This window comes from Gordonia sp. 852002-51296_SCH5728562-b (assembly GCF_001665475.1).
GTDB lineage: Bacteria > Actinomycetota > Actinomycetes > Mycobacteriales > Mycobacteriaceae > Gordonia > Gordonia sputi.
In genome coordinates, this window is sequence record NZ_LZMI01000035.1 from 1 (window position 1) to 56301 (window position 56301).

At 65.4% G+C, this 56301-nt stretch carries 60 protein-coding genes and 1 pseudogene (1 of these 61 only partly in view); 26 read left to right on the forward strand and 35 right to left on the reverse strand.

Annotated elements, in window-relative coordinates; all coding sequences use genetic code 11:
- From A5766_RS06520 to A5766_RS06550, 7 genes and pseudogenes are all read right to left on the reverse strand, one after another.
- Positions 1-523, reverse strand: a pseudogene (locus A5766_RS06520) (hypothetical protein); the annotation flags it as partial.
- Positions 471-1442 (reverse strand): APC family permease, encoded by a 972-nt coding sequence (locus tag A5766_RS06525; RefSeq protein WP_005205111.1) that lies wholly within the window; start codon positions 1440-1442, stop codon positions 471-473. The pseudogene A5766_RS06520 and the gene A5766_RS06525, both read right to left, overlap by 53 nt.
- A gap of 110 nt (positions 1443-1552) precedes the next feature.
- Positions 1553-2479, reverse strand: a complete 927-nt coding sequence (locus A5766_RS06530; protein WP_064903903.1) for a cation diffusion facilitator family transporter — start codon at positions 2477-2479, stop codon at positions 1553-1555.
- Between the two features lie 59 nt (positions 2480-2538).
- Positions 2539-3141 carry a TetR/AcrR family transcriptional regulator gene (locus A5766_RS06535; protein ID WP_082965465.1) on the reverse strand — a complete coding sequence of 201 codons (603 nt, stop codon included), beginning with the start codon at positions 3139-3141 and terminating at the stop codon, positions 2539-2541.
- Positions 3142-3255: 114 nt separating this feature from the next.
- Positions 3256-5295: a M3 family metallopeptidase gene (locus A5766_RS06540; protein ID WP_064903905.1), complete on the reverse strand. Its 2040-nt coding sequence runs from the start codon at positions 5293-5295 to the stop codon at positions 3256-3258.
- A gap of 4 nt (positions 5296-5299) precedes the next feature.
- On the reverse strand, positions 5300-7183 hold the full coding sequence (gene lepA, locus A5766_RS06545) for a translation elongation factor 4 (protein WP_039855239.1): 1884 nt from the start codon (positions 7181-7183) through the stop codon (positions 5300-5302).
- Positions 7184-7283: 100 nt separating this feature from the next.
- Positions 7284-7775, reverse strand: coding sequence for a hypothetical protein (locus tag A5766_RS06550; protein WP_005205117.1), 492 nt, complete (start codon positions 7773-7775; stop codon positions 7284-7286).
- Here A5766_RS06550 and A5766_RS06555 point away from each other — a divergent pair.
- Both A5766_RS06555 and A5766_RS06560 read left to right on the forward strand, forming a co-directional pair.
- Complete coding sequence (locus A5766_RS06555; RefSeq protein WP_005205119.1) at positions 7765-8457, forward strand: alpha/beta hydrolase family protein; 693 nt, start codon at positions 7765-7767, stop codon at positions 8455-8457. The two genes, A5766_RS06550 and A5766_RS06555, sit on opposite strands and share 11 nt — an antisense overlap.
- The gene (locus A5766_RS06560; protein ID WP_064903907.1) at positions 8454-8870 is read left to right on the forward strand and encodes a type II toxin-antitoxin system PemK/MazF family toxin; all 417 of its coding nucleotides are present in this window, start codon (positions 8454-8456) and stop codon (positions 8868-8870) included. The genes A5766_RS06555 and A5766_RS06560 overlap by 4 nt, the downstream gene beginning before the upstream one ends.
- Before the next feature lie 111 nt (positions 8871-8981).
- Here the strand turns inward: A5766_RS06560 and A5766_RS06565 are convergent, their stop codons facing one another.
- From A5766_RS06565 to A5766_RS06580, 4 genes are all read right to left on the reverse strand, one after another.
- Entirely contained in the window at positions 8982-9830 is an 849-nt protein-coding gene (locus tag A5766_RS06565; protein ID WP_064903909.1) for a transglutaminase family protein, read from the reverse strand.
- The gene (locus A5766_RS06570; protein WP_197501367.1) at positions 9827-10807 is read right to left on the reverse strand and encodes an alpha-E domain-containing protein; all 981 of its coding nucleotides are present in this window, start codon (positions 10805-10807) and stop codon (positions 9827-9829) included. The genes A5766_RS06565 and A5766_RS06570 overlap by 4 nt, the downstream gene beginning before the upstream one ends.
- Positions 10807-12558: a circularly permuted type 2 ATP-grasp protein gene (locus A5766_RS06575; RefSeq protein WP_064903913.1), complete on the reverse strand. Its 1752-nt coding sequence runs from the start codon at positions 12556-12558 to the stop codon at positions 10807-10809. The genes A5766_RS06570 and A5766_RS06575 overlap by 1 nt, the downstream gene beginning before the upstream one ends.
- Before the next feature lie 118 nt (positions 12559-12676).
- Positions 12677-13810, reverse strand: coding sequence for a hypothetical protein (locus tag A5766_RS06580; protein WP_005205134.1), 1134 nt, complete (start codon positions 13808-13810; stop codon positions 12677-12679).
- A 250-nt stretch (positions 13811-14060) separates the two neighbouring features.
- On the opposite strand from A5766_RS06580, the gene rpsT reads away from it, so the two are divergent.
- Complete coding sequence (gene rpsT, locus A5766_RS06585) at positions 14061-14321, forward strand: 30S ribosomal protein S20 (RefSeq protein ID WP_005205136.1); 261 nt, start codon at positions 14061-14063, stop codon at positions 14319-14321.
- Between the two features lie 218 nt (positions 14322-14539).
- On the opposite strand, the gene holA is transcribed toward rpsT, so the two are convergent.
- The 3 genes from holA to A5766_RS06600 all read right to left on the reverse strand — a co-directional run bounded on the left by holA (position 14540) and on the right by A5766_RS06600 (position 18778).
- Positions 14540-15514, reverse strand: a complete 975-nt coding sequence (holA, locus tag A5766_RS06590; protein ID WP_005205138.1) for a DNA polymerase III subunit delta — start codon at positions 15512-15514, stop codon at positions 14540-14542.
- Between the two features lie 50 nt (positions 15515-15564).
- Positions 15565-16329 (reverse strand): ComEC/Rec2 family competence protein, encoded by a 765-nt coding sequence (locus A5766_RS06595; protein WP_442902950.1) that lies wholly within the window; start codon positions 16327-16329, stop codon positions 15565-15567.
- Between the two features lie 292 nt (positions 16330-16621).
- Positions 16622-18778 (reverse strand): pentapeptide repeat-containing protein, encoded by a 2157-nt coding sequence (locus A5766_RS06600; RefSeq protein WP_197501370.1) that lies wholly within the window; start codon positions 18776-18778, stop codon positions 16622-16624.
- A 284-nt stretch (positions 18779-19062) separates the two neighbouring features.
- Between A5766_RS06600 and A5766_RS06605 the strand changes: the two genes are divergently transcribed.
- The 14 genes from A5766_RS06605 (at position 19063) to A5766_RS06675 (ending at position 33292) form a co-directional block, all read left to right on the forward strand.
- The gene (locus A5766_RS06605; protein ID WP_064903918.1) at positions 19063-19677 is read left to right on the forward strand and encodes an HNH endonuclease family protein; all 615 of its coding nucleotides are present in this window, start codon (positions 19063-19065) and stop codon (positions 19675-19677) included.
- Positions 19678-20045: 368 nt separating this feature from the next.
- Positions 20046-21326, forward strand: a complete 1281-nt coding sequence (locus tag A5766_RS06615; protein ID WP_156527388.1) for a hypothetical protein — start codon at positions 20046-20048, stop codon at positions 21324-21326.
- Positions 21327-21434: 108 nt separating this feature from the next.
- A complete protein-coding gene (locus A5766_RS06620) occupies positions 21435-21848 on the forward strand; it encodes a hypothetical protein (protein ID WP_064903924.1) in 414 nt (137 codons plus the stop codon).
- 253 nt (positions 21849-22101) lie between these two features.
- The gene (locus A5766_RS06625) at positions 22102-22392 is read left to right on the forward strand and encodes a helix-turn-helix domain-containing protein (protein ID WP_064903926.1); all 291 of its coding nucleotides are present in this window, start codon (positions 22102-22104) and stop codon (positions 22390-22392) included.
- 110 nt (positions 22393-22502) lie between these two features.
- The gene (locus tag A5766_RS06630; protein ID WP_064903928.1) at positions 22503-25343 is read left to right on the forward strand and encodes a DNA primase family protein; all 2841 of its coding nucleotides are present in this window, start codon (positions 22503-22505) and stop codon (positions 25341-25343) included.
- Positions 25343-27211, forward strand: a complete 1869-nt coding sequence (locus tag A5766_RS06635; RefSeq protein WP_064903930.1) for a DNA polymerase — start codon at positions 25343-25345, stop codon at positions 27209-27211. Before A5766_RS06630 ends, A5766_RS06635 begins: the two co-directional genes overlap by 1 nt.
- Positions 27212-27282: 71 nt before the next feature.
- A complete protein-coding gene (locus A5766_RS06640) occupies positions 27283-27885 on the forward strand; it encodes a hypothetical protein (RefSeq protein ID WP_156527389.1) in 603 nt (200 codons plus the stop codon).
- Positions 27882-28232: a hypothetical protein gene (locus A5766_RS06645; protein WP_064903934.1), complete on the forward strand. Its 351-nt coding sequence runs from the start codon at positions 27882-27884 to the stop codon at positions 28230-28232. Before A5766_RS06640 ends, A5766_RS06645 begins: the two co-directional genes overlap by 4 nt.
- Entirely contained in the window at positions 28225-29244 is a 1020-nt protein-coding gene (locus A5766_RS06650) for a helix-turn-helix domain-containing protein (RefSeq protein ID WP_064903936.1), read from the forward strand. Before A5766_RS06645 ends, A5766_RS06650 begins: the two co-directional genes overlap by 8 nt.
- Before the next feature lie 737 nt (positions 29245-29981).
- Positions 29982-30386 (forward strand): plasmid mobilization relaxosome protein MobC, encoded by a 405-nt coding sequence (locus A5766_RS06655; protein WP_064903938.1) that lies wholly within the window; start codon positions 29982-29984, stop codon positions 30384-30386.
- Position 30387: 1 nt separating this feature from the next.
- Positions 30388-32133 (forward strand): hypothetical protein, encoded by a 1746-nt coding sequence (locus tag A5766_RS06660; RefSeq protein ID WP_064903940.1) that lies wholly within the window; start codon positions 30388-30390, stop codon positions 32131-32133.
- The gene (locus tag A5766_RS06665; RefSeq protein ID WP_156527391.1) at positions 32123-32572 is read left to right on the forward strand and encodes a hypothetical protein; all 450 of its coding nucleotides are present in this window, start codon (positions 32123-32125) and stop codon (positions 32570-32572) included. Before A5766_RS06660 ends, A5766_RS06665 begins: the two co-directional genes overlap by 11 nt.
- Entirely contained in the window at positions 32569-32805 is a 237-nt protein-coding gene (locus A5766_RS06670; protein ID WP_064903944.1) for a hypothetical protein, read from the forward strand. The genes A5766_RS06665 and A5766_RS06670 overlap by 4 nt, the downstream gene beginning before the upstream one ends.
- 34 nt (positions 32806-32839) lie before the next feature.
- A complete protein-coding gene (locus A5766_RS06675; RefSeq protein ID WP_064903946.1) occupies positions 32840-33292 on the forward strand; it encodes a hypothetical protein in 453 nt (150 codons plus the stop codon).
- Between the two features lie 57 nt (positions 33293-33349).
- Here the strand turns inward: A5766_RS06675 and A5766_RS06680 are convergent, their stop codons facing one another.
- Entirely contained in the window at positions 33350-34717 is a 1368-nt protein-coding gene (locus A5766_RS06680) for a type IV secretory system conjugative DNA transfer family protein (RefSeq protein ID WP_064903948.1), read from the reverse strand.
- 5 nt (positions 34718-34722) lie between these two features.
- Complete coding sequence (locus A5766_RS06685) at positions 34723-34998, reverse strand: hypothetical protein (protein ID WP_156527392.1); 276 nt, start codon at positions 34996-34998, stop codon at positions 34723-34725.
- A 115-nt stretch (positions 34999-35113) separates the two neighbouring features.
- Here A5766_RS06685 and A5766_RS24325 point away from each other — a divergent pair, with 115 nt between their 5' ends.
- From A5766_RS24325 to A5766_RS06715, 7 genes are all read left to right on the forward strand, one after another.
- Positions 35114-35278, forward strand: coding sequence for a hypothetical protein (locus A5766_RS24325; protein ID WP_156527393.1), 165 nt, complete (start codon positions 35114-35116; stop codon positions 35276-35278).
- Positions 35271-35921, forward strand: a complete 651-nt coding sequence (locus tag A5766_RS06690; protein ID WP_064903952.1) for a hypothetical protein — start codon at positions 35271-35273, stop codon at positions 35919-35921. The genes A5766_RS24325 and A5766_RS06690 overlap by 8 nt, the downstream gene beginning before the upstream one ends.
- Before the next feature lies 1 nt (position 35922).
- Entirely contained in the window at positions 35923-36297 is a 375-nt protein-coding gene (locus A5766_RS06695; protein WP_064903955.1) for a hypothetical protein, read from the forward strand.
- The gene (locus A5766_RS06700; RefSeq protein WP_064903957.1) at positions 36294-36923 is read left to right on the forward strand and encodes a hypothetical protein; all 630 of its coding nucleotides are present in this window, start codon (positions 36294-36296) and stop codon (positions 36921-36923) included. The genes A5766_RS06695 and A5766_RS06700 overlap by 4 nt, the downstream gene beginning before the upstream one ends.
- On the forward strand, positions 36916-37827 hold the full coding sequence (locus tag A5766_RS06705) for a hypothetical protein (RefSeq protein WP_064903960.1): 912 nt from the start codon (positions 36916-36918) through the stop codon (positions 37825-37827). Before A5766_RS06700 ends, A5766_RS06705 begins: the two co-directional genes overlap by 8 nt.
- 78 nt (positions 37828-37905) lie before the next feature.
- Positions 37906-38268, forward strand: a complete 363-nt coding sequence (locus tag A5766_RS06710; RefSeq protein ID WP_064903962.1) for a hypothetical protein — start codon at positions 37906-37908, stop codon at positions 38266-38268.
- A 32-nt stretch (positions 38269-38300) separates the two neighbouring features.
- Complete coding sequence (locus A5766_RS06715) at positions 38301-38777, forward strand: hypothetical protein (RefSeq protein WP_064903964.1); 477 nt, start codon at positions 38301-38303, stop codon at positions 38775-38777.
- A 58-nt stretch (positions 38778-38835) separates the two neighbouring features.
- Here A5766_RS06715 and A5766_RS06720 read toward each other — a convergent pair whose 3' ends face one another.
- The 5 genes from A5766_RS06720 to A5766_RS06740 form a co-directional block, all read right to left on the reverse strand.
- Positions 38836-39249: a hypothetical protein gene (locus A5766_RS06720; RefSeq protein ID WP_156527394.1), complete on the reverse strand. Its 414-nt coding sequence runs from the start codon at positions 39247-39249 to the stop codon at positions 38836-38838.
- 124 nt (positions 39250-39373) lie between these two features.
- On the reverse strand, positions 39374-40606 hold the full coding sequence (locus A5766_RS06725; protein WP_156527395.1) for a hypothetical protein: 1233 nt from the start codon (positions 40604-40606) through the stop codon (positions 39374-39376).
- 60 nt (positions 40607-40666) lie between these two features.
- A complete protein-coding gene (locus tag A5766_RS06730) occupies positions 40667-40912 on the reverse strand; it encodes a helix-turn-helix domain-containing protein (RefSeq protein WP_197501373.1) in 246 nt (81 codons plus the stop codon).
- Positions 40913-41256: 344 nt separating this feature from the next.
- Complete coding sequence (locus tag A5766_RS06735) at positions 41257-42231, reverse strand: hypothetical protein (protein ID WP_064903970.1); 975 nt, start codon at positions 42229-42231, stop codon at positions 41257-41259.
- A complete protein-coding gene (locus A5766_RS06740) occupies positions 42228-42803 on the reverse strand; it encodes a recombinase family protein (RefSeq protein WP_064903972.1) in 576 nt (191 codons plus the stop codon). Before A5766_RS06740 ends, A5766_RS06735 begins: the two co-directional genes overlap by 4 nt.
- 178 nt (positions 42804-42981) lie before the next feature.
- Between A5766_RS06740 and A5766_RS06745 the strand changes: the two genes are divergently transcribed.
- Positions 42982-44178, forward strand: coding sequence for a hypothetical protein (locus A5766_RS06745; protein WP_064903974.1), 1197 nt, complete (start codon positions 42982-42984; stop codon positions 44176-44178).
- Between the two features lie 34 nt (positions 44179-44212).
- Positions 44213-44863, forward strand: a complete 651-nt coding sequence (locus A5766_RS06750) for a hypothetical protein (RefSeq protein WP_156527396.1) — start codon at positions 44213-44215, stop codon at positions 44861-44863.
- Positions 44864-44953: 90 nt separating this feature from the next.
- Here A5766_RS06750 and A5766_RS06755 read toward each other — a convergent pair whose 3' ends face one another.
- The 14 genes from A5766_RS06755 to A5766_RS06820 form a co-directional block, all read right to left on the reverse strand.
- Positions 44954-45916: a BsuBI/PstI family type II restriction endonuclease gene (locus A5766_RS06755; RefSeq protein WP_231894573.1), complete on the reverse strand. Its 963-nt coding sequence runs from the start codon at positions 45914-45916 to the stop codon at positions 44954-44956.
- Between the two features lie 11 nt (positions 45917-45927).
- Positions 45928-47373: an Eco57I restriction-modification methylase domain-containing protein gene (locus tag A5766_RS06760; protein WP_064903981.1), complete on the reverse strand. Its 1446-nt coding sequence runs from the start codon at positions 47371-47373 to the stop codon at positions 45928-45930.
- Between the two features lie 229 nt (positions 47374-47602).
- On the reverse strand, positions 47603-48187 hold the full coding sequence (locus A5766_RS06765) for an antirestriction protein ArdA (protein ID WP_064903984.1): 585 nt from the start codon (positions 48185-48187) through the stop codon (positions 47603-47605).
- On the reverse strand, positions 48184-48369 hold the full coding sequence (locus A5766_RS06770; protein WP_064904026.1) for a hypothetical protein: 186 nt from the start codon (positions 48367-48369) through the stop codon (positions 48184-48186). The genes A5766_RS06765 and A5766_RS06770 overlap by 4 nt, the downstream gene beginning before the upstream one ends.
- Complete coding sequence (locus A5766_RS06775) at positions 48366-48740, reverse strand: hypothetical protein (RefSeq protein ID WP_064903986.1); 375 nt, start codon at positions 48738-48740, stop codon at positions 48366-48368. The genes A5766_RS06770 and A5766_RS06775 overlap by 4 nt, the downstream gene beginning before the upstream one ends.
- 62 nt (positions 48741-48802) lie before the next feature.
- A complete protein-coding gene (locus A5766_RS06780; protein ID WP_064903988.1) occupies positions 48803-49375 on the reverse strand; it encodes a hypothetical protein in 573 nt (190 codons plus the stop codon).
- A gap of 37 nt (positions 49376-49412) precedes the next feature.
- Positions 49413-49799 (reverse strand): VRR-NUC domain-containing protein, encoded by a 387-nt coding sequence (locus tag A5766_RS06785; RefSeq protein ID WP_064903990.1) that lies wholly within the window; start codon positions 49797-49799, stop codon positions 49413-49415.
- A 1-nt stretch (position 49800) separates the two neighbouring features.
- A complete protein-coding gene (locus tag A5766_RS06790; protein ID WP_064903991.1) occupies positions 49801-50049 on the reverse strand; it encodes a glutaredoxin family protein in 249 nt (82 codons plus the stop codon).
- A gap of 825 nt (positions 50050-50874) precedes the next feature.
- Positions 50875-52428: a recombinase family protein gene (locus tag A5766_RS06795; RefSeq protein WP_064903994.1), complete on the reverse strand. Its 1554-nt coding sequence runs from the start codon at positions 52426-52428 to the stop codon at positions 50875-50877.
- Entirely contained in the window at positions 52364-53173 is an 810-nt protein-coding gene (locus A5766_RS06800; RefSeq protein ID WP_082965469.1) for a ComEC/Rec2 family competence protein, read from the reverse strand. The genes A5766_RS06795 and A5766_RS06800 overlap by 65 nt, the downstream gene beginning before the upstream one ends.
- A gap of 7 nt (positions 53174-53180) precedes the next feature.
- A complete protein-coding gene (locus A5766_RS06805) occupies positions 53181-54278 on the reverse strand; it encodes a ComEA family DNA-binding protein (RefSeq protein ID WP_082946525.1) in 1098 nt (365 codons plus the stop codon).
- Between the two features lie 76 nt (positions 54279-54354).
- Positions 54355-55236: a DegV family protein gene (locus tag A5766_RS06810; protein WP_005205144.1), complete on the reverse strand. Its 882-nt coding sequence runs from the start codon at positions 55234-55236 to the stop codon at positions 54355-54357.
- 9 nt (positions 55237-55245) lie between these two features.
- Entirely contained in the window at positions 55246-56070 is an 825-nt protein-coding gene (gene octT, locus A5766_RS06815) for a diglucosylglycerate octanoyltransferase (RefSeq protein WP_005205146.1), read from the reverse strand.
- A protein-coding gene (locus A5766_RS06820) for a histidine phosphatase family protein (protein WP_005205147.1) crosses the window boundary here: on the reverse strand, positions 56067-56301 show its 3' end. 479 nt of this gene lie beyond the right edge of the window; the window shows 235 of its 714 coding nt (coding positions 480-714); the start codon falls outside the window, past its right edge; the stop codon is at positions 56067-56069. The genes octT and A5766_RS06820 overlap by 4 nt, the downstream gene beginning before the upstream one ends.

A 56301-nucleotide genomic window follows, 5' to 3' on the forward strand; every position in this document is an offset into this window, starting at 1 on the left:
TCCCGCCACCCCGCCGCCCGCGCCGCGGCGCCCCCCCCCGCCCCCGGGGGGCCCGGCGGGGGGGCGGCGGCCGGGCCCCCCCGCCCGCGGCCCCCGCCTCCAGCCGCAGGCTCCTGTGCGTCACCCTTCGATAGACGATCTCCGCGACGAAGCTCGCAATCAGTACGACGATCAGAGTGATCCACGTACTCGCGGGTCCGGTGTGGATCGCGTATCCGAGGAGGAGGCAGAACAGCGCGAGGTTGAGCGTGACCGCCGCGATCAACAGCCAGGCCTTTGCGCCCGTTTGGTGACGGACCCGCAGGTGGCCGACGCTGACCGCCCCGTAGACGATCAAGAAGGCGAGACTCGCCATCTGTCCCACCGACGACAGCGGAAAGAAGACGACGAACGCACAGGTGAGTGCACCGGCCAGCAGGAGTCCCCACGTCCCGCTCCGCCACACCCCACGCGCGAAGTCGGCAGGCATCTCACCGGACTTGGCGACGGTGAAGGCCAGGTTGGCGTCCGAACAACGTGGCATTGACGCCGGATGCGGTGGCGAGCAGCGCTGCGGCACCGATCACGATGAATCCGACCTGTCCGAGCACCACGCGCCCGGCGTCGGAAAGCACGTGACCCTGGTTTGCCTCGATATCGGGGAGCGTCATCACCATGACGATCAGCGAGCTGATCACCACGTAGACGACGATCACGATGAACAGCGCCTGGTACATGGCGCGCGGGAGTTCTTTGGCGGGGTTCTTCATGTCGCCTGCGGAGTTCGTCACGACGCCGAACCCCTCGTAGGTGACGTAGAGCAGGCCTGCTGCGAAGAAGATGCCGATCACACCTTCTCCACCGCTCTGTTGGAAGTTCGATGGGTCCGACTTGAACGACGCCGCGATCACAAACGCGACGAGGATGGCCACCTCGATCGCCACGACGAACATCTCGGATCTGCCGACGAGTTTCGACCCGACCGCATTCACCCCGATCAAGACGATGACCAGCGCGACGCCGATGACCTTCCCCGACCAGTCCGGGGTATCGAAGGGCAGCAGATGTCGTGCGTAGCCTGCGAATCCGGAGGCATACAGCGCCATCGCGATGATCCAGCCGAGGAACTGAAAGATGTTGAGCCCGCCCGCGATGACACCGTCGCCGAAACAGCGGATCAGGAACTGCGCCGCGCCTCCGCGACTCGGAAACCGAGTGCCGAGCTTGGCGTACGAGTACACGCTGAACAGCGAGACCAGACCACCGACGAGGAATGCCACCGGAATCCACACGCCCGCTGTGGTCGCAGCTAGTCCGACCAGCGTGTAGAGACCCGCACCCATCATCCCGCCCACGCCGATCGCCGTCGCCGACGCGACGGTGATGGACGCCTTCTGGATGGAATCGTTCTGGCCGGAATCCTTGTGGGTGGAATCGCTTTGGGCGCGATCCTTGTGGGTCATCGACGAAGGTCCCGCCGCAGAGCAGCAGTGACGCGGTGAACACTGCGAGTCATGTGGTGCAGCATCGCACAGCAAATTCACACAGGCAGCGTCTTGCGGAAAAGGTTGCGCTAGTGCGGGTTTGAGTCCAACCGCCACGATTCGTATGCGCGCGGATCCTCGATCGGCTCGATATGAATGCTCACTCGAAGATGATCGAGAGCCGCGTGCAGTTCGTCTTCGACACGTTCAGCCACGTCGTGGGCACGGTCGACACTCCACACCCCCGGTACCAGCATGTGCATCTGCACGTACCGCTCGTGCCCCGATTCTCTTGTGCGCACATCGTGAAATGCCACCTCGTCGGTACGGAACCGGTCGAGCACGTCGTTGACCGTCGTGAGGTCGACGGCGAGCAGCGCGGCGTCGAGAAGTCCATCGCCCGAGCGCCAGATGAGTCGCGCACCGACGACGATGATGTTCACCGCGACGAGAATGGCAACGATCGAGTCGAGCGGCAGCCACCCGGTGACGGCAACAAGGAACACGCCGACGATGACGCCGACGGTGGTCCAGACATCGGTGAGTAGATGCTTGCCGTCGGCTTCGAGAGTCATCGAGCGATAGCGCCTGCCCGCCCGGAGCAGGATCACCGCGACGGCACCGTTCAGCACGGTTGCGGCGACCGAGATGGCGAGTCCGAGTCCCACCGCCTCCAGTTCGGCGGGATGCAGGAGCCGATCCACCGCGGCCACGATGATCGCGATGGCCGCCACGACGATCAGGATGCCTTCGAACACCGCCGAGAAGTACTCGGCCTTCGCGTGCCCGAAATTGTGTTCTGCGTCAGCGGGTTTCGCGACCACCCGCAGCGCAAAGAATGCGGCGATCGCGGCAGCGAGATTGACCACCGATTCGAGTGCGTCGGAGAGCAGACCAACCGACCCGCTGACGCGCCATGCGATCAGCTTCATCACGATCACGACCAAGGCCGTGACAATGCTCAGGAGCGCGTACCGCGTCAGATCAGGACGCGAAGGTGCGGATGCGTTCACCACTGACCAATTGCACCACAGCACTGGTGCCACGCGCCGTGATTGAACCGCGCGGTGGTCACTCAGATCTTCGCAGCAACCATTCCGTCGAGGGCACCGTAGTACGTCGACATCAGCAGACTCATCGTCTGGTCTATGGACAGACCGCTGGCCAACAGGTCGAGTACCTCGCGAGGATCGAACATCTGGTTGTACAGAAACAGCGCGTGATCGAAGTGGGAGTCGTCGATTCCCTTGCTGCGCAGCACCGCCCGAATCGGACGCTCCCAGGCGTCCCGAACCGTCTGGATCGTCGGGTCGCCCTCCCGTAGTCGGGTGAGGAAGCCCACCGGCCGACGCAGCCGGACCATTGCTGGACCGTTGATCACCAGAAGCCGGCCGAGATGAGCGACGACATCCTCGAACAGGGCGGTGCCGGTTTTCGTCGAATCCTGGCTGTAGTCACGCAGTTCGACGATCACACCGTGCAGATACTCACGGACGAGCGTCTCCAACGAGGGAAAGTAGCGGTAGACAGTCGCAGTGCCGACCCCGGCACGCTCCGCGATCACGGGAATGCTGACGTTCTCATAGTCGTCGCGCAGCACTTCGCCCGTTGCAACAAGAATCTTCTTGCGATTCCGTACGGCGTCTTTGCGCGTCGGCATGGGGGCAGCGGCCGCCATCGCGATACACCTCCCGCCACATCGGCAACACCGTCGAAATCCCAACCGTACCCCAGCTGGTGTACCGCTTCTCCAGGTCAGATCAGGTCGAACAACCAGCCGCGGCGAGCGCCGTCACAGCCCACGCCGCGCCAACAACGGCTCGATATAGGGCTTGCGTCCGATCAATTTCTCATGCGCCACAAGCGGGTCGACGCTGTCTCCGCGCGACAGCGTCGACGTCGCGAAGCGTCGACCGTTCTCGCGCTGCAATCCACCCTCGGACAGGAACCACTGCTCGGTGTCGGCGTCGAGCACCTCCGACCAGATGTACGAGTAGTAACCGGCCGAGTAGCCGCCGCCGAAGATGTGGTTGAAGTAGGTGCTCCGGTAGCGCGGCGGGATCAGGTCGGTGCCGATGCCCGCCGTCCGAAGCGCCTGCGCCTCGAAGCCCGCCACGTCGGTGATCGCCTCGGCCTGCGCGGTGTCGAGTTGGTGCCACGCGAGGTCGAGAACCGATGCCGCGAGGTATTCGATTGTGCTGTGGGCAGATTCGGTTCCTGCCGACTCGCGTGCTGCCGTGGCGAGCTCCGCGGGAATGGGTTCGCCGGTCTCGTGATGGCGCGCGTAGTTGGCCAGAACGGACGGGTGCAGCGCCCACATCTCGTTGACCTGCGACGGGAACTCGACGAAGTCGCGCGGTACCGACGTCCCGGACTGCGACGGATAGTCAACCGCCGAGAGCAATCCGTGCAGCGCATGCCCGAACTCGTGGAACAGCGTGGTGAGCTGATCGACGGTGAGCAGGCACTTCTCGCCGTCATCGGGCTTCGTCAGGTTCAACACGTTGACCACGACGGGCTGTGTCTGCAGCAGAGTCGACTGGTCGACGATGCTGTTCATCCACGCACCACCACGTTTGGACGGGCGCGCGAAGTAGTCACCGAGGAACAGTCCGATGCTTCGCCCGTTCTCGTCGAGTACATCCCACACACGAACGTCGGGGTGGTAGGCGGGCAGCTCAGGACGCTCGACGAAACGCAGCCCGTAGAGCACGTTGGCCGCGTAGAACACCCCGCGGGTCAGGACCGTCTCGAGTTCGCAGTAGTCGGCGAAATCATCAAGCGGGACATCGGATTTCGACCGCGCCGCGCGCGCGAGCCAGTAGGTATAGTCCGCGGCACCGATCTCGGCGTCGCCCGCGAGAACCCGGAGGTCGTCGAGCTCACGGTCCCCCGCTCGCATCGCCGACGCGCTGAGTTCGCGCAGCAAGTCGTCGACGGCCTCCGCCGACGGTGCGGTCTGTTCCGCGATTACGTAGTCGGCGTGATCGCTGTATCCGAGCAACTCCGCACGCCTGGCGCGTAGCCGCACGATCTCCAACACCAATTCGGTTGTGTCGTTGTCGTTTCCGCGCGCACAGCGGTTGATCGATGCCTCAAAGACGCGGCGTCGAACAGCACCGTCGGTCAGCTCGGTGAGGACGCTCTGGCTGGTCGGCAGTTCCAGGGCGATCAGATATCCGGTGTCGTGCCCTGCGTCAGTCGCGGCACGTCGCGCGGCGGCGATCTCACCGGCCGACATTCCGTCGAGCGCGGATGCGTCGTCGACGAACACGGCCGAATCGTTGGAGTCGTCGAGGATCTTCTGCGAGAACGTCGTGGTGAGCAGCGCCAGTCGCGACGAGATCTCGCGCATTTCCTGTTGCTGATCGGGCGACAGGCCCGCACCGGCGCGCACCGCGCCGCGATAGTGCTTGTCGAGCAGCCGACGCTGCGGCTCGTCGAGGTCGAGATCGTCGGCGTCGTCGTGGACCTTCGAAATACGCTCGAAGAGAACGGGGTTCATCGCGATCGTGTTCTGGTGATCGGTCAGCAGCGTCGACAGCTCCCGGCTGATCTCGTTGCGCTTCGGGTTGGTGTCCGGACCGACGAGGTTGAAGAAGATGCCGGCCGCGCGTGCCAGATCGCGTCCGGAGAACTCGACCGCTTCGACGGTGTTGCCGAACGTCGGCGGCTCCGCATTGTTCGCGATCTCGTCGATCTCGGCCAGCTGCGATGCCATCGCGTCGGTGAACGCAGGCAGGAAGTCGTCGTCGGAGATCGACGCGAAGTCGGGCAGGCCGTGCGGTAGATCGCTCTGTGCGAGAACGGGATTCACGTTGTCTGTACCCATGACCTCACTTGCCCTTCGGTTTGTCGCCCATCGAGTCGGTGGAAAGCGCGGCCACGAATGCCTCCTGCGGGACGTCGACCCGACCGATGGTCTTCATCCGCTTCTTGCCCTCCTTTTGCTTTTCGAGCAGCTTGCGCTTTCGGCTGATATCGCCGCCATAGCACTTGGCGAGCACGTCCTTGCGGATCGCCCGGATGTTCTCGCGCGCAATGATCTTCGATCCGATGGCCGCCTGGACGGGCACCTCGAACTGCTGACGCGGAATGAGCTCCTTGAGCTTGGTGGCCATCTTGTTGCCGTAGCCGAACGCGGCGTCGCGGTGCACGATCGCGCTGAACGCGTCGACCGCCTCACCCTGGAGGAGGATGTCGACCTTCACGAGGTCGGCTTCCTGCTCGCCCGCCTCCTCGTAATCGAGGCTGGCGTAACCGCGGGTGCGCGACTTCAGGGAGTCGAAGAAGTCGAAGATGATCTCGGCCATCGGCATGGTGTAGCGCATCTCGACGCGTGTCTCCGACAGGTAGTCCATGCCGCCGAGCTCACCGCGCCGTGACTGACACAGCTCCATGATCGCGCCGATGAATTCGCTCGGCGCGATGATCGTCGTCTTGACGATCGGCTCGTAGATGTGGCGTGCCTTGCCCTCCGGCCAGTCGGATGGGTTGGTGACGATCGACTCGGAGCCGTCTTCCATGACCACCCGGTAGACGACGTTGGGTGCGGTGGAGATCAGGTTCAGATCGAACTCGCGCTCGAGCCGCTCTCGGGTGATCTCCATGTGCAGCAGTCCGAGGAAGCCGCAGCGGAAACCGAAGCCGAGCGCGACAGAGGTCTCCGGCTCGTAGGTGAGCGCGGCGTCGTTGAGTTGCAGTTTGTCGAGAGCGTCGCGCAACACCGGATAGTCGGAGCCGTCGAGCGGGTAGAGGCCGGAGTAGACCATCGGGCGCGGTTCGCGATAGCCGGTCAGCGGCTCGGTCGCGCCGTGGCGGGCGGTCGTGACGGTGTCACCGACCTTCGACTGCCGCACGTCCTTCACCCCGGTGATGAGGTAACCGACCTCGCCGACGCCGAGCCCCTTTGTCGGCTTCGGCTCCGGCGAGACGATGCCGACCTCGAGCAATTCGTGCGTCGCTCCGGTCGACATCATCGCGATCTTCTCGCGTGGGACGATCTTGCCGTCCACCACGCGGACGTAGGTGACCACGCCGCGGTAGGTGTCGTAGACGGAGTCGAAGATCATGGCTCGCGCAGGCGCATCGGGGTCGCCCTGCGGAGCCGGCACCAGCTTGATCACCTCGTCGAGCAGTTCCGTGACGCCCGCACCCGTCTTGCCCGACACGCGCAGCACGTCGTCGGGCTCGCAGCCGATGATGTGCGCGATCTCCTCGGCATAGCGGTCGGGGTCGGCGGCGGGAAGGTCGATCTTGTTCAGCACCGGGATGATGGTCAGGTCCTTGTCCATCGCCAGGTACAGGTTTGCCAGCGTCTGCGCCTCGATCCCCTGCGCGGCGTCGACAAGCAGAACGGCACCCTCACACGCTTCGAGCGCACGCGACACCTCGTAGGTGAAGTCGACGTGACCAGGGGTGTCGATGAGGTGCAGCACGTAGTCGGTCTGCGGCCCGTCCGGGCCGTCGGACTTCCAGGGCAGGCGCACGTTCTGCGCCTTGATCGTGATGCCACGCTCACGCTCGATGTCCATGCGGTCGAGGTACTGGGCGCGCATGTCCCGCTCCGCGACCACGCCCGTGAGCTGCAGCATCCGATCGGCCAGCGTCGATTTGCCGTGGTCGATGTGCGCGATGATGCAGAAGTTCCGGATCCGGCTGGGATCGGTGAACGTGGTGTCGGCGAAAGTGGGAATCGAACTGCTCCTACAGGTGCGCACCAGTACTCGAGTGCGATGCGGGTGTGGTCGTCGTATCCAGTTTCTCACGGCCTGCCGTCGGCGGGACGCGGCCGGGTTGCGAGAGAAGCGTCGGAGCAGCCTAGTTGGCTCGATCCGAACGGTTGAGGCCGGTCAGATTCTGAAGCGAACCCGCTTCAACGCCCCGAGCGCGCTGCGAGTCCCTGCGTGCGCGCACGGCGAGATGAGCCGTCGCAACGACGATCGATGCGACGAGCAGCACAAGCGCGCCGAACGAGAGCAGGAGCCAGAAGTCAGCCCAGTTCGCGACGCCGACGAACACCAGCACGGCCATCGCGGGCACGACGAGCCATGACACCCAGACGCGCAGCGCGACCGCCGCGATCAGGGGTGCCACCACCAACAACGGACCCATCTCGATCAGCCTGCGTGGCCCGAGCGCAGCGAAAATCGAGTCCTCACATGTCGCGCCGGCGTGCGCACCGGCGACCGACAGTTCGCCGCTCTTGCCACAACTCACCGTCACCTCTCCTACGGGCATGAATCCGCACGCCACCGCATAGCCAAGGGCCGCCACTGCCATCGCAAGCCACGCCACTCGTATGGCTCTCATCCCTGCAACTTATAACGTGGACGCCGTGAGTCCCGAGACCTTCACCGGCGACGGCGTCGTCGCAGACATCTACCGTCCGGACGGCCCACCTCGCGCGGTGCTCGTGCTGGCGCACGGCGCGGGAGGCAACCGGCACACCGCGATCATGCGGGCGTATGGCGCGGAGTTCAGCGCCCGCGGGCTGTTCGTCGCCTGTATCGATCTGCCGTACCGGCAGCGCAAGCCCAAGGGTCCGCCAAGCCCGTCGGGTGCGGCAGGCGATCGGGACGGCATCCGCGAGGCGGCCGCACTGTTCGCATCCGAATCCGACGGTCCGCTCGTCCTCGGCGGACACTCGTACGGCGGCAGGCAGGCATCGATGGTCGTCGCGGAGGACGGAGCTGCCGGCCACGCGGCGGGACTGCTGCTGTCGTCGTATCCGTTGCATCCGCCCGGCAAACCCGAACGCGCGCGCACCGAGCACCTCGGCGACATCACGGTTCCGACAGTGATCGTGCACGGAGCGTCGGATCCCTTCGCGACGACCGAGGAGATCACCGACACCATCGCGCTCATTGCCGCGCCGACGCGGCTCGTCGAGATCGAGAAAACCGGCCACGACCTGAAACCCGACAAGAAGCCGACTGCTCAGCTCGCGGCCGACGCCGTCGACGACCTGATCCTGAACGGGTCGACCCGATGACGGGCCGGACGCAGGCGCGCCCCACCCATGACGCGGCGCGCGAGATCGTCTACTCCCCCGACCTCGACGGCGCGGCAGATCCCGGCGAGATCGTCTGGACCTGGGTGCGTTACGAGGACGATCCGAGCAAGGGCAAGGACCGTCCGGTGCTGGTCGTCGGACGCGACCGCGGCGAAGAGCACACGCATCTCCTCGGCCTCATGCTCTCGAGCCAGGACTACCACCGCGACGACCCGAACTGGATGGAACTCGGGGCCGGCGTCTGGGACGACGAACACCGCGAGAGCTACATCCGTCTCGACCGCGTGTTGTACGTCCTCGAACACGGAATTCGACGCGAGGGCGCCATCCTCGACGAGGAGCGCTTCGACGCCGTCGCCGACCGACTGCGGCGCGACTACGGCTGGCGGTAAACCGGCGGCCCGTCGAGCTATAGATGTGTGTCGAATCGAAGGATGTGGTTGCTGCAGCACCCAATTCCTTCGATTCGACACACATCTGCCGGCGGCGGAACCGAGGCCGGGTCAGGCCAGCCGCGTGATCTCCACGACGACGTCGAGGTCTGTCGCCTTGCCGCCGGTGTAGATGCCCTTGAGCGGCGAGACGTCGGAGTAGTCGCGGCCGACGCCCACCGAGACATGCTGCTCGGTGATGGGAGTGTCGTTGGTCGGGTCATAGCCCCACCAGCCGCCTGTCCACACCTCGATCCACGCGTGGCTCTGCCCCTCGACGGTCTTGTCGATCTTGGCGTCGGGCTTGGGATGCAGATAACCGGAGACGTACCGGGCGGGCACCCCGAAACCGCGCAGCATCGAGAGGCTGACGTGCGCGTAGTCCTGACACACACCCTTACGCTCGTTCCACGCGTCGACGGCCGTGCTGTGCACACCTGTCGTGCCCGGTACGTACTCCATCTCCTCGTGCACGAACTTGCAGATCGCTTCGACGGCGTCCTCGGGCTCGAGCCCCTTGGCGATGCGCCGCGCTGTCGCACCCAGACGCCCGTTCTTCGGCACATACGTTGTGAAGGACAGCATTTCGTCGTAGCGGTCGGCGACGTAGTCGCTCTCCAATTCCTCCCACGTCACAGCTTTGTCGGGGCCGGGACGCTCGCCGGCCTCGGTCTCCACGACCGACATCCCCGACACCTCGAGCTCCTCGTGCGGAGCGTGGAGGTCGAAGGCGGTGACAGCGGTGCCCCAATAATCGGTGTAGCGGTACGCACGGGTCGCGGGCACCGTCTCGACACGGTTCACGATCACGTTCTGCCGAGTATCACTTCGCGGGGTCAGCCGTGCCTCGTTGAATGACGAGGTGACCGGACTCTGGTAGGCGAAGCCCGTCGAATGCACGACCCTCAGACGCCAGCTCACAGTTCACTCTCCTCGATGAAGTGTTCTTCACCATCGCTGACCCGGGCATCTGCCCACGACACATACGGTGACACATGGAAGTACTGACCCGTGACCGCCTCGTTGACGGCACGGCAGGTGTCCTGCAGATCGAGAAGTCGTTCCTGCAGTCCGTCGAGCAGTCGGCCCGGTTCCAGGAACTCGAGCGAGCTGCGCGCTCGTCCCAGCAGCAGCAGCGCTTCGGCCTGTTCGCCGACGCGGCTCGGGCGCTTCTCGATCTCCGCGAGATTCTGCTCCGCGACACGAAGCGCGTGGAACACCGATCGCGGAAAGAGCCTGTCCAGCAACATGAACTGCACGATGTTCTCGGCGTCGAGCAGACCGCGATAGGTCCGCAGGTAGGTGTCGTGGGCACCGGCGGACACCAGAACATTCACCCACGCGGGCGAGTTGATCGGATCGTTGGCGCGGGAGAGAAGCATCCGGATGGTCATGTCGACCCGCTCCACGGAGCGGCCGAGCAGCAGGTACCGGTAGCCGTCGTCGTGACTCATCGTCGCGTCGGCGAGTCCGGCGAACATGGCTGCGCGGTTCTTCACGTACGAGAGGAACTCGTGAGGTCCGAGTCGACGCCCCCGACGCTCCGCTTCGGCCAGTCCGTTGTAGGTGGTGTTCAGACACTCCCACATCTCACTGGACGTGACTTCCCGTGCGCCACGGGCATTTTCGCGTGCCGCGCGGATCAGGTCGACGACTGATCCGGCCGAGCCCTTCGCGTATGCCACGTGCTCGGTGAGCGACCACACGTCGAGCGGCTCGTCGGTGTCGGGCACCTCGAGTCCGAGAACCTGGATGACCATCCGAACCGCACCGTCGACGTCGGCGGAGGTGTCCTCGAGGAGCTGATGGATAGCGACGTCGAGCAGACGCGCCATGTCGTCGGCACGTTCGACGTAGCGGCCGATCCAGTAGAGGGATTCGGCGTTGCGGGCCAACATCATCGGGGATCACCGCTTTGCTGTTGCTGCTGCGTTTGTTCGAAGACCGGGTCGGGTGCGCTCTCGGCAGGCCTGGCCGCCTTGGCGGCCTTGGAGGTGACCACCTTGCCACCGCCGAGTTCGCGCTCACTCTGCGTCGCCCGGCTGGCGAGCACCCACGTGTCCTTCGAGCCGCCACCCTGACTGGAGTTGACGACGAGAGAGCCCTCGGGCAGCGCGACACGGGTCAATCCGCCCGGCAACACCCAGACCTTCTCACCGTCGTTGACGGCGAAGGGACGCAGGTCGACGTGCCGCGGTCGTAGTGAGTCGCCGACCTTTGTCGGCACCGTCGACAGCTGCACCACGGGTTGGGCGATCCATCCGCGGGGGTCGTTGCGCACCTTGCGGGCAAGGGTGTCGAGCTCGGCCTTGGTGGCGTCGGGACCGAAGACGATCCCGTAACCACCTGATCCCTCAACAGGTTTCACGACGAGTTCGTCGATCCGATCGAGCACTTCCTCGCACTCCTCGGGCAGCCAGCAGCGCAGCGTGTCGACGTTGCCGATGATCGGCTTCTCGCCCAGGTAGTAGTTGATGATGTCCGGCACGTAGGTGTAGATCAGCTTGTCGTCGCCGACACCGTTGCCCACCGCGCTCGAGATCACGACGTTGCCCGCGCGCGCCGCGTTGAGCAGGCCTGCCACGCCGAGCATCGAATCCGGACGGAACTGCATGGGATCGAGGAAGTCGTCGTCGATGCGTCGATAGATCACGTCGACGCGTTGCTCACCCTCGGTGGTGCGCATGTAGACGACGTTGTCGCGGCAGAACAGGTCTCGACCCTCGACGAGCTCGACGCCCATCAGCCGCGCGAGTAGCGAGTGCTCGAAGTACGCCGAGTTCGCGACACCGGGGGTGAGCACCACGATGTTGGGGTCGGCCTCGTTGAACGCTGCCGAGGCCCGCAGTGCGCGCAGCAGGTGACTCGGGTAGTCGGCGACAGGTCGCACCTTGTGCGTGGAGAACAGGTCGGGAAAGACCCGAGCCATGGTGCGACGGTTCTCCATCACGTAGGACACACCAGACGGCGATCGCAGGTTGTCCTCGAGCACCCGGAAGTCGCCGTTGGCGTCACGGATCAGGTCGATGCCCGCGACGTGAATGCGAACTCCGTTGGGAGGACGGATGTTTGCGGCCTGACGGTGAAAGTGCTCACACGAATGAACCAGACGTTTGGGCAACACACCGTCGCGCAGGATCTCCTGCTCGCCGTACACGTCATCGAGGAACAACTCCAACGCCTGCACGCGCTGAGTGATGCCCGCCTCGAGCTTGTTCCACTCCCCGGCCGAAATGACCCGTGGCACAACGTCCAACGGGAACGGTCGCTCCTTACCCGAGAGCGAGAACGTGATGCCCTGGTCGATGAACGCGCGCCCGAGTGCGTCGACGCGGGCTTCGAGGTCGGCACGATCGGACTCGGCCATGACCTTGAAGATGCCGCGATACGCGGGGCGCACCTCGCCGTCGGCGTCGAACATCTCGTCAAAGGCCTTGCCGTACGGCCCTTTCGAGTATCCCTTGAAGATTCCGGTCTCGGTGGGGACTGTCTCCCTGACGACCTTGGCCTTGGCGCTCCTGGCAACCTGTCCCGGTTCGGCGCCCTTGCCGTTGGCCGACTTGGCGGCTGTGACGGACTTCGACGACGACGGGGGCGCGGTTTTGCGCGATGCCTTCTTGGCTTGCGCACCGGTTGACGCGGGACTCATAGACACACATGGTGCCTCAGATCGCTCCAGTCGGCACGACGTCTGCGCGGGCGCGTCGCAGCGGCGTTCTCCTGACCCCATTCCTGGCCGCAGGCCGAGGCAGGCCCTAGCAGTACACCTAGCCCAGGGTTCGACGCAGCGACACCACGCGTCGCCCGATCCGGCGAGCCACGTTCGCCGCGCGCGTCTGCAATCGAGCCCCGGTCTCGGGGTAGGGCATCGTTTGCGCGATTCCCGCGATCGCGTCGAGCGAGGCGTCGAGAATCTCGTCGACTGTCGGCGGCCGGGCGTCGTCGCCTGCCATCGTGCTGACAGAGAGATCCCCGAGATCACCGGTCACGGGATACCCGGCCACGCGCACAGCGTCGATCATCGTCTCGGCTTCGTCGGCCGCCCACGCACGCTGTTCGGTGGACAGCCCACGTGGTGTGCCGCCGGTCTGTGCGAACAAGACCTTGGCGATGATGTGACCTTTGACGACGCGCTCGTACCGATCCCACTCGATGTCGTCGGGCTGTAGGCGCGAGTTCAGCCGGCGCAGGAGCTCTGCCTGCGCTGCCGAGAGTGACGTGTTGTTGTTCGGAACGTCGATGGTCATCGGCGCCGGATCTACGTCGAGCACGGAGAGAAATCTGTCCCACAACGACGATGTGCCCGTTCCCGGCTTCGCCACGGTGACCAGGTGAGCTCGTTCCGGCCCGACGAACTTGGCCCACCGTCCGAGGATGCCCACGTAGTCCTGGAATTCCCAGAAGGGCTCCTCCTCCATGTCGCCGCCCCAGGACCCCGTTCGACGTGGCGCGTGCCGACGCACCGACGTCACGAAGTCGTCGAACGACGCCAGACGCTGGTTCTTGACGTTCTCCTGCCACACCGAGGGCAGTTGGCGGGCCAGATCACGAACGGTCACGACCACGTGGACTTCGTCGGCGAAGGACAGGTCGTTCACCATCGACTCGATCTGTTCCTCGCGCGCCGTCGCGAACAACTCGTGCGACACCAGCGACGTCCCCGGCCAAGCACGCATCTGCGAGACCATCGTCGACCACCTTCCGGCGAAGGCCGGGTCGACCCAGTCGAGATACCGACTGGGCTGTAGGTGGGTTGCGGCGTGAAAGTGATCCGCCATCTCGTTTCCCGGGTAGAGCAGCCCGGAGTGACGAAAAGCGAGGTCGCGGTTCCACCACAGGCGATCCTGGAGATGGGTGGTGCCCGTCTTGGGTAATCCGACGTGAATGAAGACAACTGACATGATGGGTCTAGTTTAGTTGTGCTCACGCACACATCCGCGAGCTCGACACATGCTGTGAGGATTCACAGCCGATCGGTGGGAGACGCACGATCGCGCGCGAGCAAACGCCTGCGGATTTGGGACCCCTGTTTCCGGCTGGTAAAGTAGACCGCTGTCGCAGAGTCGACGGCGGACACGTGCTGTCCACCCGTTTGACCTGCTCAGGAACACCCAGCAACAGCAATCACCAACAACTGATAGGTACACACGCGTGGCAAACATCAAGTCCCAGGTCAAGCGCAACCGCACCAACGAGATCCGTCGGCAGCGCAACCAGTCCGTGCGCTCTTCGCTGCGCACCGCGATCCGCAGCTTCCGCGAAGCTGTTGACGCCGGCGACAAGGACAAGGCCGCCGAGCTCGGACAGTCGGCAAGCCGCAAGCTCGACAAGGCCGCCAGCAAGGGCGTCATCCACGCCAATCAGGCAGCCAACAAGAAGTCGGCCATCGCTGTGGCCGTCAACAAGCTCTGAGGTAGCACTCTCCGGCATCAGCCGGAGCTGAACGAGTCAGAGCGCGCACCCGCGACGCGCCCCGTGCACACGGGAGCACGCCGGATCGCAGCGCCGACCGTTCCCCTGTCGAGACAACTCACCCCGGCGACTTCCACGCGGTCGCCGGGGTGAGTTGCGTGGTCGCGCACGCTCCGGCTTCTGAGTGGTTCAGTCCTGCGAGCTCAGCCCTGCACGCTTCAGCGCCGACGCGACGTCGGGCGCAACGATGCAACAGCGTCGACCGCATGCAGAAGCGCATAGTCTGCGTCGGCGGCCTGTCCCTTTACATCTCCGTTGAGTCCGGCAACCACCACGACGGCCTGCGCGATCGACGGCGAATCCCATGCCCGTGCCTGCGACTGCACCTTCTTGACACGCGACGGCGGCATGCCCAACTCCGACGCGGCCGCGTACTGATCCATCGAGCCGATTCCGCGTACGCGAGCTATCGCGTGCACAGCCTCGGCGAGCGCATCGGCCAGCAGTACTCGAGGCACCCCGTGGTGCACCGCCCACGCCAAGGACTCGAGCGCTCCGGCTCGATCACCGGTGACGGCTTTGTCGGCGACCTCGAATCCCGTGACCTCCGGGCGCCCCTGGTAGTAGACGCGCACCGCGTCGCGGTCGATCTTCCCGCCGGTGTCGGCAACGAGCTGACTGCACGCCGCGGCAAGCTCACGAAGCTCCGCACCGACCCCCTCGACAACCTGCTCGACGACGTCGGCGCTGACCTTCACGCCGAGCTCACGAAACTCCTTGCGGACGAAGTCCATTCGTTCCGACGGCCAGCGCGGCGCAGTGCAGTCGTGTTCGACGGCACCGGCCTTGCGGAGTTCGCCCACCATCGACTTCGTCCGGCCGCCGCCGGTGTGGATCACCATCAGCGTGATGCCGTCGGGAAGCTCACGAGCCGCCCGCGTGATCAGCGCTGCGGGCTCCTTACCCGCCTCTGCCGCCGACTCGACGACGACTACGCGGTCTTCGGCAAACAACGACGGACTCAACAGCTCGGCCAGTTCGTATTCGCTGACGTCGCCCGCGCGCACACGCGTCACCGGGATGTCGGAGCCTGCGTGGTGGGACAGCTCGCTCGTCACACCCGAGATCACACGTCCGGTGAGGAAGTCGTCGTCTCCGAGGAGCAGATGCAGGCGATCGGTCACGCCACTCATGGTGCCAGAACGCCCCGACAACCCCGACGACGCACCGGACACCTTCCCTACTACCGGTCGCACCCGTCCCTCCGCCGACCGTGCGTCTCGTTCCCCCGACTGTGCGTACGACGCCGCACCCACCCGATCGAGCGTCGATTCACCAACGCCGCACCCAGGACTGTGAACGCCATAACGAGCACCATCCCGGCAAGCCCGTCAGGTATTTCGATTGCCGCCCAACTCAATCCACCGAGCACCCGCGCCACGGTGATCATCCACCACAGCTCCGGCGACATCGCGCGCAGTAACACTTGGGCAACCACAGCTCCCACCTCTCCGGCGAGCCCGATCAATGCGGCGAGTGTTCCCACCACACTGATCACTCCGACGACCGGCGCCACGACGACGTTGGCCAGAATAGAGACCACGTTGAACGTCCCGCTGATCATCGCGATCAGCGGCGCCGTCACGACCTGCGCAGCGATGGCGATAGCCAGCACCTCGGCGGCGACAGGCGGGATTCTCCACTCGCGCAGCATGTCTCGGATCGACGGCGCGATCAGCACGAGTCCGGCTGTCGCCACGACCGACAATGCGAACCCCGGCGCGCTCGCAAGCTCCGGCCACCACAGGAGTCCCCCGATCACGGCGACACCGAGGGCGGGCACCGCGCGAGCACGTCGCGTCGACAACAACGCGAGCAGACCGACTCCGCCCATCATCGCCGCGCGCAGCACACTCGGCGACGGCCGTACCAGGACGACGAATCCGACGATGACGATCACCCCGCTGACAGCCGCCACCTTCGGTGACCCGCCGATCAACCTGATCAACGCAATCGCTGCACCGCAGGTCAGCGCGAAATTGGCACCAGATACAGATGAACAGGAGTATGGGTCATGAAGCAAATGTGATATCGCCATCCCCTGGGGCCGGACCAGCCGTACAACCCCGGTCAGCACTGAGGATCGACCCCATTCCCTAGCCATCCGATAAATTCTTTGCTGTGCAACAGATCTCGATGTACCTATCCAACCGTTTTAGTAGGCCAGAACCGATGAAGCATGGCACCACACTCGGCGACGGTGCACGCGTCGGGATACGGTAGCCGGTTTGCGGCCTCGCCTACCGCTTGGTGCGGTTGCGGATGGCCAGGACTGCCACGGCGATGAGGGCGGGCCCAAGGATCCGCACCGTAAGGTCGACGATGTTCCCGACGCCGACGAGGGTGATCCCGGTCTGGTTGGTACGGAACAATCCCACCGTTTCCTTCGCCGCGAACAACGTCGCTTGCCACCACGCCAACCCGTGCTCGTCGGAGGTGACGTAATTGACGTTCCCATCCTGCAAGTTGACGTTGTCGATGACTGAGGTCGTGGTCTCTCGGGCCAAGCACTCAAAGCTGAACAGCAGCCCAGCCATCCCAATCACAGCGACGAGCCCTACGACCGCTCGCCATGCCCGCAATCCGTACCCCGACACCGCCCAATAGGCGGTCAGCAGCCACCGCTCTACACTGAACCGCGGTGCGGCAAGGCGTCTCATTTCCATTTCGCCGTAGTAGAAGTCGGCGGCACCCGCCTCGTCCTTGTTGTCTTCCAACGCTTTACGTAGGGATCGGTAAGTTTCTGCGACACTGCCAGCAGCTGCCCCCCGCACCCGTTCCGCGCGGGCCGCGCTACCGGTTGCATGGGGTGTGTCGTGTGCGATCTCGTCGGCAATCATCCGACGGTGTGCCCGGACCCGCGCCGGCCAACCCCCTCGGGCGCTGCGCCAGGCTGACAGATTGTTGGTGGAGTCGATAACGAGCCTGTCTACGCCGTCGGCATCACCGAACCGACACCCTGACAGGTCCATTCCACTTAGTGTGACCCCAGCCAGCTGCGCGCGGCTCAGTGACACAATCCTGCTCGGTTTGGCGCCAGAGTACGTGGACCCCTCAATTCGAGAACCGGTCCCAAACTCGGCACTCGGACAGTCCACTGCCGCCCCGTCGACCACTAGGTGCAGCCTCTTACGTGCCTGCAAACGGGTAAGATCGGCTTTGCGACAAGTTATATCGAACCGCACGGCCTCGTCTATGACTGCGTCGGCGAACGACACAATTCCGGCCGAGATATTGGTGCCAACGACCCGTGCTGACTTCCAGTGACTCTGGCCGAAAGATAACCTGGACGAATCTGAGCCCCGACTTCCACCGAAGTCGACGTCCCCGACGAACGTAGCCGCAACGAACCCGGCGTATCCGCAGAATTCGGCTTCACTGAACCTGGCATTGCCAGCGAACGTTACTTCGTCGAACCTGGCGTCCTTTTTAAACTTGGCTCCGTTGAAGCCCGCCGTCCCGGCGAACTTGCTGCCGCCGCCAAAATTGGCATCTTCGACGAACGTGGCATCGCGGAATCCGGCGTTCCCGGCGAACGTGGCCTCGCGGAACCCAGCTTCTCCAGTGAACTCACCGTTGGTGTACGCGACGTCCTGGGTGAAGGTGGCACGGCGAAACTCAGCAACGCCGGAAAACTTGACGTCCTCGAACGCTGCGTTGCCAGTGAATGTGACGTCGGTGAAGTTGGCGAACTTGGCGAACGTGGCCGAACTAAACCTACAGTGGCCGTCTAACTTGGCCCCCTGAAATTCGGCGAGCCCGTCGAACGTAGTTTGTTCGAATCCGGCTTTCTCTGTGAAAGTGGCGTTCGCGAACACCGCCTTGCCTGGGAACGTAACCCCCGCGAACACGGCGTCCTTGGTAAACGTAGCCTCGCGGAACACAGCGCCCGTGGCGAATTTGGCGTCTCGAAACACGGCTTCCCCGGTCACCGTTGCGGCAGCGAAGAGAGCTTCCTCAGTGAATTCTGCACCGCGAAATCGGGCGCCAGTGGCGAACGACGCCCAAGAGAATCCTGCTTCCCCTAAGAACTTTGCTCTGGCGAACTCGGCGAATTTACGGAAAGTGGCCCCGGCAAAACTGGCACCCTCGGTGAAAGTTACACCAGCGAAGAAGGCGTTCCCGGTGAACACGCAGTGAGCGGCGCTGAGAGCGATCTGCGCGCCTCTACTGAACTGCAGATCACCGTCGATTCGTGCCCCGAAAACTTGGACGTGAAGGCGTCGTTTAACGAGCAGGTGCGCAAGAAATTCTGCGCGCACAACTCGGTCGTCACCCCAACCATGCACCTCGTCAGTGGTCGGCCGCCAGTCGCGGTGAATTTCGCCGTCGGCCCGGAAGTCGGCCCCTACCCCTTGATCGACGGCGGTGAGAAGGCTATCTTCGGCGTCCGTCATCGGTCTCATTTTCAGCTCCTCTACGGGTGGCGGGATCCTCACCTTATCGGCAGCCCACGAAACTGAGAGTGCGCCAGCCAGGCACCACTTGACTCGCGGGGGGCAAAGCAGGCTTACAGCGCTCCGTTGGCGTAGTTCAGCAGCCTGAGTATCTATGTGAGAACCAGCGCCAACTGACCACCAAGGATTACAACCGCCTGTTCATCCACATCCTGCAGTCAGTTCGAAAGCGAATCGATGCTGGCGGACTACTCGGCGATGCAATCGCGCATGAGCTGGCACGAGTGGCGGGCGAGACGCGAAACTGGCCCGGCGACGGCGAGTTCGTCGCCGCCCTCATGGGATCGAACTTCTACGGACTCAAGAGTGCGCGTCAGCGGGTGTTCTTTACCGGCATCGAGAACCACCTGCGCGACGATAAGGCCGAAGACACGAATCCAGTCCGCGCTCGCTGGGAGTACCTCAACATCGAGCACGTCATGCCCCAGAACTGGAAAGCCAACTGGCCACTGGCCGATGGTAGTGACCAAGGCTTAGTGGCGAGACGCGAGCAGGCGAGCAATTCGGTCGGGAATCTGACGCTTACAAATGGGCGACTGAATTCCCAGATGCGCGACAAGGCCTGGCCAAGTAAGAAGGCGGCACTTCAGCAGAAGAGCACGCTGCTGATCACCACAGCGTCGATCCTGGCAGCTCCGCCCGATGTCGACGGCGAAGATGCGGCAGCCTGGCCATCGGAGTGGGACGAAACCCGAATCACCAAACGTCGGGCATATCTCGTCGGCACCGCGTTGGAGGTCTGGCGACGACCCGAGATCACCCCAACAGCTGAATACGGCGACGACTTGCACCGGCCCAGGTGCTGGAGAGCTTCGCGAGTTATCGCACGCCAGATCTGAGCCACTTCGACAAACAACTTGAGGCGATGATCGAGGAGCCAGAGCTCCAGCCCTACCGTGACGTCTATGACTTCTGCAACAGGTGGTCTCATGGCGAAGGGAGCGAGGCGGTAGACGTTCTCGACGCACGAGCCGTCTACAACTCGGTCCGGCGATGCATGGAGTTCTTACGGGCGGCTGACTCCGGCCACTTCACTCGCCTCTGCAAGGCGACTTCGGTTGATGCCAGCGTTCTAGATTGACCGGGGCATCGGCGGCGACATTCCTGGACCCATCTCCAAGTACGAAAGTTCGCGCCGGAGACGGATGACTAGGGGTATGTGTGTTGGTAGCGCGTTAACTGAGAAATACGCAGCTAGTCTTGGTCCATGACACAGGAGTTCTTTGATGAGATCGCTCCGCCATGCGTAGTCGGTTTCATGATCTTGCTCCCCGATCCGATCCCGATACCTCAGAAAGCAACCTGGTATTCCACCACCGATGAGCGAGTACCTGAATTGGATGGGGTGTCCTTCAGTCCACAACCGGGCGTGACGCCTGTTCCCGTATTAGACGGCGAGCACAACTTCGTATCTTTGAGGTTCTGGCAGATGGTCGATGACTCACCCACGCCGTTCGTGCACGAGAGCAAGTTGCTGATGAAGGCGTTCGACGTGATGCACCCGACCGACAACGAAAACGTCGGGCACGAGTATCTCGACCGAGAAATTGCTCCAGGTGAGATGTACCGCACCGTCGTGGAGGCCATCACATTCAACAGTGAGGAGCCGTCAGATACGACCTCTATCAACCGGTGTCTGGTTGAACTGATGAAATTCCATCGGTCCTACCGTGTGGTCGCCCCTCGCCCTCTGCCAGAGTTGACAATTCGACGCCTCTTCCCAACCGTGCTCACCTTCAGACGCGCTCCGGACGAGACCGAAGTTACCTTCGTCGGTATCACGGTTCTCGAAGACGGAGCGCCCCCCAACCTGGGTGGCCTGGTTAGCGAAATCGGCACCGACTACGCAATGTTCGATCAGGCGGCAGGTCTCCAAAGCCGACTAGATCGACTGGACCCGCTGGCCCGCTACGTCGAGTGTCGAACCGACGCTGGGTACGCCCTCTACGGCGTTGGATCGTTCCGTGACGCCGTGATCCACCTCGGCATCGCCTGCGAGGTGCTGTTCGATGGCTTGCTCGGCATGTTGATGTGGGAGGAGGGGGTGTCAATCGACGATGCCGCGGAGGTCTTCTCCGGGACGATCACAACCCGAATCAAAAACGAGTTCCACACCCGACTCGGCGGAACGTGGCGATTAGATCGAGGTGAACTCGGCGTCTGGAGTACGAAGGTCGCGGATGTGCGTAATCGAGTCGTACATTCGGGCTATCGACCGAGTGAAACCGAAGCTGTCGACGCAGAGGCTGCTGCCGACTCGTTGCGCGATTTCACCGCTCGGCGGTTGTCGGCGCTTGGGCGGAAGTACCCATGTACCAACGTCGTATTCTTCGTAGACCAGCCGCCACCACAAGGCGCACCAACGCTCAATAGGGCCGCACGCGATTGGCTTCTAGCCAATCGCGAAAGTCTGGACGCAAAAAGGGCCGAACACAACACATGGCGTGAAGCGGTCAACGCTGCGGTGTCTCGACGCAGCCGGTTATAGCCGTACACGCCATTAGGTATGGCCGCAATGTCATGGCCGAGATGCGTTGCATGAGCCGAATCCAACTGTGTAGCAACGTATTTCTTGTTTCGGTGGTATGGTTGACCTATGCCTGACACGGATGATGCGACTCTCTTGCTGGTCTCGTATCTGAGTACGGAGCAGCAGGGCCCCGACGCGGGCCTACCCGCCCTCCCCCACCGAGTGGACGCACTGAGAATCTGGGTGGGCATCGACGACGGTCGACCGTACGACGGCGATTACATGCCCGATTCCCAGGGCGCTCTTGCCCACCTCCATCCAGCTGAGCGGCGGTTCCTCGACCACCACCGCGAGGCACGGCGATACTCGCGGTGGGCCGAGCGCATGTACCAGTCCGAGCGCGAGCGGCGCCAGGACGGTGGCACCGAAATCCCGACGCGCGCAGCGTATTTCAGCACTCGTACCACCGACAGCGTTGAAAGCGTCGTACGCACGCGCATTGCGCGGCCCGTGGTCCCGGCCGACCCGCGGTACTTGTGATGACCTGGCGCGTATAACGATCCGTGGTACAGTTGACGCAGCCAACCTCAATGGCTAGTTGTTAAGATCGCTCGCGCGTCCCGGCTCCAGAGCCGCCCCGAGTCTCTTGACGGCGACGATCGGCAGCGTCATCTGAGGCGCGCCGTATCACCCGGCGCACGCGCGGCCCAAAAGCTGAGAGCGTGCACGATCCGCCGCGATAGGGTCGGGGTGTTGCGGGTCCGAGGTATATACACACCTCCTGGGACCCGCCATGTCTCGCGTCACCCTTCGCGATGCCGCACGGCACTGCCGTGTATCGAAATCCACCATCAACCGCCTCGTCAACAGCGGCGACCTGTCGGCCGTGCTAGTCGGCAATCACTATGAGGTCGAGGAAGCCGACCTCGACGCCCTTTTCGGGCCTACGCCCGTCATTCCCCGGCACCCCCACCTCCGCGACGACATCCGGGAGTGGGCTGAGAGCGTCGCGGCAACCGCGCCGCCCATGAGCACTCGTACCGCGCTCGCGGTAGCAGGAATCCTGCGGGGTGCCGGGGAATGAGCGCAAGAGAAAACCCCGGCCTGGCCGCCGGGGCTCCTGACGAAACGACTGCTGAAAGTTCAGTTTCCGCTACCAATAGTAGCGGAAACGTGAAAGTTGTTGTCTCACACTTGACCGACGAGCACAAACTCCTCCTGCTCGACCGGGGCATCGACGCCGGGTACCTCGACCGGCATCCCGAGTGGTTTCGGTCGTACGACGGGTCGGCCGTTCTTCCCTCCGATCTTGACTGGGTGCCGGGTAAGGCCAGCCGCACTGGCATTCGGTTCACGCAGCGTCAGCTCAGTGGGCGCGCGGACAAGATGCAGCTACGTCCCGACAACCCCGGAGGCGGTGCGAAATACGTCTCGCACCGTCGTGACCCCGATGATCCCGAGTCGGTGCTCTCTTACAGCGCGCCGCTGGTGGCCATGTCGAAAGAAGCCCCGGTGTGGCTGGTAGAGGGGACATGCCAGGCCTTCGCCGCCGCCGCCGCGTTCGAGCACGCAAAGGCCGACGCGACGGTGGTGGGCATCCCCGGTATCCAGGCGTTGTCCGCCGGGATCACCGGCAGTCTGGCCGAGGCCGACCCGTTCCGTGGCAGTGTCGTGTACGTCGCTCCCGACGCGGATGCCGCCGCGAATCGACGCGTGTTCGATGCCGCCGTGAAACTAGGCGATCACCTCAAGACGGCCGGCGCGAAAAAGGTTGTCTACGTGCAGGTTCCGGCCGTCGCTGGTCCGAAGACGGGTCTTGACGACTTCCTGGCGACCATCGCGGTCGATGAGCGTGCCAGTCGCCTGGCGGCACTGGGCGCCACCGGTCTCCCCAAACCCGCACTGCACCGCCCGGCAGCCCCGCCGCCCCCGCCCCGGGAGGAACCGGACCCCACGGGCCGCAGGTGGGGTTTCCCCGTAGACCCCGACCCCGCGTACAAGTCGCTGGACCTGAAGATCAATCCGGCGACCGGTCGGTGGTTCGGGCACGACATCGGGCTGCAACCGAGTGACGTGTGGGACATCCGAACTGAGGATGGCCAGATGTCGATTCACGGCCTCCTCCCCGACACCCTTGCCGAGGCGCTGGTCAAGGCGTTCCACTTGGCGATCACGTCAACCGGCGCGCTGGCCTGGTATGACGCCGAGAGAGGTGTGTTCGTCGAGGCCGATGTTCGCCGGGACGCCAAGTTCCACGCGGTGATGGGCCTGTTGTTGGGGAATCACTACAGCGGCGGGCACAGCGATGTGTACGGCCGCCTGCTCGGCATCGTGTTCGACCTCGGTCGACGCACGTGGGACACGCCGCCGGAGCCGATCGTCAATCATCCCGGCGGACTTCTGGACCTGCGCACGGGCGCGAACCGACCTCATACACCGGAGTTCCTGTCGACGCAGCAGCTGGCCGTCGCGATTGATGTGAACGGCGAGTGCCCGAAGTACGACCGATGGGTGCTGGAGCGCGTCGGGGCCGAGCAGGCCCTCGTCCTGGACGCGCTCATGGCGCAGGCACTCGACGGCAGCCAGCCGTCGAGCAAGGCGGGCCTCCTCTTCGGCACGTCGCGGACGGGCAAGTCGACGGTGCTGCGTTTAGTCAAGACGGCCTTCGGTGATGAGCAGGTCGCATCGGTATCGATGGCCGACTTGGGGTCGTCGAAGTACGCGGTCGGCTCCCTCCGGGGCAAGGCCATCAACCTGTGCGGTGAGATCGCCGCCAAGGATGTCAGCGATCTCACCGCCTTCAAGTCGATCACCGGCGGCGACCGCCTGTTCGCCGACGTGAAATACGGCCCGGCGATCTCATTCGCGACGAACATGTCACTTCTGTTCGCGGGCAACAGTATTCCGGCTGTTCCCGCCGAGGATGCGTTCTTCGCCCGCATGGTGCCTGTCGCGTTCCCGCGGTCGTACCTCGGGCGCGAGGACCCCTCGGTCGAAGCGGCCCTGGTGGCGGAACTGCCATCCATCCTCGGTCGGTGGGCGCGGGCGTATGGCAAGGCGTCGCCGGTGGCCCACCCTGCGGTGATGGAGTTCTTCTCGGGCCGAACCGACCGGGTGGCACAGTTCCTCGCCGAGTGCACCGCCCCCTGCGTCGTTGAGATGGAGCCGGGCATCATTGTCGGGGCCGGGTCGGTCGGTACCCCGGGTGCGGCGACATCGACGCAGCTCGCGGCCGCGTTCCGGGCGTGGGCCGAACTGAACAACGGCGCCGCGATGGGCCGCAACCGCCTGGTGGACCGCGCCATGGCGCTCGGTGTGCAGCGAATCCTTGTGGGCGCCCGGGGGAACAAGCGGGCACTGGACCGCCGCATCCTCGACCCCTCTGAGTGGGACATGGCCGGGTCCGATGCCGCCGCACTGATCCCGGCGCTGTGGCCCGACGGTGAGCCCGAAGATGACCCGGACGACAACCCCACCCCCGGCCCGGTGGCTGGTAGCGGTCCCATAGTCGGTCCGACCGCGCCTAACCCGGCCGCTCTGGGCACGGCCCTGGCCGACCACCTCGACCAGCCGTTGTTGACCGCCGAGATGCTGTCGACCCTGATCGGCGCGGCTATACCTGGCGACTCCACCGCCTTGGGCGCGATCGACCCCGCCGGGGCGGTGCGACTGGTTCCGCCGACGGTCCTGCTCAGTGACCTGGCCGGGTCCACCGATCCGGTGTGGATGCGGGCCGTGCTGGCGGCGTCCATCGAGATTCTCGACGCTGCAGGTCTCGCCGTCCGGGAGCGTCGCCTGACTCGTGAGGGCGACCTGGCCTCGTGGACCCCGGCGACGACCGGCCGGTACACGTCACCGACCGATGTGGCGCGGTGGAAGACCGACGCGGCGGCGGCCGCGGCCGCCGGTGCCACCGACCAGGCCCGGGCGCTGTCGCTGACCGCCGCCGCGACCCGCGGCCTGCCCGCTGAACTGGTGGGTTACGCCGTAGCCCTCGACACCGACCGTCTGACAACGACTTTGGGAGAGAACTGATGAGCACTTTGCACGGGGCACGCGCGTACGTGTATCCCACCGACCGGGCCGCCGCGCGACAGGCGCTGCTGGACGAGATCGCCGACGGCCGCTACCTGGTGGTCGATGTCGAGACGACCGGGTTCGACCTCGGTGACCCGCGGTTCTGCCTCCGCACGATCCAGCTCGGTACGTCCGAGGTGGTCGTGGTCCTCGACGCAGCCGATGACGACCAACTGGAACTGGCCCGCGAGATCATCGCCGCCGCCCCCAAGTTGGCCGCTCACAACGCCGACTACGACTTGGTGGCGCTGGCGTACGAGGGCATCGTCGATGACCTCGATTCGGTGTACGAGCGGGTGTACGACACCTACGTCGCGGGGATGCTCATCAACCCGAGCGCGGGCAAGGGCGAAGCGACGGTTACTCGCTACGGCCTCAAGGGAATGACTGAGGCGTTGTTCCCGGACCGGGCAGTGTCGGCCCAGGCGAAGAAGGACCTCGCCGCCGTGGCCAAGAATCAGGGTTGGGGCTCGCTCGACGCGAAGGTGTACGGCGAGTCGGCCTGGTCCCGGGCCGACATCACCGCGCCGGAGTTCGTCGCCTATGCCGCCGCCGACATCATCGACGGGTCACTGTTGGCCGAGAGCCTCCTGCCCCTGGCCGAACTGGTGGTGAGCCAGCAGTCCTGGGACCGCGAGCGAGCCCTGTCGAAGCAGGCCGCGCTCATGCGCCTGCGTGGTGTCGGGCTCGACGTTGACTTCACCAAGGCGCGCCTGACCGAACAAGAGGAGGTCAGGGACCGGGCGCTCGCTGAGTTGGATACCGTCGCCGCCGAGTTGGTGTTCAACGCAGCGGGCATGAAGCTGTGGTCGCCGCAGTACTTGGCGGTGGCGGTGTCCGAGGGCGAGGGGTTGGAGATCACCCGCACGTCGTCGGGGGCTATCGGCACCGACCGAGCGGTGCTGGAGGCGTGGAGGGCTCAGGGGTCGAAACTGGCCGGTCCATACCAGCGGTGGCGTGATGCGCACAAGCTCATCACGACGTACTACCAGCGGTATCTCCGGTCCGGTGGTGATCGCATCCACCCGACGTTGATCCCGCTGAAGGCGTCCACCGGCCGCATGGCATCGGCTGATCCGAACTTTCAGAACTTGCCAGCGCGGGATGCCTCGGTGCGGGTCCGCGAGTGCTTCGTCGCTGACCCCGGTAAGACGTTCGTCGCGGCTGATTTCGCTTCGGTGGAGATGCGGGTCGCGGCCGCGGTGACCGGCGACGCGCGGTTGACCACGATGTTCACCACCGATCCGTCCACGGTGTCGGACCCGAGAGTTCTCGATCCGTATTGGGTACTGGCCCGCGAGCTGTACGGCGCCGACGCGACGAAGGCCGACCGATCAACGGTGAAGTCCGTGGTGCTGGGTCGTATGTATGGCGGCGGTGTCGACACTCTCGCGCAGAGCGCCGGTATCGCGGTCGAGAAGGCCAAAGAGGTGCTGGCCAGCTACGACCAGACGTACTCGGGCCTCGCGCCCTGGGCGCGGGCGAAGATCACGCCCCTATGTGAACAGGGCCTGTCGTCGTGGACGCTGCCGAGTGGGCGCCGCCAGTGGCTCAATCCCGGCAACTCGTGGAAGGCGTTGAACGTCGTCATCCAGGGCTACAGCAGGGACGTTCTCGCCGACGCCCTCCTCCGGGTGGCCGCCGACCCTGATCTCGGCCCGGGTCTGGTGATGCCTATCCACGACGAACTCCTCGTGCAGGTCGACGAGGGCCGCGCCGAGGAATTGCTCGCCCGGTTGGTCGAGCTGATGAGCACCACGGTCCGCGGCATCCCGATTCCCGCCGAGGGCACGCTCCACGGCCCGCGCTGGTCGGCGAAGGGGTGATGGTGTGCCGCCGAGATGACCCCAGCGACCCCGACAACAGTCTCCACCTAACCAAGACGAAGGAACGAAAGATGCACAGCAACAACATGAGCGACGACGACTACATCGGTGCCGTCGTCACCGATGCCAGCAGTGATCGCATCCGCGCGACGCTGGTACGGACCGTCGAGGCGGCGACCGGCCTGCCCTGGGACGTGGCACGGCGCGGATTCGAGGTCACCGACGTGACCGAGGACGAGACCGCGGCCAGCGAATGCGTGTGCGGGCAGCCCAATCTGCGCTACTTGTACACGATCGAGCATCGTGACGGGGCGGTGCTCCACCCCATCGGCAGCGACTGCATCAATCATTTCGGCGTCGTCGGCATGGTGAACAAGGCCCGCACGCTGCGCCACCTGCACGACGTGGCCGCAGTGGTGGCCCGGGGCGGCCACCTGACGCTGCGCGGTCCGGGGCGAAACCTCACCGCCGCACGTCTGTTGGCCCTGTACGACAGCGGCGCGTTCGCGCCGTCGGTGTGGAACGGTGGTGATCCGATCCACGACTACGACTTCCTGCTCAAGATGTTCCGCAAGCGCACCGAGCCGTCACCCCGCCAGGCCGCCAAGATCGCCGCGTTGCTGGGTGAGATCGAGCGGTTCGTCACCACCGCGTCGATGGGTGGCGCCGCATGAAGCCGAGGACGCCTGACTACTGGGCCGCATGGATCGACGGTCGCTGCGATCGCTCACCCGATGACCTCTCGGGGTACCGAAGCGATCGTGAGATCTACGCGGTGGCGGTCGTGGACGCGTTGTTCGCCGCGGTCGAACAGCACACGCTTCACCTCACTTACCACACCACGCCGGACATCACGCGCCTCGGAGAGGTTGCTCTGGAGGGGTTACGCGAACTCCGTGACCGCGATGTGCGAACAGCCGCGGATCACGCGGCAGTGATCCTCGGCCTCCCGATGCCCCCGACAATCGACTACGACGCGTATGCCGCATGGCGTGACCGACAGGAGCAGTCCGATGGATGACCGATACCACCAAAGGTTCTTCCGCCGGTGCACCATCGCCTTCGCGGCCACCACCATCCTGCTCAACGCCGCCGACGCCGTGATGGTGTCCGGCGGTGGTGAGTGGAATCGGGCGGGGGCGGCGGTCGCCGCCGCCCTGATGCCCGTCTCGTTGTTGTTGGCGACCGAGGCAACGACGCGTCTCGTGCAGGCGGCGGGCGGTTCTTGGGAGGACCGCCTCCCCACGGCCCTGGTCGCGGTCGGCGCTCTGTTCGGAGCGGCGATGTCCTTCGGCGGGTCCTTCTCGGCGCTGTCTCGGCTGGCCGCGCACTGGAAGTGGGAGCACCCAGCGTTCCTGCCGCTGTCGATCGACACGCTGCTGATCGTGATGGCCGTCGGCGGTGTCTGGGCGGCGCGTCGGATCGCCCGGGACACGGTTGCCGACGACCCGGCGGCGACCTCGACGGCCACCACCGGCGAGTGGGTCACCGCCGAAGTCCCGACGACCTCGTCGTCGGGCTCGGCGGTACCCGCCGACGACCCAGCGGCGAGCATCGACGAGCTGTCGCCGCCGAGTCCGACGAGCGTGACCGACGACCCCGGCGAGTTGGTCGCCGTCGAGCTGGCGGCTACCGCTCGTCGGGCTGTTGACCTTGGTCTTCACCCCGGCGACGACCTGGCCGACGAGCGCCGACGAGCTGATACCGGCGAACCGACGACGGGTACCGACGAGCTGACGACGACCACCCCGACGAGCGTGACCGACGACCCCGGCGAGTTGGTCGCCGACGAGCTGGCGGCGACCCCGACGAGCGACACCGACGAGTGGCGACGGCGAGCCGACGAGGTGCTGGCGAAGAGTCAGATCGCGGCCGATCCCGACGAGCTGGCGAGGGTGCTGCGGCTCGCCGCGTCAGGCGCGTCGAAGCAGTCCATCGCTGATGACGTTGGACGGTCTCGGTCAACGGTGAGCGGGTGGCTGCGCGTCGCGGCGGGTGACCCTCAGGCTCCGAAGCTCGCCGCAGTGAGGTAGGTAGCTCCGAAGGCGGCACGCCGTAGAGCCCGTGCCGACGGAATAGTCGGGGCGGGCTCTACGTTATTCCGATCCTGCTCTACGTTATTCCGATCCTGATCGAGAGTTACTCTCTGCGTTATTGTTTCGCGTTACTCGCTCGCGACCGACCGCAACAGAAACCGGGGCCAGTTGACCGGCCATCATCCCGGACCAGTACGCCCGGAAACAACCCCCCATCACAGCCCCTCCGGTCCAGTACCGCGCCGGTGCCGGCCCAGTGCCCAGGTATCCCGGCGCCGCGTTCCGCCACCACCGCGACAATCACCCGGCACCGAATCCGGCTCGGTCGGGCGTGCGCGGGTGCGCTTGCGCGACCGCGTACAACCCCCTCAGCACCTGAGCCGGAACTCCCGTGCCGTCCTCCGGCCGCGGGTCCCCCATGGCGGTTCCGCCGAGGCGGTACCTCCCGACTCCCCCGCGGACGCGGGGCCCGATCCCCTTGCGCCGTAGGCGATCCGGCCAACGGCCGGCCCCGGGGGTCTTAGGGGGCGCCAGCCCCCTAACGGGCACCCCGCGACCCCGAGCGCAGCGAGGGCGGAAACACGAGGCCGAAGGCCGAGTGTTTACGGCGGGGATGCTTGCCATGTACGGACCGTGTACCAGTACACGTGACAGAACGCCCTCGCGTCCGGTACCGTAACCAGCAACGGCGTGTGCAACTGCACACGCCGAAGCACGGACGAGGAGGTGCACCGATGGCGTCGCGTCGTGCGCCGAAGGAGCAGCCGATCGCGTTCCGGCCGCGACCGGGTACGCGGGCAAGGCTCGCGAAGCGGGCCGGTACGCGGTCGCTGTCGGCGGTGGTCGAGCAGGCGGTCGACGCCTGGCTCGGGCGCGTTGTGAGGGAAGTCGATCCGACGCTGCGGGCGGCGCTCGCGGTGGAGTTGGGCATCATCGGTGACCGGCTCAGCGACATCGCGCACCAGAGCGCGGGGATCGGCCGGAACTGCAACCAGCTCGCCAGGTACTGCAACACGTACAGGGAACTGCCTGTCGGAATCAGCGACGAGCTGGCCGAGCTGCGAGCCGCGGTCAACGCCCTCGCCGCCGAGCTCGCAGCGGTCCGACAGACCCTCGACGCGATACTCGGCGGGAAATGATATGGCCGTCACGGAGATTAGTCCCGCCGGTAATGTGACCGCGCTGGATCATTACACCGGCAACATCGCCTCCAAGGACGCGGGCAGTCCTGAGCCGACACAGCGCGTCGAGTTCATCTCCACCCTGGGCGACTGCACGCCCGAGACCTTCGTCGACAGGCTGCACGAGAACACGGTCGTGCATGGAAAACAGGGCCTCAAGCACAAGGCTTATCACGTCATCCTCAGCCAGACACATGACGAGGCTGATCCTCACGACGAGCAGGCCGGCCACCGGCAGCACGTGATGGCGCGGGCGCTGATCAGGAACAAGTTCCCAGGTCACATGGCCAAACTGGTGACGCAGAGAGATAACGGCCGCTGGGTCGAGACGCCCGACGGCGAGCGGACCTGGCAGCCGGGAAAGTGGCATACGCACTGCATCGTCGCCAATGCGAGCAGCCGCGAGGCGGTATTGGAAATGCCCGACGGCACCGAGCGTCGGTACGCCGCCGGTCGCGCCATCGACGGCGAGATGAAGAATATCCACTCGATCCGTCACGGCCCCGGTGGCACCGACGAACTGATCCTGGAGCATTTTGGGTACGACAACGCCCGCTATGTCGGGGATTGCCGGGAGGCCGCCAAGGGGCGGGGCGAGCACGCCACGACGCGCGATCTCGCCCAGCGATCCGATCCCGATGGGCCCGGCTACAGCAGCCATGACGAAGTTCGGGTCAAGCTCCGCGAGGCCCGGAGCCTGGCGGATTCCTGGGACGACTACGTGTCGCGCCTCGCCGCCGACGGGGTGACCGTGCGGGCCGCGGGCAAGGGTGGCGCGAGCTACGGGTGGACCACCGACGAGGGCGTCGCCATGAAGGAGCGCGCCCGCAAGATCGGTCCTGACTTCACGCGTGCGAGCGTCGAGGCCCAGTGCGCGCTCAACGCGGAGCGCATCGCCGCGGGCGAGGTGCTCGAACCGCCGGAACGAGTTCTGTTGCCCGCTCCCCCGCCCGCCGCTGAACGCCCGGTGCCCGTCTTTTTGACGCCGGACGGCAAACCCCCGTGGGACCGCGATCTCGATGGCTACGCGGTGGGGGTGCGAGAGCGTGGCGGTACGTACGAGTCGGTCGCCCGCGAACGGATTGACCTGGCTCTGGTCGACGACTGGGTGACAGACCGCGATCACCTCATCGCCGCGGCTCCCGACCACGGACTCACAGTGACCGGGCGGGTCGACGAACCGCTGATCGCGCTGGACACCCACGATGGCCGGGTCGAGTTCTCGACGGGTCATCTGGGGCCGGAATACACCGGCGGTCAGATCGACCGGCGGATCAAGCACAAGAGGAAGGGACGGGATCATGACCGAGATCGACGACCGGGAAGCGCGGCTGAGCGAGTTGCAGAGCGGCGACCCGCCGACGGAATCCGAGTCGAGCGAGTTGACGCGACTGCGGTCGGAGCTCTCCACGCTGCGAACGCTCGTCGAGCAGCTGAGCGGCTCGCAGAACAACACGACCGCGGCCGTGCAGGCACTGGTGACGACGGTGAGCGCGCCGGCGAAGTCGGACAGCCGGATCGACGAGCTGTCGAAGCTAATCGAAGTACTGAGCGGGGAGCTGACGGCGCTGAAGACGCACTCGGTCGGGATCAGCGATCGAGTCGATCGCCTGATCGCTCGACCCGCACCCCCCTCCGCGATGAAGCTGTCCGCGGACAGCAGGAACGAGCTGGTGAAAGAGGTGGCCGAGGGCGTGGCGACTGATCTGACCCCCCACCTGGACGCGGCTGTACGGCGGGCGCCCGACCGCGCACCCGCCACGTCGCCTGCGGTGACCGACCGGACAGTGCGCGAGGTGCGGGAGGTGGTCGTGGAGCTGGCCAAGACGCGGGCCAGCGCTGAGAAGGCGATCACGTGGGGGTATGCCTACCGGATCGGGGTACTGATAGTTCCGTACGTCGTCGCGGCGACGCTACTCGCGATGCTGGTAGTGCCTGTGGCGGAAATCCTCGGCATCGGGCCCCTGTCGCGGTGGGCCTGGGGCGCGTTCGAGGGCACCGATTCGATCTCTACGAAATCCTGGATCGCGGTCGCAACACTCCTCGTCGCGGGCGGGCTCGGATACGCGATCTACCTCGGCGGCAAGCGGCTGGTCGAGTCGTACGAGGCTTATCACCAGCTCTTGCGGGGCGACAAGCGATGACCAGCGAGCTGATCCCGGGCCGCACCGTGCGCGAGCAGCTCGCCGACGCACTCGCCGCCGCGCAGCCGCGGTGCTGCGAGCCGCGCTGCTCGGCACCCGCCACGGTCCGGGTCACGTACATCGAACACTTCGGTTTTCGCGGCAAGGTCTGGCTGGACGAGAAGTGCTGCGCCGACCACACGATGGAGCGTTACGACGCGCACGCGACGGTGATAGACGTGTCGGTGTTGTAGGCACCGACAGCAACAAGAAGGAGAGAGAGAAGGAATGAGTAAGGACGAACTGGCGGATCGGATCGCCGACCAAGAGGTGGAACGGGAAACCGCTGAGGCCGAGGAGAAGAGAGTAGGCAAGTTGCGAGATGAGCACAAAGAAGTGAAATCAGCCCTCCGCGCCGGTGAGGATGCCGCGACGCGCGACACCCCCGACATCGACGCGGAACGGCTCGGGAACATCAAGGAGATGCTCTCCCAGCCAGGCGGCGAGCAGGCCGTCGCGAAGCGCTACGGCAAGGCCGCGGTGTCCGGCCCGGAAGCGCGGCTGGCCCGGACGCAGATGTCGCATGCCGCGGGCCGGGAGACGGCGGCTGCCAAGGAAGCCGCCGCCGACGCCGCGTGGAAGGCGGCGAACCCGCCGACGCCGCTGCGGGATCGCACCGTCGAAGCTCTGCGGGAGCGGGCGGCGAAGGAGCAGCAACGCGACGCCTCGCGTGGCAGATGACAGTGGAAAGAACAGTGCCCCGGTAGCGGATTGCTACCGGGGCACTGTTTTGTTGGGCTAGCAGGCGTCGAACTGCAGCTGGTCGATGTCGTGGAGCTCGACGAGCATCCCGGCGGCCCGAACCGCCGGGTCGTCGGCGTCGGCCTGGCGACGGCCACGGAGCAGGCGACCGTGGTCGATGTCCTGCGGAAGAAGATCGCTGCCGTGCAGCGTCTCGACGAGTTCCGACGACTGGCTCTGCCGGCCCGCGTGATCGGTCGAGACCTTGTGTCGCTCTCCGCGGCCGTGCGACCATGCGGCCCTCTCCAACATCTCTTTCTCGTCCGCCTCGCACAGCACCAGGACCGACGGGAACACAGCTCTGAGTTCTTCCATGATGTCGTGGCCAAATCGGCGACTGAACTGCTTGGTCGCCTGGACAGCCGCGAGGACCGCGATGCCCATTGCGCGGGCCTCGGTCACAACGACCGGCAACTTTTTCCACGGCAAGGTGTTGCACAACTCGTCAACCGCGATCAGCAAGTGCGGCAACGGTTCCGGCGCGGTCTGTGCCCGCCGCCAATGCGCGGAGATGGTGTCGACGACGCCGACAGCGGCACCGGCGGCCACCCCGTCCGCCGGTGCGATCATGAACAGAGTGGACCGCGGGTGTTCGAGCATCGCCGGGGTGAACGGTGTGGTGCCCTCGGGGCCGACCACATCGCGCCGCCACCAGGGCGCAACCGCCGATTTCATCGTCGCGAGCACCGAGTCCCGCATTTTGTCGCTCAGCTTCGCGGCACCCGCGAGTTCCTCCGCGAGCATGTCGCTGCCCATTCCCTCCAGGCGCCCGATGGCGTTGACCCAGCACGGCGAGGTGGTGTCGGGTTCCTCACCCTCCTCGACGACCGGGGCCTCGACTCGGCCAACGGCGGCACGGGCCCACGCGATGCCGTCGGGACCGGCGGCGCGGATCAGCGCGGCCAGCGGCGCGGTCGAGATCGTGTCCCAGAACGGGTCCGACTTCGCGCTGCCGTCACCAGCCCCGGCGCTGCCCGTCTGGATGAGGATCGTGGACATATCGATCGCGGAATCATCGTCGATCACGAGGGCGACCGGATCGGCTACGACGCGGGTGACTCCCTCGGGCAGAACGTCGTCGGGAACACTGCCGCTGAGGTCGAGCACGTAGGTGCGTCCGGAACCGCCCCACGCGAGTCGCTGCTGTAACGCCATGTCGATGAGGTCGGGCTTGGAGCTGATCGCGACTACCGGGCCCTGCCACATGAGGATCGCGGGAATAATTACGCGCCGGCTCTTCCCGACCCCACTCGGGCCGGACACCAGCAGATGTGAGCCAGTGACGGCCGGCTCGCCGTCGATGAATCCGCCGAACGGCGTGGGCTTGGGTTTGAATGGGACGGAACCCTTGCGGTACAGCGACATTGATGTTACTCCTTCTTTTTGTTGGACCCGCCGCCGACCTTGCCGCCCTTGGACGCCGCGTCCACGCGGCGGACGTGCTCAGCCTCGGCTGCGGCGTCGACCACGGCCTTGATCTCGGGATCGTCGAGATGGTCGATGCCGTAATTGATCAACGTTCTCGCCAGCACGGCCATCGGTGTGTCGACATCGGCCGCCGCCTTCTTGAGGCGGCGTCGATCCACAGGTGAAACGGTCACGTTGAATCTCAAGGTTGGTCGATTGTCATCGTCGGTATCAGTCATCGGGTCTCCTCCAGTTTAGCAACGCCTTGTGTAATTGCATACGGCGTTGATACCATCTACATGTGTAAGTACTTCTCCGGTTCATGAATCCTCGCACAGAGACGGGAGTTCCGACATGCCCAAGCCAACCCCGAAGCCCTCGTTCTTCGGCCGAAAGTGGGTCCGCAGCACCATCGCCGCGATCGTGATCTTCGGCGCGGGCGTGGCGATGGGCGGTACGTGGTCCCCCGACCAGCACGGATGCGGCCCCGCGTCGACCGGCGAGGTGTCCCGTGGCTGATCCCCGATACACGCGCGAGCGCGCCGATTGGGTCGTCGCGCACGCCGCCCGTCGTCCCGAGTGGCAGCGACGCGGCCAACGACTGACCACGCGGGTCAGGCGCAAAACCCGTTACGAGGTGGGAGCGGGCGACGCCGGTGCCGCCGACGTGGCTGTGCCGCACCGATTCCACCGTCGGCGGTGGGGTGATGACGGGACCTCGGTGCGCCGCACGGTGTGGGCCGCGACGTACGAGGTCGGTGCCGCTCTGCTGGCCGGTCCAGGGATCGCGCTGTCGTGGGCGATCTACGGCGCCTGGTATCGCAAGGTGCCCGCCTGGGGACCGCTGCGGTGGCGCCCGCTGGGCATAGCGACGGTCGTGGTGACCGTGCTGGTGGTGCTGATCGTCACCGGCGCAACGATTTTCGGCGGAGGGCTGGGATTCTGGGGCTGGTACTGGCTGGCCCAGTTGACGCTCGGCGTCGGCCGCAGCGCGTGGCTCGCCTACGCCTACGGCTGGGAGGCCGTGCCGGATCGCGCGGCGACCGCAGCACCGGCACCAATCCGGGTGCGGCTGGGCGATGAGCCTCCGCTGCCTGAGACCGAGCCGACCGAACCCGTCCAGGTGCGGGTGACGGTCCACAACGACGACGAGGAGAGCTGAGATGGGTGCATTGCGAGATGACCTGCGCGAAGTGTGGGTGTGGCTACGGGGCATGCGTGTGCGCGATCTCGTCGGCGGTGTCGCCCTCGCGCTGCTCATGCTCGCGGCACTGGTCATATCGGTGTGGGGCGTGCTGTACGGACTGGCCCACTGCGGCGCGCCGCAGTGGCTCGGCACGCCTGCGTTCTTCGCGACGCTCGGTGCGTGGCTCGCGGTGATCTTCCGACGCGAACTGCTCGCCTGGCTGCGGACGGTGCCCGAACAAGTCCGGTGGTGGGTCTGGCTGTGGAGCCGGGATCACCCACCACGTGACGTTGCGGAGATCGAGGACCTGGAGATGGCTCTCACCTACCTGGAAAGCGAGGGCCAGCGATGACTGCGCCACAACCAGTCAACGTCCATATCCAATCGGGCGCCGGAGAAATCATCCGCATCGTCGCCACCCTGCTCCTCTTTGGCGGGTTGGGGATGTTGGTGTGGGCCGTCGGTCAAGGGCCGATGGCTGAATACGCGAGCATCGCCGCGTCGGCGTCGCTGGTGTTCTTCTGCGGTCGCCTATGGAGCCGCGGCGTCATCGGCGTCCCCACAGCCGCCGCTACCGCAGCGGCTCAGGCCGGGCGCGGCGACGCTGACGCCGAGTTCCTGCGTCAGGTCGCGCAGAGCGCGTCCAACGTCTCCGGCGGCTACCTGCGCCGCTGCCCGATCCCGATCCTGCTACTCATTTCGGTCGGTTACGGAGTCGCTTTTCTCGTTGTCCGCGAGGGTGTCTCGGCGGCGATGCACGTTTTCCAGAATCTGTGGATCGCGGGTGGTGTGAGCCTCCTGCTCGGGTCACTCGTCGTGATGCCGAGCCTGTTCCCGTCGATGTTCGCGTCGCTGCGTACGGCAGGCGTGATCCGTCCAGACGGCGTGCCAGCCACTGCCGCATCCGTAGCCCCTACCCCCGCACCCACGAAGCGTGTGGTGCGCCGCGTGGTCAAGAAGGAGAACGACAATGCCTGATTACGAGTACGTCGATGAAAATGGCAACCCTGTCGATCCCACCACCCTCGGTGAGTACGAGGTCGTCGACGACGACACTCCCGTCGCGACACCTGCCGCAGCCGCGCCCCACCGAATCCCGAAGGCGCTCATGGCCATCGGTGCGGTCGGCGTGCTGGCTATCGGTGGCGGAATCGCGTACGGCCTGCACAGCATCGGTAACCAGTCGACCGTCGGCGACGTGAAAGCAGGGGTGTCATCTAAGGCGGCGTCCGCGTCCTCGGCTTACCGATCCGAGTCGAGTGCTGTCGAATCGTCGGTGCAGCGCGCGATCCCGATCCGCGCCTGCCAGGGCGACGTGACGAAGGCCGGTCCGTCCGGCGACCTCGAAATGCGAATCCTGAGCTACATCAACCTCCCCCCGGCCATGACGGGCCGGATCAAGCCCCAGATCGACGAGGAGGCGTCCCGGGTCCAGATGGTGCAGACCGCCCCGACTGATCTGGGTGTCTACTGGGATGAACGTGATGCGCCGCTGTCGAAATCCGGCTGGTGGAAGGTCTCGGTGGAGACCGGTACCGGTCGCCCGGTGATCGCCGGTGAGGCTCCCGGAACTGGTCACGACGTGCCGTACAGCGGTGCCTGCAAGGCGCATTTCGATGCGGGCCCATATCGAGTCGTCGGCAAGGGCATCCCTCTCGGCGCCAAGGCCACAGGTGCCGGAACGTCGATGGTCAACGTCGCGGCTCTGATAGTCGATGGCTCATCGGGCACGTCGCCGGTGGCCACCGACGACGGCAAGCCGCAGATCGTGTGGTTGGTGGTCCGCGACCGCTTGCTGCGCACCCAGCTCGTCCGGCCCGGCGACGACACCTCGTCGTCGAGTCCGGCGTCGGCCACCGAACCGGCCGACGGTGAGGGGTGATCACTGAGGCACAGTTTCAACGAATTACATAGTCCCCCAAAACCTTTCACACGACTACGGATCAAAAAGGAGTATCGAATGAACATCAGCAAGATCACCACCGCCGCTGTCACCCTCGCCGCCGCCGGGGCCATCGCCGGACTCGGTGCTGGAACCGCCGCCGCGTCGCCGGTCCCCCACGACGGTTCGTACACGCTGCGCGTGACCAACCCCGTGGCGCCGTTCCTCGCGCCGATCGGCACCGTGCCGGCCAGCATCCACGGCGGTGTCCTGACCATCGCGGGGCAGAGCGGTCGGCTGCACGCGAGCGCTCCGGGTGACAACGACTTCGGACCGACGACCACGCTTGCGGGCGTGCCGATCTCGTTGCTCGGTGACGGCAGCGACGGTTACGGCGTCGTCGCCAACGGATCGAGCTGGGGCCAGCTCGTGCCCCGGTGACACCAGCGACACGATAGGAGGAAGGAGACACGATGAACGACGACACGCGCGATCTGGAGGCCGCCCTGGCACAGCGCCAGGTCGATCGGCAGGCCGCTGACCGTCAGCGTCAGACCGCGGCGCGACTCGTCGGTGGTCTCGTCGAGGACAAGCCGCTGATCGGCGTACCCGTTGCGGCACTGGCAATCTGGCTGCAACGTACGAAGGACGCGCACGGACGAGCGCTCGACGAGCGGCTGGTCGAGTGGCAGCGGGCGAATGCACTGGAAGCGGTCGGGACCGCTGGCCTCAGCGCACCCGACGGCAAGCTCGACGCCGAGGGTGCGGGCGTATCCGGGAGGTTCCTCCGCGACACACAGATGGTCGGTGGTCGGTCCGCCATCGACGCCTGGCAGTCGGAATCGGTGGCGACCCCCGTGGTGCGAACACCGTCACCGGCGGACCAGTTACGGCGGATGGTGGGTGACGTCGGTGAACGGAACCGAGAACTCGACGGACCGAGCCGCTGACCCGCGATAAGTAGAGCCCCGGCACCATGACGGTGCCGGGGCTCTCCCCTGCGAGGGGTCATCGACCTCGGAACGCTCGCACGATGGATCGCGTGCGATACCAATCCACCTGATCGGCGTACATCCGCTGCTGGTGTTGAGCCTCTTGGCGCAACAGTCCAAGTTGGAACCGATGGGCGCGCTCTTTCACCGCCTCGTGATCGTCCTGTAGAACACGGATCGCGCCGCGGACGCTGTCGGCCCGCTCCTCCTCGATGACGTCGGCGATGCGGGTCAAGCCGATCCGAGTGAGGTACTGCTCGGGGATACCGGCCCCGCCCACGAGGTCACGAAAGTAGTCCTTGAGCTGGTGCAACTCGGCGTCAATGGCACGGACATCGGTGGCGGTGCGTCGGTCCACGATGAGCACCCGCACACGCTCGGCGACCGTGGCCGCGTGTCGTAGCCGGGATACCATCTCCACTCGCGTCATGATCTCCACCTCCTTACCTGTCACCCTAATCCGGAGGTCGGACAGCCGACCTCCCGAAATGAGGTGACCCCGTGACCCGTCTCCGGGTCACGGGGTCGCATCCGCGACGCGGATGCCGGTCTGGTCACCAGATCGCCACGGTGACCTGGCCGCCGATCACCACTGCCTGCACCGTGCTCGGGTCGGCTACCCGGTAATACAGCTTGAGATAGACCGACTGGTTGGGGGCGATCGTCGTCGGTGCTGGCGTGCCGATGTCTCCGACGAAAGCGCACGTGCCCGCGACCTGGCCCGCAGAGGTCTTGAGCGGTGATCTGGCTGCGGTCGGCATCGGTTTCGCAGAGATGTTCTCGTTGCGTGCGAATACCTGGACCCGGTAGTTCGCGCCGGGGCAACGCGGGTCATCCACAGCGCCAGCGCCGGTCACCTTGGTAGTCAGTCCGCCGAGATCGAAGGAATCATCAATCTGCTTGTCCGAGCTGTTCATCGGCGGCCAACCGGCGGGGCTGGGATCGAGGTCGTCGAGCGCGACGAACGCGTGCGGCGCGTCGGAGTCTTCGGAGATCAATTCGACCTGTTGGATCTGTGCGATCTGCGGCGGCATCATCGCGAAGTAGTAGGTGAGCGTGCGTTTCGGCTGCCCTGGCTTGATCGGCAGGCCGTTGGCCGGATCGGTCACGCAGTTGGCGAACCGGGGCTGGCCGGTCTTGAACCGTAGATACTGCATGTTGAACGGTGGCACGTCCTGGGTGCGTGAACCAGCGTTGACGACGTCGACGGTGACTGCCACGACATAGCGGCCGGTGACGAGGCCGTTGCACGCCTGGCCGTGGTTGTCGATCTTCTCCGCCTTCGTCACCGTCCAATCGAGCCCGGCCGCGGTGACCTGCTGGTTCATCTTCGCGGGGCTGCTCGGACTCTCGCCCGGATCGTCGGCTGAACTGGCGCCTGAACTGGCGGTAGAGCTGGCGGAGTCCGCCGCGGTGCGTCCGCTCACGCTGCCGTCACCGTCCCCCGTCAGCGCGACGACGAGGCCGACGCTCACGATCAGGAGTATCGCTGTGACTGCCGCTACGATGGCCAACGCCCGTTGGGTCGGTGTGAGTCGTCTCGACCGACCTGCGATCCGGTCGATGTCGTCGGCGGCGATCCGCGCGCCCGGGTCCGCCAGCGCCCGGTCATACTCAGCCCGCCGTCGCGAATCACCGAGAATGGTTCGGGTGGTCGTGATCTGCTGTCGCAGTTGCCGATTCGCCGGGTCGGTGGCCGCGATCTGACGGTCGAGCTGGGCGGCCAGTTCCTCCGGCGACTGGCGCGGATCGAGCTGAAACACCTTGTATAGATCGATTTTTGGCATGGGAGTGCCCTTCAAGTTGCGGTGGAAATAAGAATCCGGGCTCGACGCCCGGCGTGATGGCTACTGGTTCTTGCCCTGCGCGTCGGCGAAGACATCCGCCGGGGTGGTGCCGCAGGCCGCGGCCCAGTCCCAGATTCGAGCGCTGCCGAGCGACGCCCTGCCCGTCTCGACGCGGGCGATAGTCGGGCGACTGATGCCGGATCGGTCGGCGAGTTGCTGCTGGGTCAGGCCCGCCGCGTGGCGGGCCGCCGTCAGCGCGGCCGCGAGTGGGTCCGTGCGCGCTGGCCGATGCGGTGAACTCGTCATGTTTCCTCCTCTCGTCGTCATCGGCCGTGTATCAAATCCGATGCGCGAGAACATGATTACCGCGAGAGAGCGAGGAACGCTAGGAGCCAGAAATGGTCTAGGAGGGGCTGCGGGGACCGGAAAAAGGGCATAGATCGGCCCCTGTCATTAACGCGCGCCAACCCTATCAGACGGCACCAAAACCAAGGCCGGGATTCATCCGTTCGGATGACAGTCAAAGGTGCCGCGCGGTGGATGTCCCGGAAGAGGAACGACCCCGCACCAGGTGATCTGGTGCGGGGTGGCGTCGCTCAGTTCGTCGGGTCCTCGTCGTCCCCGGCCGCGGGGTCGGGCTGGTGCAGTGGTCACCGCGTCCGAGATATTCGATAGCCGCTGACACCATCGATCTGGAGCAAGAACCCGCCGCTGAGAAGCGGCAGCGCGGTGAGTGTGTTTGTGATCGTCGCGTCGAGCGCGGTCGCGACGCGACGTATGCCCGCGCCCGCCACCGAAGTGGTCCGCTCGGTGAGCCCGTCTCCGCTGCGATGCTTCCGGCCGTGTCCGCCGATACTTCGACCGACGTGGACTCCGTGTTCATCGTAGATGTCCGTCGCGGTACCGGACTGGCTGTCGACGCCGACTGTGTACTCGTGCTCCTTTCGCCACCTGTGGAAGTTCTCGGCCCGCAGGTCGAAGAGCGACTCCCACTCGCTGGAAGCGACCAGTTCGTCGAGGGCGTCCAGCGCACCTCCGTGCACGTCGGGGCCGAGCACGCCTCGGAGCCGCTGCACCTCCTTGGCGTTGAGTGACAACCACGCATCACGGTCTTCGGTGGCGAACGGTACGTAGCCGGGACCGAGTTCTTTGAATGCCCTCGTGGTTCCCATCCGGTCTCGGACCTCCGGTGAAGTCCGGCCCACGCGGGCGACAAAGTTGATCAGTCGGTGGCCGACGGACACCGCGGTGTCGATGGCGCTCTCGGCCAAGTAGCGCTGCGCGAGTGCCATGCCCGGGGGCTCGCTCCCGTCGGCGATCAGCCGCTGGTGCCAGACCGCCTCGGTGTACGCGGCGCTGCCGAGCATGATCGACTCGGCCATCGACCCGGCGAGCGCGCAGGTCTCGCGCCACTGGCTTACGCGCAGCTCGACGCGGGTGTTCGGCTCGAAGTCAGCGCGGCTGTACTTCCAGGCGCGCTCACAGACGCGGCGCACCTCGTCGATTCCAAGCTCCGCATCCTCGGGCCGACCGTCCACATCACCGGCATGCGCGCCGATGTGCCGGAGCCAGGTCCAAGCGGGGACGCCTTCAGCATCGTCGGCCTTCGCTGGCTCGTTCGTCATGCGGTTGCTCCCGCCCGCTCGACGGCCCGGTAGACGGTCGCCCGGCTGACGCCGAAATCCTCGGCCAGCTCACTAACAGTGTGATCGCCAGCGCGGAACAACTCGACCAGCCGACGCTCCTGGTTCACCGGCAGCTTGGGCTTCTTGCCCTTGAGCCGGCCCTTCGCCTTCGCCACCGCCATCCCCTCGCGGGTGCGGGCATGAATCAGGTCGGCCTCGAACTCGGCGACCATGGCCAGCGCGTTGAACAGCAGCCTGCCGGTGGGGTCGTCGGGGTCGTGCAGGCTCTCGCCGATGCGCAGCTTCACGCCCTTCGCGGTCAGGTCCTTCACGATGTCGCGGGCGTCGGGCACGCTGCGAGCGAGACGGTCGAGCTTGGTGACCACCAGTTCGTCACCGGGACGGCTCGCCGCGGCGAGTGCTTCGCGCAGTCCCGGCCGGTCGCGGTTGGTGCCGGTGTAGCCGGGGTCGGTGTAGAGGTGCGCCTCATCGACACCGAGTCGGGTGAGAGCGTCGATCTGGGCGGTGAGGTCCTGCTCATCGGTCGAGCAGCGCGCGTAGCCGATCTTCATGACCCCATTGTACGTTAGAGGTACCCTCATCGCGACTAGAAGCGAACGGGTCTTATGAGACAGCTCGACCTGGCGAGACACCTCCGTCCGGCATCGCCGCGCACTGTCACGGTCACCGACCGGCTTACGGACGGGCGGATTCGACCGCGGTGTCAGGGGTTGTTGCGATGATGAGGTTGTGAACAGGAAACAGATGCAGTTCTGCCTCATCGGCGCGGACTTGCTCGTCGGTCACATGCGCAATCTCGAACGCAGCCTCGATACGGCGCTACTGAACCGGGACATGAACGCGGTCGAGCAGACTCTGGACCCGCTGGTTCACATCGCGAGTGTCCTAGTCCGTCGGGTGGGGGTCGTATCGGGAGCGGACAGTGCAACCGCGTTCGAGGAGATCGTCATTCGTTGCGATCCACAGCTGTCCGATCAGTACTCGGAACTGCGGACCCTACTGTCAGTGGTGAATGTCGGTGGAGTGCCTGACCCGATCGTGTGCAATCACGGGCTTCTTGCCCTGGCTGCTCAGGAGGTCGGAACAGCCGCTGTGCACATGATCGCCGACGCCACTGGCGATCACCCCCTCAAAACCGTCAGTCAGTTGCGGAAGCTCATCCAGGATCAGGACCCGTCAGTTCAGTTCGCGGACAAGGCTGAAGCGGCTGCGACGGCGGCGGTCTATGCCGCCGATCCGGTGATGAGTGTTTGTCGCACGGAGACAGCCGAGGCGGTGTGGCGACTGACCGATATTGTCGGTAACGCGCTGTACGACGCCTCGGTGTCCTTGCATGGGGTCGGCGATGTGGACGCGGCCTACAGCTATAACGGTGCGAGCCGTGTCACGAAAGCGGCCACGTCACTGGCGGCCGGGGTGATCGCGTTGACACGCATCGGCAATCATTACCCCGCTTGGGCGTTGTTGCGCCAAGTCGTCGAGTGCGAGTATCTACTGTGGAAGTTCAACACTGTCCCCGAGAGCATCGTCGCCTGGATGCGCTCCGAGCGTGAGGAACGCGAGACGACCTGGAAACCGGCCCGACTCTACTCCGACGACACCAACGACTACCGTCGCAAGGACTACTCGCTTCACTGTGAGCAGGGCGGCCATCCGACACCTGTCGGGACACTCAACGCAGGTCATGTGCTCGACGCAGACATGAACACGGTCTTCGCCGCGAGTGGGTACACCCACCTGCTGATCCATCTCCGCTGTGTCTACGAATACGCCGTCGGGTGTGCAGACGCGCTCGACATCGTGCACGGTCGATCCGCAACCGTACCGGTAAACATCCGCGATGAGTACAGGCGAGTCAGCGACCACTACCTGAAGACAGACAAGTTCGGACCAGCGACTAGCCACTTCTCGGACCCCACGCCGTAAGCATTGCCGGGGTACATGATGCACAATCATGCGCGTGGAATTCTGGCACGGAGCGAAGACAAAGCTGCCGGTGGGCGCGACGTTGCTGTCACCACGCGCGCGTGGACTGGAGGCCGTAGTGAGACCCGGCCTGAAGGGCGTCTTCGACCCAACGAAGGTGTATGTGACCTCAGACCGCAACTACGCGCGGGCGTGGGTCGCGCGACGTGGCGGCACGCTGCTGCGCGTCCAGCCCATCGGTCATCTGCACCACGATCCCGACACGCCCGGCCACGGATTCGCCGTTGATCAGGCGAGAATACTTGAGGTTGTCGAATCGCCGGTGCAGATGTCAGTGACGGAGATACGCAAGACGTTCGCGCTCGTACAGCCTGAGCGCTACGACGCCAACGGCTACATGCTCCCCGGCGGCGGCTTCCTTTCCGACCTTGTGGAGATGGGCCTCACCAGGCAGCTATGCAGACAGTTCGAGCCATGGTCAAACCCGCACCGGATCGTGGTAAACCCTAGGACGGGCATATTTCACTATTTAAGCGATGATGCCGAACTCTTCCGCGCCGAGGATGCGCGGGTCATGCTGGCGGCGGGAACTGCGATGGACATCGTGGCGCAACGTCTGTATGGCGCTGAGTACGAGGCGGACCTGCGGAAGCGGGCGTCCGAAAACCCCATCGCGTGGCCCTGACGTTTGATCCGATTCCCTGAGCCGGGCTGCCCAGACTGCGGACGGGAATACCCCAACGAAGCCACCGTGGACATCGTCCGCCACGATCCGTCACCCATGCGGGCCCAGGAAGCGGTCTCCGTTGAAGTGGATCATGTGTGTCGGGTCCGAGGCGCACCAGACCTCGGTCTCCCAGGCAAGATCAGCGAGGAACTTACGCATTGTGGCACGGTCCGGGAAGCATGACACATACACGAGCCCTGCAGTCGATCCGGCGAAGAGTGTTTGGAGCTCGCCGTGCCGTTTCGCGTCCACCGGTCCGTGGGTCGAGGCTGCTTCCATGAGAAAGAGCCAGTCCGTCTCACGCTGATAGACAACAAGGTCTGGCATCTGCCCGTGCGTGTCGACGGTCACACCCAACGACGACAAGGCTTGTGCGTCGAAGTGCATTAGCTTCTCGTCCGCGTCACCGATGTAGAGCACCTCGCCGCCCGGCACGAACAGCGCGCAGAAGTCGTCGATCATCTGCTGGATGAGCACGTTCTGTCCCCCGCCGCTGAGGCTGAGGGTCTTGCCGCCTGGAAGCGTGACCGGAATACGCGTCATCTCACGGGCGGCTCTGTATTTGGCCAGGAGTCCGGGCGCCGTTTCAAGGTAGTTCGAGACCGCTTCGGAAAACTCGGTTGTCCCGTACTTGCGTATCGCGGAAAGCGCCTCGGGGTTGACTCTGTAGTTGTTGTGGCTGGAGTTGGGGGCTCGGCCGGGATCGTCGTCGTTATAGATCACGAAGCCTGCATCGCGGAACTGATGGAGCGTTTGACGACGTAACGTCTCCCGCGAGTTAGGCGCGTAGACCTTCCCGTTGTTGTGCGCGCGGAGAACGTCCTCGTACCGTTCGTTGATCCAGAGACGGATGCCGTCGACTGTAAGCATCGGATTCTCAGCTTCCGACCACTCCGAACTCGGCTCGATCCGCAGCAAAGTAAGGAAAATGAGTGCTGACCTGGTATTGGTGCGCACTGCGTCGAAACCGAACGCTTCCAAAATCTGCTTGGCGTGGTCGACCTTGAGCATGTCGGGTCGTGTCATACCGCCGCCGCCATGCCCGCGAGACGCGCCTCTACCGCCGCGTCGATCTGTACCTGATCGGTCACCTGTGCTTCACCCAGCTCGCGTAGTTGCATGAGCGACGGGAACCGCATCTGGCGTAGGTCAGTGGCATTCACCTGTGTGTGCCCGGAGAAGACGCGGAAGTAATTGTCGAGTTGCGTCGAGTTAAGAAAGACGACGAGGCCGCGTGCAGTTGCCACGTCCAGTCCATGGCCGTCCTTGTGGACGTAATTGAGTTTATTGTCGAACGCGACCGGTGAGGGTGAATCCCAGACTGCGGCAACGACGCGCCGACGCTCTTCCTTAGCCGAGAACCGCTTGATAAGAACGTAGGTACCGCCTGGTACGACCAGCTTCGCGGCCGTAATTGGATCGGCGTGGAACCATTCAGGCTTCTTTGTTCGGAGAGGATGCGTCGCGGTTCCACCCTGGAGGTGAGTTGGGTAGACCATCGGCGAAGCTCCCTCAACCCTCTCGTGATGGAGAAGCTCGCGTGAACGGAAGTCGACAACTCGTCCGGTCGACACCGTAAGTCCCAACTCGGCGAGGGTATACGCGACGTTCTCGGTCATCCATGAGACTGCCTCGGCGTCGCGGTCAGTTGCCGGGACGTGGATGAAGTCCGGAGTCACTATGTCCATGTAGGGCACAGAGCGCGAGGTCGGTTCACTCGTGTGGTCATGGGAAGTGTTGACCTGCACACGCTCTGAGGTCTGACCGATGGTTGCCGAGACGATGATTGATTCTTGAAGGACACCGGTGTCACCGAACACCTTCGACCGACTCTCGAACGTGTGGATAGCGTCGATACCTGCCGTACGGACGAACTCATGTCTAAATGCTGAATAGTACGTCCCGTTCATCCATGACCGAGGTGTGATGGCTACCTGCTGCCCGCCCTCGGTGAGCAGGCGCAACCCGAGCGCGAGAAATGCGGCGTAGATATTGGGAACCGTAATTCCAGCGGAGCGCAGCAGGTTCTGGGGAGCGCTTCCGGTGCGGAGCTTGGCGTACGGGGGATTCTGGATCACGAGGTCGTAGTTCGCAGGTGCGGCAAGCGCCCAGCTCAGGAAATCCTGCGGGACTAGTTCGACGGTGGCTCCTGTTTCCTCGGACACGTCAGCAAGCGTCTCCGAAAGCACCCGTTTCAGAGCGATGTCATCCTCGACTGCGGTGACATGCAGAGTCAGGTCGGGTCGTTCGGAATGCAGTCGCGAAGCGAGCGCTGCGGTGAGGACTCCGCTGCCCGCCCCGGGGTCTAGGATTCTGACATGTTCGCCGGTCGGAATCCGCGGCAGTTGAGCCATGATGCGCGCCGCTTGGAGCGGGGTGAAGTATTGGCCGCGGGCAGACTGCTCACCAGCATCCAATCCGGCGAGTGCGGCCGTTCGACGTGCCTCCGCGCGTTCGAGCAAGTTCATGGCCGTAACCCTACTGAGGACCACCGACACTCAAACGTCGGGACACGCAGCCACGACTGAATGTGCCCCCGTACCCAAGGGCGATGTTTGCTCGGCCCGATCACCGCGTCGACGAGGCGGTCGAGAGCCTCGTCGCGGCACCGACGGCACCCACGCCGGTCGTGGATAGTCGTCCGACCGCACGTCGGGCACCGCAGGATCGCCGGCTCGGCGGGATAGAGGTTCTCCATTACACGCTCCTGAACACGTAGACGCCGCCGTGGCCGGTGGGCATGACGGTGTGATCCATCGCGAGATCGCTGATCCACGAGTCCCAGCCGAAGTACCTGACAGCGACGTGATCGCCGTCGAGACCTGCGAACATGTCGATGTCCTCGGAAAGCTGAAAAGCATAGTTGCGGAACGAATCCCACTCCCCCACGTACGCCTCGATGAAGTCGCCGACGCACGGCAGGTTTGTGTCGCCTTGGGCGACGTAGGAACCGGATCGGACCCACGCGCAGAGGGCCGGCCACTGCTCGGAGCCGACCTCCTCGTAGACCTCACCCCATTCGGTTGCCTCCATGGGGCTCATCTCGCGGTCGACGGGGATGTTGTCGGTGTCGAGACCCCAGATTTCCTCACAGCCCGCGCGGGCGTAGTCGACGCGCGATCCCTCATGGACCTGCGCGAGCGTCACCTCGTCGGCCCCGACGGCAGAGAACCAGTGACCGACGAGCCTTCCGGCGTTGTAGCAGTTAAGGCAGCCCAACCAGATCGACGGTTCGTCGGCACTGGTACGGCGACCGGCGCCGGTGGTGGTCGCATCTGTCATGGCAACTCTCCGATCAGTGCTTCGACGCGCGCAGCGGCGTGGTCGATGTCGGTGGTGTGGTGGTCGATCGCGTCCTCCAGCGCCCAGATCGCTTGCACGACTGGGTGATCGCCGGTGAGGCGGTGACGTTCGCCGACGGCCCAGCCACGGGTCACGAGAGCCTCGGCGGCTGTGGTGGTCATTCCCATGGCAGGGCCCCGATCACGGCGTCAGCGGAGATCGTCTCGCCGGTGACGAGACGATGCTGCTCGACGGCGTACTCGATCTGCCCGACGTTGAGCAGGTGGTATCCGCAGCGGGTTCCGACACGACCGTCGGTGAGCAGGACGCGGGTGTCCGCGTCCACGTCGATGCCGATCACGGCCAGCGCGTCACGGGCTGTGGCCTGGGCCTGACCCGGCGTGTAGAGGAACCCGTCGTCGGCGGGGTCCAACGCGTTGGTCTCGTTGAACTGGTGCGCGGCGTCCTCGCGGCTCATGCCGCGGGCACCGGGGCCGAGACGCCCCGCGGCGATCAGCCGCTCGATCCACGGGTCGGCGATGGTCGTGGTCACGGAATCCTCCTCGATGTGTGTGTATCGAGAAGGTGTTTGTCGGCGGCTCTGCCGCCCGAATGTTAGTCCCGTCTAGGCAGGCGAGCCGACGCCGGGCGCGGGGGTGCGGGTTTGGTGTTCATCACCTGCCAGTCGATGTCGTCGAGGTCGACCCCACCCTCTGGCATCTGGGCCCGCAACCGCTCACCCAGGGCAGCCATGCGCTCGGCAGCCGTCCGCGGCGGCCTGGCGAACACGAACGGCGTCGTGCCTCTCGGGTGGCGGTCGCAACGCGGCGGGTTGGCCGGCTCGCACGCCGCGCCGCATGTGGTGCAGACACGATCGCTGGCCACGGTCGCACTGGCGATCAAGTCGCGGATTTGAGGCTGGACAGGTCCGACGATCTGGTAGCGGAGGCCGCAACCCTTCTGCCCAGCGGTGATGACGGTGTAATCGGGATTGACGGCGGCGATGTCGTGGTGGAGCTGGTTGATCAGCGGCACCCAGCCAGCGGGGATGTCCGTGAGCCCGACACGTGGGTTGCCGGACTCATCGACATATCGGATCGTCGGGTCGAGCAGCGTCTGGCAGGCGTCGGGGAGTTCGTCGGCCCAGCAACGACGATGCCGCAGCGCGGGGTGGGTGTGTTGATCCATCAGCTCGACTCCTCGATGTCGGAAGTTCCGACATTATCTACCGCATCGCGGCGATCACGTGCGCGCGTCGGCCCGGCAGCGGTGCGTCGTGCGGATCGCGTTCGGCGATCGGCACCGACGGGTAGGCGAAGTACTCGTCGAGCAGCGCGTCCACAGCGGCGCGACTGTCAGCGACGACGGCGTGCGCCCCGTGGTCGCGCATGGTGGTGATCATGCCGACCTGGCTGGGCCTCGGCTTCTCGCCGGGCCGCTTGACCTCGATGAACAGCGTCACCGCGGCGCCGGTGGTGTCGTGGCCTATCAGCAGCCGGTCCGGCACCCCGGCATGACCAGGGCTCACGTACTTGTGGCACAAGATGCCGAGTTCCCGGCACCGATCGACCAGGTACCGCTCGACAGTGCGCTCCAGGGGCCGGCCGGACATGTCAGGCGGCGAGGTCGCGGAGGGCCTTGCGACCATCGACACCGAACACCGGCCGGTCGTCGATCAGCGTGACCGGTGTCGCGGGGTGGTGGCCCGGCCGGTAGGCGTCGTAGAGGTCGCGCAGCAGTGCCTCGGCTTCCGGGTCCTCACGCACGTCTCGGACTGTGGCGGTCAGACCGGCCTGCTCGACGGTCTTCTCGACGAGTCGGCAGGCGGCGCAACCAGGCTGGGACAGGATTGTGATGGCCATACTTCATTCTAGATCGAATTACGTTGTCACACAACCGCTTTCGGTGATTCCTCACAACACACGCACACACTTTCCCTGTGCGTCAGCCCAACAACGGCTCGAGGTGTAGCCGCGTGGTGGTTCAGACAGGCGTTTCCTTCCGGCGGCTCCATTACGCCGACCGCAGCCATACGTCAAAGGTTCCTCACGAAGCAATCCCCGCACTTTTGCCTACCGAAAGTGCGGAAAAGTGCGGACGAAGTGCGGGGGAAATTCCGCCGCCCGCTCCGTGGACACTCCGAGGGTGCGGCGACCTCGTTGACGCCGCCAAAAGTGCGGGGAAAAGTGCGGGGGCGTTTCCGCTGGCCGTAGCCGGTTTCTGGATGTGGCCGTGAAACAAGTGCGGAAGAAGTGCGGACACCGTTTCCGCAGGCGGGAGGGGTGATTAGGCTCCGATCCCCGCACTTCCCGCACTTTTTCAGAACCTTTCGCGTGCGGGAGGAGAGGTGTGTATGGGCAGGTGCTCCAGGGCTGTGAACGGGGTGTTTCCGCCGTGGACAGCCCGCACCGACGCGTTTGCCCCAGCTGTGTACTAGTTCTGCTGAAAAAGTGCGGGAAGTGCGGGGCGTCCCATTGATGTGATGAAACACACATGTCTCATAGTGTCGGTGGACCTCACCTAACGGCAGATCACCGCCACACCCACTCGATCCTGTCGGCGTACGCCGTCGCCGACTGCTGTTACGTGCCCCGTCCGGCGGGGGCTGATGCGGGGCGCCACGACCGCTCGTATCGCGCGCTCGAGAACGTCGTCGAGGTAGCGCTGCACGCGGCTGCCGAGCCGAACTACAGCCACACCCACTCGACGCGCTCGCGGTTGGTCTTCTCCCGCTGGTAGTTCCCCGGGCCGATGGGCTTGATGCGCGGTGTGAGGACCGCTCGGATGATCCGGCGACGGCCGGGTAGGTCGAGCTCCGCCCACGCCTGCCGCACCGCTCCACCGCTCACCAGCTCGATCACCGCGGGGTCCGCGCGTGATAGGCGCTCCAACTTGGCCTGAGCGGCCGCGATCTTCGGTTGGATGCGGGCTTCCTGGTCGAGCACCAGGTCGAACCGCTGGAGCTCGGCCGCCTGCTCGCGAACCTCGTCGAGATACCGCTGGTGACCGGCGATCTCGTCGACGAGCGCCCGCCTCTCCGCATCCGTGCCGGTGTCCCTCGCACCGAGTGTCGCCAAGAAGTCGGGGCGCTCCAGCCGGGCCAGAACGACCTCGATCGTGAGTTCGTCGAGAGTCTCCTCCTTCATGGCCACGTGAAATCCCGTCTTGCCAGGCGTCCCACTGCAGACGTAGGTCGGGTAGCTCGGGTACGGCAGCTCCTTGCCGTCTGCGTCACGTGGTCTGGGCAACGGGTTTCCGTCCTTGTCCTTACGCCGTCCGCGGTTCTGCTTGCCCACGCGCACGCCGGAACCGCAGATGGCGCACACGGCGATCCCGGCGAGCAGGTGCTTGGCCGGCCAGTCGTTGGTGCGCTTGCGGTGGGCCGGGGAGATGATCGGCTGCAACTGCTGCCACGTGTCGAAGTCGATCAGCGCCGGCCACAGCGCGTCGGCGACGATCTCCCCCTGGTGGACTCGCTTGCCCGCGTACGCAGGGACTGTGAGCATCTGCTTGACCGCGACGGCGGTCCAGCCGAGGTGTCTGCGCTTCTCCTTGAACGACGGTCGGCGGGGCGGGATGTCCCGCTCGTTGAACGATTTCGCGATGGCGTAGAACGTCTCGCCCTCCATGGCGCGGCGTGCGGCTTCCTTGACGACGGGCGCCTGCTCGGGGTGCTCCTCGATGAGGTCGAGCACAGGGCCCCGTGGCCCGGCCTTGTACACGCGCTGATAGCCGTAGAGGTTCTTGCCGTGCGGTTTTCCCTCCGCGGCGGCTGCACGCACATCGCGCTGGATGCGCTCGGCGGTCTTGGCCGCCTCGTACTCGGCGTCAACGGCATCCTCCAGCATCGACCGGCGATCCCGCGCGTTACCGGGGTCGTAGAGGCGCGCGTGGGTGGTCACCCAGATGCGCACACCTCGTTTCGCACACAGGTCGACGAGATCGACCCATTCCCCCACACGACGACTGCCGCGAGAGGACTCCCACAGTGCCAGGATGTCCGCGCCGAAGGTGTCCTGGTCGAGGTCGTCGATGAGTCGGCTGAAGTCCTCGCGCTGGCGCTTGGCGTACCGGGAAGCGCTGCGGTCGGTGTCGCGGTAGGGGTCCTCCGGATGCGGTGACCAACCCTGCCCCTCGATTGCCCTGAGGTTCTCCTCGTGCTGCTGATCAGGACTTTTACCCCGGCCGGAGCTGTCCTTGGACACGCGCAGGTACTCGCGGACAACCAGCTTCTCTGCCATACCCCATTTTAACATTTGCACCCGAAACAGCGGTCAGGTGGCTGAGCCCGGCCGCGAGGAACTGATCACGGACATCTTGCGACAATGCGCTCTCGTCGCCGATGACCAACCCAGGCAACAATCCCGCCGATTCACCGGTCAGCGCCTGCGCCGAGTTCTGCTGCAGCGTTGTCCGCACGATGCCGGCTCCGCGCTGCAGCGGAGGAGGCCGCCCCAACATCGTCGGCGGTCCCGACGCCGCCAACCTCGCAACACTGAGATCACCCCCTCGAGGTGCGCGCATACTCACCAGGACACGCACGCGCTGACCCGGCAACAATCCGACCCATCCGGGCGCGCGAGCGACGACATCGGCGACGGCGGAGGGAACTCGACGCTCCCCGACGGCCAGCACCGTCACCCGAGTGGTCACCTGACCCCGTTGTGCGGGCCCGAAGTTCCGCGGGTCGTCGCGAATCGACATCGTGACCGTCGCCTTGCCCGACATGCCCGACATCGGATGCGCGTCGCGTGTCTCGAGCCGAAGCCATAGCGCGAGTGCACATGTCACCGCCATCCCCGCACCGATCACCACGATGCCGACCATTCGCCAGGCCACATTCCACCGCCGATACGCGAACAGAGCTGCAGCACAGATCATTCCGCCGATCACCAGCACAGCAGGCATCGACCACGACGGCCCGTGCAGCCCGAGCAGCGTGACCAACCACACCACGAGCGCGGGTGTGACAAGCCGTAGATCCACCGGGGTGTCAACCTGCGGTCACGAGGTCGCGAAGCTTGGCGAGCCGTGCGGGTCCGATTCCGTCAACTTCGCCGAGTTGGTCGACGGACGTGAACTTTCCGTGCTGCGATCGCCAGTCGATGATGGCCTTCGCCGTGACAGGGCCGACCCCCGGGAGAGCGTCGAGCTGCTCGGCGCTCGCAGTGTTCAGATCGACCTTTCCGCCCGTGCCGCTCGCCGACCCCGAACCCGTTGTGCCAGTGCCCGACTCGGGCGCATCACCGGCCGTCGGTGGCGACGATGGGCCCGGCCTCCCTACACCCGCGGCGACCACCGCGCTGCGCAGTGAGGCGTTGCCGTCCTTGCTCGCGTAGCCGACAAGCACCTGGTCGCCGTCTCCCAACACCTGAGCGAGATTCAATGACGTCGTGTCGGCTCCCTCGCGGGCACCGCCAGCGCTCGACAGCGCGTCGGCCACCCGCGACCGCGGCGCCAATCTCACCAACCCGGGCTTCCGCACCAGTCCGACGACGCTCACCACGATCTGGGCTGGTGCAGCTGAGGGCGCGGCGTCAGACGGCACTGCGGCAGAAGACGCTGCAGCGTGGGACGGAATCGACGTCGACGGACCCGCCGATGAGGGGAAGGCAACGGTCGGCACGACGTCGTCGTTGCGGAGCAGTCCGAATCCCGCTATCACACAGGCGATTACACCCACACTGATCAGCGCGATGGCACCGGCGGGCGCCACCGCGAATCGGCGCCGGGGACGATACCCATCGTCATCTGCATCCGGGTCGAGGTCGAAATCATCTAGACGATCGTCGTCGAATCCGTTGGCATGTAGTCTTTCTCGACTATCGAGAGAACGCCTACGTCCCACCTCGGGAGCCAGCCAACCCGGCGTCGTGTCGATCTCCCAGGAATCAGGCGACACATCGTCGTTTGCAGCCGACGAGTTCGCGTCGGGTTCGGGCACCCGGGTGGCTCCGACAGGCGTGGGGGCGGTCGCCGACAACCGGTCCAGCGGGGAGCGCCCGACCGCGGTGGACCCGGTGCGCTGTCCGCGCTCGACAACACCTCGCGCGGCGAATCCACGTGCCGTCCGGATTGGTTTGTCGCTCATAGCCTCTGACGCTACGGCGGGCACACCACGCCTTGGGGTCGGCGGCCACGCACCGACGCAGCGCTGTGGACGACGGTCAGGTTGTGGACAACCCCTCGGCCACCGACGGGCCCCTGGTGATGGGGTCGAGTTGGGTACCGATCACGACGCCGACCGCTCCGGGGCCGACGTGACAGCCGAGCACGGGACCGAGATCGACCGTGATGCTCGACGTCACGCTCCGCAGGCTCTCCCGCAGTCGGACGACGAGATCGGCTGCGGCAGCAGGAGCTTGGCAATGTTGCACGCCAAGGGTCACCGCGCGGCCGTCGGCGTAATCGACTGCTGCGTCTGCCATCTTGTCCAGCGCCTTGGAGAAGGTGCGCGTGCGTTCCCGAAGCGTCAGCGTGCCGTCGACGACGTGCAGGATCGGTTTGATCGACAACGCGGAACCGAGCATCTTGCTCGCGGCGCTGATTCGGCCACTGTTGCGAAGGTTGTCGAGGTTCTGCACACAGAGCAGTGATTCGACGGTCGCCGCCTGGCGGATGGCGGCTTCGTACGCACGGTCCCGGTCGGCACCGTCCCGGGCGGCCTGCGCCGCGGCGATGGCCACGAACCCGACTGCCAGTCCAACTGACCGCGAGTCGACGACCCGCACCTGCCCCGAGTAGTCCTCTGCGGCGAGGCGCCCTGCGCTCCACGTGCCGGACAGTTTTCGCGACATGTGGACCGCGACGACGCCGTCGCCCTTACTGCGCTCGATGGCTTCGCCATACGCCCGCACCAGATCGTGCGGAGTCGCCCCGGCGGTGGTGACTCCCGGCGTCGACACGATATCGGCGGGGACGTTGTCGTCGTCTTCGAGATAGTCGACGCCGTCGAGCGTCAGATGCAACGGAACCTGGATGATGTCGTAGCTGTCAGCAACGGCAGCGGGCAACCGCGCGGAGGAATCTGTGACGACGACAACAGGCACCCGTCTACGTTAGCCGGTTCGCCGTGCGGCTCGGACATCCGGATCGTCGAGCACGCGCAGAATCGGCTCCGCCACCACATCGGCGACCGCCCGGTGGCACGCGAAGCCCCAGTGGATGCCGTCGGGGTTCATCACAGCATCTGAGTTCATCGCAGCGTCTGGGTTAGTCGCGGCGTCTGGGTTCACGGCATCTGGATCGTCGTATGCGTCGCGTGTCGGTGGATAGAAGTCGGCATAAGAGACGCCGTGCCGGTCGCACCACGCGCGCATCGCCGCGGTCGTCGGTATCCGCCCGGTGTGGACGTAGCCGTAGTAGGGGCTCCGATGCGTCGACGGCAGACACACGACCATCGGCAGGTCGGGGCGCAACTGGGTCAGCGCCTCGTGGATCTTGTCGAGGTAGTCGACGGTCACCGTCGGCGGCAGGGCCACCGGCCACCCGATCTTCGACGCACGCGGCTGGACCCACTGATACGCCGACCGGACGATCTGGCGCAGTCGGCCCGGCCGCACGTATCTGATCTGCTCGCGCAACGCGGTCGGAAGCGGCGACGGCAACGAATCCATTCCGCCGAACGCGAGGATCACCGCGCGTGCGTGCGGTACCGCGGCCCAGATGTTCGGGTCCTGGGTCATCGCCCACCAGACGTCCCGGCTGGTCCAGCCGATCCGTCCGAAGAGCCGCACCGGCAGACCACACCGCGCGCCGACGATGTTCGGCCAGATTCGAGCGTCGTCTGCGGGCAGCCCACCCTGCGGCCCGAAGTAGGCGAGCGAGTCGGAGAGGATGAGTAGGCAGTCGTCGGGCGTACCCGCCGCAACCGAGTCGGTCACTGCACCCCTGCGTCGGCAACCTCGGCCGAGGCGTTCCACACGTCCAGCCGCCACCGCGGCTTCTCACCGGGGAGTCCGTGGCCCGACAGTTGGACCCAGCTCGTGTTGGCCAGTCCGCCGAACACCGGCCAGTTGGCGACCGGAAGGTCGAGCAGTGCGGCGGTCATCGCGGCGATCACACCTCCGTGCGCGACGAGCACGACGGGCGACTCCGGGCTCGCGCCGCTCCCC

Excerpts from the sequence above, each read along its gene's own strand:
- A5766_RS06525 (WP_005205111.1), bottom strand. The coding sequence starts at position 1,442 with ATGACCCACAAGGATCGCGCCCAAAGCGATTCCACCCACAAGGATTCC.
- A5766_RS06535 (WP_082965465.1), bottom strand. The coding sequence starts at position 3,141 with ATGGCGGCCGCTGCCCCCATGCCGACGCGCAAAGACGCCGTACGGAAT.
- A5766_RS06540 (WP_064903905.1), bottom strand. The coding sequence starts at position 5,295 with ATGGGTACAGACAACGTGAATCCCGTTCTCGCACAGAGCGATCTACCG.
- A5766_RS06555 (WP_005205119.1), top strand. The coding sequence starts at position 7,765 with ATGGCTCTCATCCCTGCAACTTATAACGTGGACGCCGTGAGTCCCGAG.
- A5766_RS06550 (WP_005205117.1), bottom strand. The coding sequence starts at position 7,775 with ATGAGAGCCATACGAGTGGCGTGGCTTGCGATGGCAGTGGCGGCCCTT.
- A5766_RS06560 (WP_064903907.1), top strand. The coding sequence starts at position 8,454 with ATGACGGGCCGGACGCAGGCGCGCCCCACCCATGACGCGGCGCGCGAG.
- A5766_RS06570 (WP_197501367.1), bottom strand. The coding sequence starts at position 10,807 with ATGTTGGCCCGCAACGCCGAATCCCTCTACTGGATCGGCCGCTACGTC.
- A5766_RS06575 (WP_064903913.1), bottom strand. The coding sequence starts at position 12,558 with ATGAGTCCCGCGTCAACCGGTGCGCAAGCCAAGAAGGCATCGCGCAAA.
- A5766_RS06580 (WP_005205134.1), bottom strand. The coding sequence starts at position 13,810 with ATGTCAGTTGTCTTCATTCACGTCGGATTACCCAAGACGGGCACCACC.
- holA (WP_005205138.1), bottom strand. The coding sequence starts at position 15,514 with ATGAGTGGCGTGACCGATCGCCTGCATCTGCTCCTCGGAGACGACGAC.
- A5766_RS06600 (WP_197501370.1), bottom strand. The coding sequence starts at position 18,778 with ATGACGGACGCCGAAGATAGCCTTCTCACCGCCGTCGATCAAGGGGTA.
- A5766_RS06615 (WP_156527388.1), top strand. The coding sequence starts at position 20,046 with ATGACACAGGAGTTCTTTGATGAGATCGCTCCGCCATGCGTAGTCGGT.
- A5766_RS06620 (WP_064903924.1), top strand. The coding sequence starts at position 21,435 with ATGCCTGACACGGATGATGCGACTCTCTTGCTGGTCTCGTATCTGAGT.
- A5766_RS06625 (WP_064903926.1), top strand. The coding sequence starts at position 22,102 with ATGTCTCGCGTCACCCTTCGCGATGCCGCACGGCACTGCCGTGTATCG.
- A5766_RS06635 (WP_064903930.1), top strand. The coding sequence starts at position 25,343 with ATGAGCACTTTGCACGGGGCACGCGCGTACGTGTATCCCACCGACCGG.
- A5766_RS06640 (WP_156527389.1), top strand. The coding sequence starts at position 27,283 with ATGCACAGCAACAACATGAGCGACGACGACTACATCGGTGCCGTCGTC.
- A5766_RS06645 (WP_064903934.1), top strand. The coding sequence starts at position 27,882 with ATGAAGCCGAGGACGCCTGACTACTGGGCCGCATGGATCGACGGTCGC.
- A5766_RS06650 (WP_064903936.1), top strand. The coding sequence starts at position 28,225 with ATGGATGACCGATACCACCAAAGGTTCTTCCGCCGGTGCACCATCGCC.
- A5766_RS06655 (WP_064903938.1), top strand. The coding sequence starts at position 29,982 with ATGGCGTCGCGTCGTGCGCCGAAGGAGCAGCCGATCGCGTTCCGGCCG.
- A5766_RS06660 (WP_064903940.1), top strand. The coding sequence starts at position 30,388 with ATGGCCGTCACGGAGATTAGTCCCGCCGGTAATGTGACCGCGCTGGAT.
- A5766_RS06670 (WP_064903944.1), top strand. The coding sequence starts at position 32,569 with ATGACCAGCGAGCTGATCCCGGGCCGCACCGTGCGCGAGCAGCTCGCC.
- A5766_RS06675 (WP_064903946.1), top strand. The coding sequence starts at position 32,840 with ATGAGTAAGGACGAACTGGCGGATCGGATCGCCGACCAAGAGGTGGAA.
- A5766_RS06680 (WP_064903948.1), bottom strand. The coding sequence starts at position 34,717 with ATGTCGCTGTACCGCAAGGGTTCCGTCCCATTCAAACCCAAGCCCACG.
- A5766_RS06685 (WP_156527392.1), bottom strand. The coding sequence starts at position 34,998 with ATGACTGATACCGACGATGACAATCGACCAACCTTGAGATTCAACGTG.
- A5766_RS24325 (WP_156527393.1), top strand. The coding sequence starts at position 35,114 with ATGCCCAAGCCAACCCCGAAGCCCTCGTTCTTCGGCCGAAAGTGGGTC.
- A5766_RS06695 (WP_064903955.1), top strand. The coding sequence starts at position 35,923 with ATGGGTGCATTGCGAGATGACCTGCGCGAAGTGTGGGTGTGGCTACGG.
- A5766_RS06700 (WP_064903957.1), top strand. The coding sequence starts at position 36,294 with ATGACTGCGCCACAACCAGTCAACGTCCATATCCAATCGGGCGCCGGA.
- A5766_RS06705 (WP_064903960.1), top strand. The coding sequence starts at position 36,916 with ATGCCTGATTACGAGTACGTCGATGAAAATGGCAACCCTGTCGATCCC.
- A5766_RS06710 (WP_064903962.1), top strand. The coding sequence starts at position 37,906 with ATGAACATCAGCAAGATCACCACCGCCGCTGTCACCCTCGCCGCCGCC.
- A5766_RS06715 (WP_064903964.1), top strand. The coding sequence starts at position 38,301 with ATGAACGACGACACGCGCGATCTGGAGGCCGCCCTGGCACAGCGCCAG.
- A5766_RS06720 (WP_156527394.1), bottom strand. The coding sequence starts at position 39,249 with ATGACGCGAGTGGAGATGGTATCCCGGCTACGACACGCGGCCACGGTC.
- A5766_RS06725 (WP_156527395.1), bottom strand. The coding sequence starts at position 40,606 with ATGCCAAAAATCGATCTATACAAGGTGTTTCAGCTCGATCCGCGCCAG.
- A5766_RS06730 (WP_197501373.1), bottom strand. The coding sequence starts at position 40,912 with ATGACGAGTTCACCGCATCGGCCAGCGCGCACGGACCCACTCGCGGCC.
- A5766_RS06735 (WP_064903970.1), bottom strand. The coding sequence starts at position 42,231 with ATGACGAACGAGCCAGCGAAGGCCGACGATGCTGAAGGCGTCCCCGCT.
- A5766_RS06740 (WP_064903972.1), bottom strand. The coding sequence starts at position 42,803 with ATGAAGATCGGCTACGCGCGCTGCTCGACCGATGAGCAGGACCTCACC.
- A5766_RS06755 (WP_231894573.1), bottom strand. The coding sequence starts at position 45,916 with ATGCTCAAGGTCGACCACGCCAAGCAGATTTTGGAAGCGTTCGGTTTC.
- A5766_RS06760 (WP_064903981.1), bottom strand. The coding sequence starts at position 47,373 with ATGAACTTGCTCGAACGCGCGGAGGCACGTCGAACGGCCGCACTCGCC.
- A5766_RS06765 (WP_064903984.1), bottom strand. The coding sequence starts at position 48,187 with ATGACAGATGCGACCACCACCGGCGCCGGTCGCCGTACCAGTGCCGAC.
- A5766_RS06770 (WP_064904026.1), bottom strand. The coding sequence starts at position 48,369 with ATGACCACCACAGCCGCCGAGGCTCTCGTGACCCGTGGCTGGGCCGTC.
- A5766_RS06780 (WP_064903988.1), bottom strand. The coding sequence starts at position 49,375 with ATGGATCAACACACCCACCCCGCGCTGCGGCATCGTCGTTGCTGGGCC.
- A5766_RS06785 (WP_064903990.1), bottom strand. The coding sequence starts at position 49,799 with ATGTCCGGCCGGCCCCTGGAGCGCACTGTCGAGCGGTACCTGGTCGAT.
- A5766_RS06790 (WP_064903991.1), bottom strand. The coding sequence starts at position 50,049 with ATGGCCATCACAATCCTGTCCCAGCCTGGTTGCGCCGCCTGCCGACTC.
- A5766_RS06795 (WP_064903994.1), bottom strand. The coding sequence starts at position 52,428 with ATGGCAGAGAAGCTGGTTGTCCGCGAGTACCTGCGCGTGTCCAAGGAC.
- A5766_RS06805 (WP_082946525.1), bottom strand. The coding sequence starts at position 54,278 with ATGAGCGACAAACCAATCCGGACGGCACGTGGATTCGCCGCGCGAGGT.